Genomic DNA, 48,385 nt, shown 5'->3' on the forward strand with positions numbered 1-48,385 from the left:
GATAACCCTCCACCCCAACGGCCATGGCCTCCCGGATCAGCGCCTCGTCATCGTAGGCGCTGAGCAGCAGGATGCGGATCGGCCACCCGCGCCGCCGGATCTCCCGCGCGAGGGCGAGGCCATCGCGCCGGGGGAGGCGGATATCGAGGATGGCGACATCGGGCTGGAGCGTCTCCAGCATGGCAAGGGCGGTTTCCCCATCCCCGGCTTCGGCGACCACCTGAACCTCAGGCCGCCGCTCCAGCAGGGCCCGCAAGCCCAGGCGCAGCGGCGGATGATCATCCGCGACCAGAACGCGAATGGGCCCCATTCGGTTCACGCTCCATCCGGACTTGCGCCATTCAGCTTCAACTCAGGGAATCCGGATAGCTCCTTCCCCATAGGACCGCAGGGGATACCTTCGGTGTCCGCGGCAACCCCGGAAGCCCGCAGGACGAAATCAGCCGAGCGTCACCGGATCCGGAAAAGCCCGGCCGCCGCTTCGGCGTCCACCATCCACAGGATCCGCCCGGGGCCCGGGCGGACCCCCTGCGCGGGCCAGCGGAGGGGATCGAAAGGTCCCTCCCACACGGCCCGCAGGATCTCCGCTTTGCGCGCCCCGGTCACCAGGAAGACCACCCGACACGCCTGGTTCAGGATCGGCAGCGTCAGGGTCACCCGCGGTGGATCCGCTTCTGGCACGGCGGCCACCCAGCGCCTCTGCTCCGTCACCGCCGGATGAAAAGGGAAAAGGGAAGCCGTATGGCCATCCTCCCCCAGGCCCAGGAGGATCAGATCGAACCGCGGGGGCGCTTCCCGGAAAAACGTCCGCAGCAGGGCCTCATAGCGGACGGCGGCCGCCTCCGGATCCCCCTCGCATCGGATGGGATGGATCTGGTGGGGTGGAATGGGAACGTGCTGCAACATGGCCTCGTGCGCCATCCGGGCGTTGCTCCGGGGATCCTCGAAGGGCACGCAGCGCTCATCCCCCCAGAAGACGTGCACCGCCTCCCAGGGAACGGCCTCCCGGCATTCCGGGCGAGCGAGCCATTCATAGGCCCGACGCGGCGTCTGGCCCCCGGCAAGGGCCACGACGAACCGTCCGGCGCGCCGGGCGGCGCGCTGGGCGGCGCGGGCGAAAAGGGCCGCCGCAGCCCGGCTCAGCGCCTCCGCATCGGGGAAGACGCGGATCATCCGGGCGTGGCTCCCACGGGATCCAGGATGGTGGGGAGATCCCAGGATCGGCCGTCCCGGGCGATCAGCTCCTCCGCTGCCGGCGGGCCCCAGGTGCCGGCCGGGTAGTTGGGGAAATCCGCAGGCGGCCGGGCCGCCCAGGCCTCCAGGATGGGCTGGATCACCTCCCAGGCGGCCTCCACCCACGCCGCCTCCAGGGATTGGGTGGTGTCCCCGCGGATGAGATCCAGGAGCAGCGTCTCATACGCTTCCGGCGGACGGTTCCCGAACATCTCCTCATACAGGAAATGCATATCCACCGGCTGCAGCTGCATCACCGGGCCCGGGACTTTGGCCTGGAAGCGGAAGAGGACGCCTTCTGCGGGCTGCAGGCGCAGGATCAGGCGGTTGGGCTGCCAGGAGCGAACAGCAGACTCGGGGAACGCCCGGTGAGGCACCGGCCGGAAGGTGATGGAAACCTCCGAGGCCCGGACCGGCAGGCGCTTGCCAGTGCGCAGGTAGAAAGGGACCCCCTGCCAGCGCCAGTTGTCCACGAAGAGCTTGAGGGCCACGTAGGTTTCGGTGTTCGACCGTGGATCCACGCCAGGCTCCTCCCGATAAGCGGGCACCTCCTCTCCGGCCAGGCGGCCCCGCCCATACTGGCCGCGCACCGCGTAAACATCCACCTGATCCATCGAAATGGGACGGATGGCCCGCAGCACCTCGAGCTTCTTGTGATGGATCTCCTCCGGCGTGAGGGAGACCGGGGGCTCCATCGCGATCAGGCAGAGGAGCTGGAGGAGGTGGCTCTGGACCATATCGCGGAGGGCGCCGGTCTGGTCATAGTAGCCGCCCCGGTGCTCGACCCCCACGGTCTCGGCGACCGTGATCTGCACATGGTCGATATACTGACGGTTCCACACCGGCTCGAAGAAGGCGTTGGCGAAACGCAGGGCCAGGATGTTCTGGACCGTGTCCTTGCCCAGGTAGTGGTCCAGGCGGTAGATCTGGCTTTCCGTCAGAAACTGGCGCAGGCGCGCGTTGAGCCGGCGGGCGGAAGGCAGGTCGTGGCCGAAGGGCTTCTCGATCACCACGCGGTGGCGCGAGGGGTCCTTCACCAGGCCGGCCGCGCTCAGGTGGTCCACGATGGTCTCCGTGACGCCCGGAGGAACCGCCAGATAGAAGATATGATGGGTCACCTCCAGGTCCGCGCCATCCATGGTCTGGAGCCGCTGGCTCAGGGCCGCATAGAGGGCGGGGTCATCGTAGTCGCCCCGCAGATAGAAGAGGCGTTCCGCGAAGCTCATCCAGGTGGATTCATCCGGGCGATGGCGGGCAAAGCGCTGGACGCCGTCCAGAAGACGGGCGCGGAAGGACGCGTCGTCCATCGCGCTCCGCGCGATGCCGAGGATCGCCCAGCGCGCCGGCAGCCAGCCGTCGCGGTAGAGGTCGAAGAGGGCGGGGGCCAGCTTGCGCCAGACCAGGTCGCCGCTGGCGCCGAAGAGAACGAGGGCGATGGGCGGGTAAGAGACGGGTGGTTTCATCCTGAGCCGCCGGGTTCAGGTTTCGCAAGACATGATACCAGCGAGTCAGGCGCATGGCGCTGCGGCCAAGCAGCCTTTTTCACTGAAGGGGATCGTGGACGCAGGCCATATGCCCTGAATGGGCTTGAAGAATGGGGCTCCCCCTCGGCTTCCTGGTCCAGGCGTTCCCGCGGAGCATTTCTTCAGGTTTCCCCTTCGCATCGCCTGGCGCCCAACGGGTTTGCGGCGCTCTGGGAGAGCAGGCCCCTGGTGGTTTCCACAGGCTGGCCCCTGAGGAAAGACACAAGGGGGAACCTGTGGAAAATACGGTTGTGAAACCGAAGCGCGAAGGCTAAAATGAGGGTGACTTCCACAATCTCTAGATGGGAGGAATCCGATGAAGGCCCGCGACGCTATAAAGGGGGTTTTGGGGTTGATTCTACTAGGGATCTAGGTCACCGATCCAACAGGTCCGTTTGCTCAGGCGGACAGCCCTCTGCCTCCTTCACCTGCTCCGGTTGCGGAGGATCCTGGTGGTGGAGGTGGATGGCTGTGGGCTCAGATGATCGAGAAAGCGGATGGAAGCATAAACAAAACTTATCCAAGTTATTATTATCAAGGACAATATTATTGCGATAATGACGCTGATATTGATTATACGTTAGTATATAACATGAATTATGGGCAAAATCCCGATAGCTTGAGGTATTATTCAACAGATCGATTTATCATATGGTTTGGACCATCAGCTCTTAAGGGGTATTCGTATACTTGGGACAAGGTTCATGTTTGTGTTGGAACATTGATTGATTTATCTCCACTTTCTTCTTTGATGAATGCAGTCTACCTTCACCAATAAGGAGGAGTTTTACATGCATATTCTTTTATTCGGTATATTCTGGTGGTTATGGGGTGGTATTGTTTGGAATATTATATTTATTTTGCGGCTTGATCGATCATTGTTTGGAATAATCTACTGGGCTGGCATAGGTGGGGTGTGGACTTTGCTTAAAAGACGACGTCGGTTTCGCTATCCTCTTTGGTGGGGATGGTTTTTGGGTATTGGAGCCGGGATAAGTAGCGGGGCACTCTGGATGAGATGGGAGCGGCTCTTGCAGGATACTCTTAATGTTGAATTATTGGCATTATTGGAATTTGTATTGTTTGGATTGATGCTGGGCATTTTTCAAGGACCTCTCTTTTCTTCAAAAATCCTTTCTTGGAAAACAATAGCATGGGCTGCAGCTACCGCGTTGAGCTGGACTATCGGTGGCCTTATTCTGTGGATGATCGCTTCTCAGATTGGATATCTGTGTCCGGGATTTGATTGTTTCTCAGAATTTCACGAATCTATTCGTAAGATCTTATGGTGGATAATTGTGGCAATGACATTCATTGTAACAAGCAGTGTAATATCTTTGATTCAGGATATGATGATGCAGCGTTGGTCTGGATAGGGAAGCCATGTGTGAAAACTCCGTGCCTTCACACGAGTACCCGGATCTTCCTTTAAATTGTCATTAATCAAAAGGAGTTACGCAGTTGAGACCCGACTGGGTCATTTCCACTGCCATATATGGGGTATTTTGGCTGATCACTCTCCATATGTTAGAATTCCTTCCTGTCAACTGCGTAAGTCTTAATAGTTTTTCAGAGGGTCGCTTGTTCGCAGAAAGGGCAAAGCAAGGTCTCAAGCAGGCTGAAGGATCCGCTCCTCTTCACGGCCCGGTGGTGAGCAGGGCCTCGAACTCGGCGGCCGCATCCCGCAGGCGTCCTTTGCCCCACCACAGGCTGAAATCGGCCCACTGGGGATCCCAGTCCAGAAACCAGCAGAAGGCCTCCACCTGGGGCTCCCCCGCGACCACAGACCATGCCGCCGTCAACCATCCCCGCGGGTAGTTGTGCGCCGGAGGAACGCCTTCATCCGGTGTGTAGGTGTTGGACGATGTGATGTAAACAGGCCGCCCGCGGGTCGAGGGATATGCATTGATGATCTCCAACCAGTCATACAGCGCCTGGAATCCGACCCGTGCCCCCATGGCGTCCCGAAGGTCCAGACGCGGCTCCTCTGCCTCCGGATAGCCCGCGGCGCGGGCCGCCTCCGGCCGGCCAGGCACGTGCAGGGCGAAGCCATCCGGCCCGGGGTTCCACTGCCCCATCGCCGCCCTCGCCCGTGTGGTTTCATCGATGAAGGCCACCAGGGTGTTGAAGTAATTCAGCCAGGGGACGTCCACGCGGCCCCGCCGTTCCCCATCCTGATCCCGAACATAGGGCCGCACTGGCCCCACCAGGAGACGCGCCCGGGGGTTCGCCGCCCGGAGGACCGCGGCCGCGTTGTCGGTGCGGACCGGCGATTCGCCGTAGCCGTTGAAGACCCGGGCATACCAGGCCGGAGAGATCGGACGATCGGGGCTCATGCGGTTGCTCAGGGCCTCGTTGGGGCCGCTCCCCAGAAAATAGGCGTAGACCCCCTGAAGCCGTTCGTCCCGGCCCAGGCGCTCCAGATAGCGCAGATAGCGCGCCAGCCCTTCCAGATCCCCGGGAGGGGGAAGGGTCTGCCCCCGGTCGTAATCCACCCGCACCAGGACCCGCAGGCCGCGGCGCTGATGCCGGGCGACGCGGGCAGCCAGGGCGTTGATCCCCCAATCCGGGTCCTCCGCTCGTTGCGCGTAGGTCAGCTCCACGGCCCATCCAGCGCGCCCTTTCCAGTCCCGCTCAGGATGCGGGAAGACCAGGCCCAGCTTGGTGGGGATGGCGAGGGGTGCGGGGGTGGGCTCGGGATCTCCGAGCGCGAGACGCCCCCGCAGGCGGCATCCTTCGTGGCAATCCCGATAGAACGCCACCGTCACCGATCCGGCAGGCATCGGGAAGCGCCAGACCCAGCGCCAGAGCATGAGCTCCGGCCGGGCTTCGATTCGCTCCAGCGCGGCGGGCTCCCCGTTGACCGTGAGCAGGATATGGCCCCACGGAACCCGATCCTGAACCTCCACAATCACCGGATCGCCGGGTCGGGGCGCGGATGGGATCACCCGGAACTGAGGCCATGGCCCCTCGCGGTCCGGCCCGATGCGCACCGTCACTTCCCCCGAAGGGGTCAGAATCCCCAGCAGCAGGAGCAGCCCCGCGAGGAGCGCCCCGCCGCGCCAACGACGCAGCACCGAAAACCACTGGCCTTTCATTCGCTCCCCCGCCATGCGGGCAGCGTGAACCGGATTCGCGTGCCGGTTTCCCCTTCGACCCGGCTCTCGATCTCCAGGCTGGATCCGTGCTGACGGAGGATCTCGGCCACGATGGCCAGCCCCAGCCCGGCTCCGGGGCCCCCGGGAGCTTCCCCGCGATAAAACGGCTCAGTGACATAGGGGAGATGCTCGGCGGGGATCCCCGGGCCGGTGTCGCTCACTTCGCACCGCACGCCCCCAGGAACGGATCGGAGGGAGACAAGGATGCGATCGCCGGGTCGGCTATAGCGAATGGCATTATCCAGCAGGTTCAGAAAGACCTGCTTCAGCCGATCCGCATCCCCCTGAACCAGCGGCACCTCTTCCCCTACCTCAAGGCTCAGGGATTGCTGGCGGGCCAGAGCCTCCGGGAGCTTCTCCGCGATGGCGGCCTCCGCCACGGCTACGATGGAGAGGGGATGAACGATCAGCGGCTCCCCGATGATCAGACGGCCCAGCTCCAGCACACTGTGGACCATGCGGAGCATGCGACGGGTTTCCTCCTCCAGGATGCGCATGGACTGGGAACGGATTTCCGGAGCGATCGCGGGGAGTTTAAGGACTTCCAGATGGGTCAGCATGGTCGCCAGGGGCGTTCGAAGCTCGTGGGCCAGACCGGTCAACAGGCGGCGCAGCTTCTCCAGGCCCCGATGGCTTTCCCTCGCATCCGCCACCAGGACCCAGAAGGCGTCTTCCATGGGAACAACCCACCAGCGCAGGGCCTGGCCTCCGGCGAGGACCAGGAAACGGGAGCGCCCCACCCCTCTGGCCTGCGCCGCCCGAACATCTTCCTCCAGAAAGGGTCGCCATTCCGCATCCGGCAGGAGGCCGGAGGCCGCGGGAAGCCCCAGCCACTGGCGTGCGAGCGGGCTGGCCGCCGTGTAGCGCCCATCCGGGCGCACGCGCAGGAAACCGAGCGATGCCCGATCCATCTGTAAAAAGGCGCGCCGGGCGGATTCCCGAGCGGACCATCGGCCTAGCATAAAGGCCAGCGTCAGGAGGAGGGCCAGAGCGAGCCATACCAGCCGCAGGTCCACCGTCCACATCCGACGCTTCCCTCATCGCCCATACCGCCCGGTGAGACGCCCAACGGCCCGCACATGCCCATGCAGCGCCTGTTCCACCTGGGCCGGGCTGGCCCCTGGAGGGAGGTCCGGGACGCTGTCGAGGGCGTAGAGGACGAACCGATACCGGTGAGCTGGCCCAGGAGGCGGGCATGGACCCCCATATCCGATGCGCCCGAAGTCGTTTCGTCCCTGCTTCCCGATACCCTCCACCTCCGGCTCCCGCGGGATGCCCTCCGGGAGCTCCGTCCGGTCGAGCGGGATCGCATACAGCACCCAGTGAATGAACCGTCCGCCAGGCGCATCGGGATCGTCAACGATCAGGACCAGGCTTCGGGCACCCGGTGGAGGGGGCTCCCAGCGCAGCGGGGGCGAGCGGTCCGGCCCATCACAGGTGTATTCGCGGGGGATCGCTTCTCCCTCCGCGAAAGCGGGGCTCCGAAGGCGCAGATCCGGAAGCCCGCTTTCGGAGACGGGCGACCCCGCGGGAGGGGTTTGGGCTTGAGGCCCCGGGGCGGTCACGCCGCAACCGAGCGCGAGCGTCAGCAGCCATGCCATCCCCAGCACCACAGCACAACGGCGCATTCCTGTCCTCCTGGAAGGCGGAGCACGCCCGTATGCCAGAACATGTCCGACGCTTCCGGCTCCCCCTCACCCAAGGGTCTCTCCCCCCAGGCTCCGGGAGCAGTCCGGGGTATCTCCAGCGCCCTTCCCAATTGTAAGAGAATTCCCCCCCTCGGGCGATCGGTCGCCTCCAGCGAATCCGCTTCGCAGGCCCCGAGACCGCCTGGTTGCCCCCCAACCGTCCAGGGGGCTTCCAGAGTATATCGGGTGGAAAAACCCTTCACGGAGAGGCAAGCCATGCGAGGGAAACATCCCGAAGAAGGTCTGCTTGCTCCTGGGGATTCTGGGGGCGTTGCTCCTCCTGGGCGCGGCGCCCACGCCCGAAACCTCGCCAGACGAAGATGTCCAGGTTCCTGTCGTCCTGGATGGCGTCCGCTATGCGCCCGATGCGCTCAACCGAATGAGGGTCGAGTTGAATCGGCAGGGGATTTACCTGTGCTATACCTTCTCCCGGGATGGCGCCCTCCATGCTTTCTCGAGCGGTTTGCAGGGATGCCATGAATTCCCTCAGAAGGAGTGGGGGCTGCCATCCCGGCCACTGGAGTATCCACCGCCAGTCCGTCCCTTCCAGGTGCGCGTGGAGGGACCTATCGTTTACGTCGAGCCCGCCATCCGCTGACCTCCCGGGAACAGGAGACTCCTGCAGGAGCCGCTTGAGCGGCGACGCGTCGAGGCGAAAGCTCCTTAACTGATCTGCGAAAGGACCGGGCTACCCCCAGGTATGGGTGGAACCGGGCGGAAGAACGAGAAGCCCTGGAGTGATGGCGGAAGGGCGATCCAGAGGGGATGGCGGCCCTGGTGCGCATGTATGGGCAGCGGGCCCTCCGGGTCGCCGCCCTGATCCTGCCCGATCCCATGTAGGCGGAGGACACCGTTCAGGCAGCCTTTGGAACAGCTGGAGGGAGAGGATCGAGTGCAACGGATCGCTCGGGCGCTGGAGCGCCTCTCGCCGATGCGGCGAGCCGTGCTGATCCCGCGCGACGATGAAGCGCTCTCCAAGGAGGAGATCGCCCGGATCCTGGGCTGCGCCCTCGGGACTGTGAAATGGCATCTGCACCAGGCCCGCCGGCACCTGCGCCTCGCGCTTCAGGCGGAGCATGCGGAGGAGGAGGGAGTGCCATGGAGGAGTTCCCTCAGACGCCAGAAGAAGCCATGCAGTTGCAGGAAGACCTGGACCGCCTGGCCGGGATGCATGTCCCGGTGGATCGGGATCTGTGGCCGGCGCTGCAGGCCCAGCTGTTCCCATCCTCCCAGGGGAACCACCACGCGGCCCGACAGCGAGGATGGGATGGCTGGCCATGAGGCTGGTATTTGTCCTGACCCTGGTCGGGAGGGCCCTCGCCCGTAACCTCTGGGGGGCTTTCTTCTCCACCCGCCCTCTGGAATGGACGCACGCTTTGCGAACCGACTGAAAGGGACGCCATCCGGGCTCCCCTCCGGACCCGAGCGGATTTACCCCTCTCCCCTCACCGCTTCCCGGCGTGGGAAGGAGCAAACACGGAACCTGAGCGGGCCCCACCAAGATTGAAACAGCGTGGATCCTACGTCATCAAATATTGCTATCAACGGGGGAAGGTCAGCCCCCGGATGGCCAGCTCGCGCTCCAAGATTTCCCGCAGCGCCGTTTCAACAGGGCAAATCTCTATAATCTGTCCCCGCCCCTCAGGCCGATAAACACCGATGGAGTTCACTTCAGGATAGCAAGAAACCTCCGCCAGCATCCACTGGGTGCTTGTTGCCCTTAATGGATCTATATCGCTTCGACTATAGAGCTCCAAGCGTATCCCATAGCCGCTACTTTGCCGTGGGATTGGCACGCCTGCAGCACAGGCGGTGGACGTCGCAGCCAGGAGCATCGCTGTGATCTCCCGCACAGTGGTTGGCTCAGTAATCACAATACTATGCTCCACCACGGGCATCCGTTGACTCACAAGATTGGTTATTTTCACCGCTACCGCTCTGGTTCCGGCGGAGACCCGAGACGGTTCAAAGATGAAGCTCCCAGCCGGCACCGGTGTGGGGGTTGGAGGAAGAGTCCCTTCCGCCGGCTCTCTTAAACAATTGGCAATGAACATGGTTGTGCCAATGAGCAAAAGAATCGACCAAATAGATGCACATTTGCGTATCATATATCCCCTCGCTTAGGTAAATCTTTCTTCTATCGGCCATTTTCCCCTTTCGCATTGAACTCAGTTACTCAGACCGTCCAGATAGCCAGTCCATATAGAGCCGCCGATAGGGTGAAGGCACCACGATGCCTTGAAGGTTCGTTACGTTAGCCGCCTCAAGCTCCTGGAGGGCGAAATCCGTCGTCACATCCACCAGGTAAACTTGAGGTGCTTTTAACAGCATCCGGAGGGCATCACCCCGGCTCAGGACACCCTCGATCACCATCACGCCGTCCAAATTTCTTTCCAGATCGATTCAAGCGCTCCCAGGCGGATGGTTGAGTCAACTCCATCGCTGAGAGTACCCCCGCTATATAGCTGGCCTTCTGGGTTCCGTCCAACAAAAGTCGTCTGTTCCAGCTTCAGGCCGGTGACATGAATCAATTTCTGGGCCTCAGCAATGGAGATAGGCGAACGGAACGTGACTTTCACAAGGATGCTTGAGATTGGCAGACAGCATTGGAGCTCGGGCAATATTCCACTGTACATAAGCTTGAAGGCCGGCAGGCGTAGAGAAGTCGACCTCTACGTAGGCCCGAATATGCCCATTATCCTTAGCTACTTGTATGGTGAAAGGCAGATCTGGTCGCGAAAGGGTAAAGGTGTTCTGTTTTGCCAAAGTGGGCAGTTCAGAGGCATGGGCACTTGACACTCCTAACCAGTCCGTATATCCCGCTTTCGGTGGCTCGAAGCCAATAAAGTTGTAGTTGACATCAAACTTGGACTTACCTAACCAGTCATGGTTCGCATCACCGCAATTGTTTCCACAGACCTTTGGGTCAGGGCCGCTGCTGCGTTGATAACTGTAACCATCCTCCTCCCTGTCAAACCAAGCCAGGGCAGGAATGGTGAAACTGCCCACCATGAGTACCACCAACACAAATAGCGCAAGCATTAGAAATTTAGTCTTATTCATTTTGACCTCCTATCTTTAAGATACTTACCGTTCTTCCCATTAGCATCTACAATACGCAACTAATCGGTCATGTTGTCGCTACTGAAATCCGATTTTTTCATCTATAGGTAAGGATATTAAGCCAGAGATGCAGTCAACTTCTATTGCTCATGGTTTTCCGCGCATTCTGTATAATAAGCAGTCAGAGATCGCTTCGCAACCGTATTTTCCTCAGGAGTTCCCCTGTGGATTTCCACAAGTCCTGTTCCGGGGAATTACGAGGTTTTCTCCGCCGAGGATCCAGCGGGGAGCAAGGCGGGCAACCCGGCCTCTCAGGATTTTATTCGATATTCAATTAACTGTATAGAACTTGCTCAGGCCCTGGAAGCACTGCCGCCCGCCAGCGAACCATCGTGATCCTTTACTATTATGAGGAACTGAGCATCGAAGCCATCGCCCAGACGCTGGATTGCTCGCCAGGCACGGTCAAATGGCAGCTTCACGATGCCCGGGAGCGCCTGCAACACATGCTTCAGGAGTAAGAGGGAGTTTGGGCCATGGGCGCGGATGATCGCAACTGGACAGAGGATGAGCGTCGCCTGCGCGAGGGTCTGCGCTGGCTGGCGCGGGCCTGGACCTCCAGCCATCGTGACCTGTGGCCGATGATTCGACATCGGCTCTCAGAGGTCCATGCTCCCGAAAGGCGATGGGGAAGCCTGCGCGCACTTCCACACTGGAGGCCTGCTCTGCTGATCACCGCCCTCCTCGGGTCTCTTCTGGTAGGAATCGCACTGGGAGCTGGATGGACGCCCATTCGAAGCATGTAGGAAATCGTGCCCATGAGCCGCTCCCTCTACCGGGACAGGCAGGTCCAGCCCCTCGCCCTCCAGGAAACCCATGGCCCCCTTACTGTCCGCCTGGAATGGGGATATGCGGACGCCAATATCATTTTGATCGGTTATCGGATCCGGAGCACACCCAGCGCGATCACGCCCTATCGAATCCTCCTTCAGGACGCAGGAGGACGGACGCTCCCTTATATCACCAGCCAGGGCGTGGCAGGCGCTTCACAGATTTTCGGTCTCTCCCTTCCGGCCGGGGAGTCCGTTTTCATCGCCGCTTCCGATCCATGGGCTCTCCCCGGCTGGCCAGCTGACTACTCGGATGAATTATCCCTCCGTCTGATCATGGAGCTGGTTCCGACCGCTCCGCAGATGCCGGCTTCGCCATCTTTATCCAATCCCGCACCGGGAACCCAGGTTCCTGCAACGGCGATCCATACCCCTGCTGACGTTTCTCTTTCTCCTTTCGTCTTCACGTTCTCGCTCCGGGTGCTTCCTGGCGAAGCCTGGGGATCTCCTCAAACAACACAGGCGGGAGGGATCTCCCTCACCCTGACCCGCTGGGTTCGATCCCCTTCTGGAGCCCGGGCCCGTCTGTGCTTCTCCCCCGCGGATCCTCACCGGCAATGGCTTCCCATCGCGGAGTGGATCATCCCCGGAGCGGTGATCCCCGGGGAGGCCGTCCCCGTTTCATGGGATCCCCCGACGGAGATCTGCCGGGATCTGTTTTTCCCGATCTCCCATTCGCATGGCGCGCCATCCGGCCCCACCTCGCTGCGGATTCTGGAGCTGATCGGATGGGACCGCGAGGATCCGCAAGCGCCGCTGCTGCGCCACCCCGGACCATGGATTTTCAAGGTGCCCTGAAAAGCCCGGGGATCCCTGCTTCCAGCGGAATGGAAGCGCCCATTACCCGCCCAGCGCTCGACGGATCTCCGCCGCGACCTCGGGGAGCGGGCGCTCCCGGCGCACCACCGGCGGCCGGGCCAGCCGCAGCCCATCCCCCACCCAGCGGGGGATCACATGCACGTGCAGATGGAAGATCTCCTGCCCGCCGGCCCGCCCGTTGCTCTGCACGAGATTCAGGCCATCCGGGGCCAGCGCCTGACGGATCGCCCGGGCCACCCGGACCGCCGTGCGCATCACGGCCGCGGCGTCCTCCTCGTCGATCTCAAAGATGGTCTCCGCATGGCGCTTGGGGATGACCAGGGTGTGACCCGGATTCGCCGGGTTGATGTCCAGGAAGGCCATCGTCCGCTCGTCCTCGTAGACGATCTCCGCCGGCTGCCGGCGCGCTACGATGGCGCAGAAGATGCATGCGTCCATGCCCGCTCCCCCCAGGGGAAGATGCGTCCTCGCTCTCCATTTTTACCCGCCTCCCTGCGCCCCGCCAAGCATGCCGGGGAACTCTCCCATGGCCCGGGAATGCGGTCGGGGCGGACATCCCCATCGTTACGCCCCGCCTCTCCCTCTCACCGTTGATTTCCCCGCCCAGACCTCTCGATGTAAAAAGAAAGCTGAAGAAACGATCGGTCTTCTCCTGTCGCCGTATCCCATTCCCGATGCTGGATCTCTCCCGTCAGGAGATCTATCGGGCTCGCTATCGGGCGCAACGGCCGGGCTGGCGGCCTGCCGGGGAGGTCTTCAACGCCCTGCTGGAGCCGCTCCTCGCCCCGGCCGTCCGGGCGCTGGACGCTGGATGCGGCCGGTTCGGGGTCCTGGGCCGCTTTCAGGATCGAGTAGGCCTGGCGGTCGGGGTGGACAGGGATTTCCCCTCCCTGCGGGAGAACCCGATTCTCTCGCTTCGCGTTCAGGCCCGGCTGGAAGCGCTGCCGTTCGCGGGGGGCGCCTTCGATCTGATCCTCTGCACCTGGGTGATCGAACATCTCCCGGAACCGGAGCGGGCTTTTCAGGAAATGGCTCGTGCCCTGAAGCCCGGAGGCCATCTCCTCCTGCTGACTCCGAACGCGCGCCATCCCCTGATGATCCTGGGGCGCTGGATCCCCCCGCCATGGCGGCCTGCTCTGGTGCAGCGCCTTTACGGCCGCGCCCCCCAGGACATCTTCCCGGTCTTCTATCGCGCCAATACCCCCGGGAAGCTGCGCCGCCTCCTCCGCGAAGCCGGCCTGCGGGAGATCGCCTGGTTTGCGATCGAGGATCCCACCTACATGGCCTTCCATCCGCTGCTGTTCGCCCTGGCCGCTCTCTACGAGCGGCTCACCGCCTGGCCTCCGCTTCGCGGATGGCGCATCCACCTGGTGGGCCTGTTCCGGAAACCATGAACCCGCCGCGCGCGGCCATCGCTCCATATACGCCCGCCGTCGGCGCAATTGCCCATTCCCGCGGGCCTCTTTAAAATCTCCCTTTTGTATGGAGCCCACTCGCAAACGCGCGCCTGAAATCCCGACCGGAGGGATGCCACACGCCCTGGAACCGTCCCGTTGAATGAACGGCGCCGACTTGCGGGGGCGACTCCATTCCCTGATATGGCATTCCATACCATGGGAGGGTTCTCCATGCGGGAGCTCAGGTGGTGGCAGAAGGCGGTGTTCTATCAGATCTATCCGCGCAGCTTTGCCGACGCGAACGGAGACGGCATCGGAGACCTGGAGGGGATCCGCCGCCATCTGGATTACCTCCAGGATCTGGGGATCGAAGCCCTCTGGCTCTGTCCCCACTATCCCTCCCCCCTGGTGGATTGGGGCTATGATGTGGCGGACTACATGGACGTGGCCCCGGAATATGGCACCCTCACGGATTTCCGCCGTCTTCTGGATGAAGCGCACCGCCGCCACATCCGGGTGATCCTGGACCTGGTCCTCAATCACACCTCGGACCAGCATCCGTGGTTTCAGGAATCCCGAGCCGGGCGGGACAGCCCGAAACGGGACTGGTATATCTGGCGCGATGGGAAGAACGGCGGGCCGCCCAACAACTGGTATTCGATCTTCGGAGGCTCTGCCTGGGAATACGACCCGCGGACCGGTCAGTATTACTATCACTTCTTCTTCAAGGAGCAGCCGGACCTGAACTGGCGGAATCCGGCTGTGAAGCAGGCGATGTTCGATGTCGTCCGCTTCTGGCTGGATATGGGGGTGGACGGCTTCCGCCTGGATGCGGTGGGGACGATTTTCGAGGACCCCGCGCTCCCGGATCAGAACGCGCCTATGAGCTACCCGGAGTGGCTAAAGGCATGGAACGCCGCTTCGGATGAGGCGGAGCGCGAGCGCCTGTGGCGCATCCGACAGGAGATGTTCCGCTATCAGGAAGATCTGCCCGAGGTCCATGACCTGATGCGGGAGCTGCGCGCTCTGGTCAACACGTATGGAGATGTGGTCCTGGTGGGAGAGACGGAGGACCTGGCCTATTACGGGAATGGGGAGGACGAGCTGCACCTGGTGTTCAACTTCCCGCTGATGAAAGCCCCGCGCCTGACGCCGGCGGTGGTGCGCGCGAACCAGCGGGAGCGGCTGAGCGGCATGCCGGCAGGGGCCTGGCCGTGCAACACCATGGGCAACCACGATTTCTCCCGCGTCCTCAGCCGATACGGGGATGGCCGGCACGATCTCGAAATCGCCCGGATCGCCGCCGCGCTGATGCTGACCCTGCGCGGGACGCCGTTCCTCTACTACGGGGAAGAGATCGGCATGCGGGATCTGATCCTCACCGATCTCGCGCAATTCAAGGATCCCCTGGGCCGCTGGTGGTATCGCGTGGAGCGGGAGCTGTTCGGAACGCCCCATGAGGAGGCGGTGATCCGCGGGGCACGATTCGGCCGCGACAAGTGCCGAACCCCGATGCAATGGTCCCGGGCGCCGAACGCAGGCTTCTGCCCGCCGGGGGTGGCGCCGTGGCTTCCGGTGCACCCGAACTATCAGGAAGGGGTGAACGTGGCCGATCAGCTGGAGGATCCAGACTCGCTGCTCGCCTTCTACCGGCGCCTCATCCATCTGCGGCAGCGCACGCCCGCCCTGCTGGCCGGCGAATATGTGGCCCTGGCCGAGGATTCGGAGGAGGCGCTGGTCTTCCTGCGCCGGCTTCCGGAGGACGGCCAGGCCTGCCTGGTGGCGATGAACATGGGGGAGAGCCCGGCGCGCGTGAACGTCGATCTCCCGAACCGGGGCCGGTGTCTCTTTTCGACCCATCGGCAGGAAGGCCGGGAAGAGGCGCTCCGCGAGCTACGCCTGGCGCCCTTCGAGATCACGATCATGGAGCTCCTCCGGTCGGAATGATCGCGGGAAGGGCGGAAAGCGACCGGCGGGAGGGTGGCGAGCCCCCCGGCTCAAAACCAGCGGGTGATGACCACCTTGCGATCCGTGAAGAAATAGAGGGTGTCCATCCCCTGGCCGTGGAGATCGCCGAAGAACGACTGCTTCTGCCCCGCGAAGGGATAGGGGGCGATGGGGGCGGCCACGCCGATGTTGATCCCCACGTTGCCGGCCCGCACCCGCAGCTTGAACTCCCGGGCGGCCTTGCCATCGCGGGTGAACAGCGAGGCGGCGTTCCCGTAGGATGAGCCGTTAATGATCGCCAGCGCCTCTTCCAGATCCCGCGCCGGGATGATCCCCAGCACCGGGCCGAAGATCTCCTCGCAGGCAATGGTCATCGGCGGCCGCACGCCGTCGAAGATCGTCGGCCCGATGAAGTAGCCGTTCGGATACCCCGGCACCCGGATCCCCCGGCCGTCCAGAACGAGGTCCGCCTCCTCCCGCAGGCCGGTCTCGATGTAACGGTGGATCCGCTCCAGCGCCTTGCGGGAGACCACCGGCCCCATCTGCACGCCCTCCTCCAGCCCGTAACCCACCCGGATGCGGGAGGCGCCCTCCACCAGGGCCTCGGTGAGCGGCCGGTGGATCTCTCCCACGGCGATCACCAGGGAGCCCGCCAGACAGCGCTGCCCCGCCGACCCGAAGGCGGAGGAGAGGATCGCCGGAACGGCGCGCTCCAGATCGGCATCCGGCATAACCACCAGGGCGTTCTTCGCGCCGCCATGGCACTGAGCCCGCTTGCCGTGGGCGGTGGCGGTCGCGTAGACATATTTCGCCACCGGCGTGGAGCCCACAAAAGAGACGCCGGCGATCCCCGGATGGGCCAGCAGGGCGTCCACCACCTCCTTCCCACCGTGGACCATGTTGATCACCCCCGGCGGGAAGCCGACCTCATGGATCAGCTCGAAGAGGCGGGTCTGGGTGATGGGGCAGACCTCGGAGGGCTTGACAATGTAGGTGTTTCCGGCCACCAGGGCATAGGGGAAGAACCAGGAGGGGATCATGGCGGGGAAATTGAAGGGCGCAATGCAGCAGAAGACGCCCACCGGCTCCAGGATGCACTCCTCATCGATCCCATCGGCGATCTGGGGGGTGTGATAGCCCATCAACGAGGCGAACATCCCGGCGGCCGCTTCGATGTTCTCCAGGGTCCGCTGCATCTCGCCCCGGGCTTCCTCCAGAGTCTTCCCGTGCTCCTGGACAATGGTGCGGGCCAGGTCATCGAAATGCCGCTCCACCCGATCCCGCAGACGGAGCAGATAGCGGGCTCGAGTCTGGAGGGGAAGGCGACGCCAGGTCTCGAAAGCCGTTTGAGCAGCAACGACCGCGCGATCGACTTCCTCCGGGGTGGAAAGCGGCACCCGGGCGATGACCTCGTCCAGAGCAGGATTGCGAACCTCGAGGAAGTTCTCCGTCGCCGAGGCCACCCACTCGCCGCCGATGTAGTTCCGCAGCGTCTCCACGCCCATATCCCCCTCCTGGAGAAAGATCCGGATATCCGCTCGGGGCTTAAACCCGGAAGACCGGGGATCTGCCCTTCGTGGATCGGTCCGCCGGGGATGGTCAACCCACGAACAGGCCATCCCTCATTTATGATGGATCCCCCCACTCGTGCCGGAGGCGGGTCTCGGCGATCACCCGGGCGGTCAGAGCGTTCCACAGCCGCTCCGGGGTGATGGGCAGCTCCGGGATCCGGATGCCGATCGCATCCCGGATGGCGTTGGCCACCGCCGCCGCGCCGGGCACCACTGGCGGCTCCCCCACCCCCCGGGCCCCGAAGGGACCGTGCGGGCTGGGCACTTCCACGATCTGCGTTTCGATCGGCGGAACCTCCGTCGCGTTCGGAAGCGCATAATCTATGAAGGAGACGGTGAGGGCAATGCCGTTCGCATCGTATCGAAGGGCTTCCCACAGGCCCCAGCCCAGGCCCTGGGCCGCACCGCCGTGCATCTGGCCCTCGATCAGCAGGGGGTTGATCGCCCGTCCCACGTCCTGGGCCACCACCGCCTCCCGCACGGTGACGTAGCCCGTCTCGGGATCCACCCGCACCCGGACCAGCATGGCGGCGAAGCCGGGGGCCTGCTCGGTCTGGGCGGAGGAGCCGCGGCCGACGACCGGTTCGAACTTCCCGCCGAAGCGTTGAGCGAGGGCTGCCACCTCCCCGAGGGTCATACGGGGCTCGGGAACCCCCCAGATATAGATTCGACCATCGCGGATCTCGAGATCCTCCGGGGCCACCTCCAGGTGTTCGGAAGCGATCCGCAGGATCTGTTGTCGGGCCTCCTCCGCCGCCCGCTGCACGGCCAGGCCGACCGTATACGTGGTTTTGCTCCCCCCGCTGGCCCCGGCATAGGGGGCCATATCGGTATCGCCCTGGAGGATGCGGACCTGTTCCACCGGCACTCCCAGGATCGCCGCGGCCATCTGGGCCATCGCCGTGTGAGTGCCCTGCAGGTCCACCGCGCCCACATAGATCCGCACCACCCCATCGCGGTCCACGTGGCACATCGCCGCGGCCGGCTCCAGGCCGCCGTGCCAGCCGCCCACCGCCAGCCCAACGCCTTCGCCAGGCTCCCGACGCGGCTCCCGCCACAGGGGATGGTCCCGCAGGGCCTCCAGGCATGCCCGCAGGCCGATGGGGCCGTAGCGCTTCCCGCTGGGCAATTCATCCCCCTCTCCCATTACATTCCGCAACCGGAACTCCAACGGGTCCAGCCCCAGCTGCCGGGCCATCTCGTCCATCTGGGATTCCAGGGCGAAGAGGGCCTGGGGGGCGCCGGGCGCCCGATACGCGCCGACCCCGGGCTTGTTGGTCAGCACCTCAAAGGCCTCGATCTCATAATGGGGGAAGCGATAGAAGCTCCCGAGCAGGTTCGCGGCGATGCGGGCGGGCGAACCCGGGAAGGCCCCAGCGTCGAAGATCACCCGGGCCTGGAGAGCCGTCAGCGTCCCATCCCGCTTCACGCCGGTTTTCATGGTGATGATGGAAGCGTGGGCCGGCGTCCCGATGAGGAACTCCTCCTGACGGGTCAGCGTCAACCGCACCGGACGACGGAGATGGACCGCGAGGGCGGCCACGAGGGGCTCCAGCAGGGTGAACTTCCCCCCGAAGCCACCGCCCACCGGCATCGGCACCACCCGGATGCGGTTCTCCGGCCAGCCCAGGAAATCCGCCACCTCCTCCCGCACCCCGAAGGGATCCTGGGTGCTGGTCCAGATGGTCAGCGTCTCCGTGGCCGGATCCAGGGCCGCTGTCGTCGTGTGCGGCTCGATGTAAGCCTGATGCACAGCCGACGTCCGGTAGGTGAGCTCGAGGATAAGGTCGGCTTCCCGGAATCCCTGCTCGACGTCACCGCGGGCATAGCGGACGTGATCGGAGATGTTGCCGGGTTGGGCCGGCCGCTCGGCTCCGGCGCCCCCGACGTCCGCCGCATGGGCTCCGGCATCCGCCCGCACCCCGGGGCGGCCGCGCGGCCAGATCCGTGGGGCCTCTTCGGACATCGCCTCCAGCGGATCGACGACCGCGGGAAGCGGGTCGATCTCCACCTCCACCTGGGCGGCCCCATCGGCCGCCGCCGCCTCGCTTTCCGCCAGCACCACCGCCACCGGCTGGCCGTAATACACCACCCGCTCCCAGGCCAGCAGCGCCCGCGCGTGGCTCTCCGGCTCCCGCTGGAACCCGGGAAGATCCGCCGCCGTCAACACGGCGACCACCCCGGGAACGGCCCGCGCGCGGGAGGGATCGACCCGCCGGATGCGACCGTGGGCGTAGGGGCTGAGGACCAGGCGGGCATACAGGAGATCCGGAAGCCGCAGGTCGGCGCCGAACTTCAGACGCCCGGTCACCTTCAGATGACCGTCACGCATCGGAATGCGCTGGCCGATGGTCATGGCGCTCCTTATCCTCGGGGGTGATATGAGAAGAAGCCGGGGATGATCCAGGTTCCCACCGCTTTCGCCAGCCCTCCCGTCCATCCAGGAGCGAGGGCCGGGGAATCGCTCTCTTCAAAGATAGGGCAGGTTCGCAGGAATGTCCAGAATCGGAGGCGAGGGGGCGCTCATCCCACGCGTCGATCGCACCATCCTCGCTTCGGCAACCCTTTCGGAGAGTCAAACCCGAAACGGGGCGTATGCAGCGGGGCCCACCCTGAGCGGTCAGATCGATCCTCTTCGTTTGACGAAATCCCAGCCCCCGGATTAGTCTGAAAGCAAACCGGGCCACCGGCCCGCATCTGGAGATCCGCGATGAGCGTTCAGGTGCAGCGGCGCCTGTTCACCGTGGAGGAATACCACCGCATGGCCGAGGCCGGCATCCTCTCCGAAGACGACCGCGTCGAGCTCATCGAAGGAGAACTCGTCGCCATGAGCCCCATCGGCAGCCGTCACGCCGCTTGCGTGAAGCGCCTCGTCCGGCTCCTGGATCGAGCCGTGGGGGAACGCGCCATCGTCAGCGTTCAGGACCCCATTCGCCTGGGGCGGCATTCGGAGCCGCAGCCCGATGTGGCCCTGCTCCGCTACCGCCCGGATTTCTACGCCTCCGCCCACCCCGGGCCGGAGGACGTCCTCCTCATCGTGGAAGTGGCCGAAACCTCCGCCGACTACGACCGCACGGTCAAAATCCCCCTCTACGCCCGCCACGGCATCCCCGAGGCCTGGCTTGTGGACCTGGCCAAGGAGCACATCGAGGTCTACCGCCAGCCCGGTCCGGAAGGCTATCGGGAGCTCCACATCGTCCACCGGGGCGAGACCATCCGTCCTGCCCTCATCCCCGGGCTCACGGTGGCGATCGATGAGATCATGGGATGAAGGCTCAACCGTCAGGGATCCGGAGAGCCCCATCCCGAACCACCACTCGCCCCCGCTTGATCACCGTGCGGACCAGGTTGACCCCATACCGATAGGCCAGATGCCGGTAATCCGGCGCATCCACCAGCACGATGTCCGCCTGCTTGCCGGGCTCCAGGCCTCCGATTTCATGGCCCAGGCCGATGGCGCAGGCCGCGTTCAGGGTGGCCGCCGTCAGCGCCTCCGCCGGGGTGAGCTTCATATAGCGGGCCGCCAGGGCCATCATCATCGGCATCGACTCGCACCACGAGGTCCCCGGATTCAGATCCGTGGCGAGGGCCAGTGCGCCCCCCCGATCGATCAGCTCCCGCCCGGGGGCGTAATGGCCCGTCCCCAGCCCGAACGGGGTGCCCGGAAGGACCACCCCGATGGTCTCGGAGCGGGCGAGGATCTCCCGATGCTCCGATGGCGTGCTCACCAGGTGATCCACGCTGATGGCCCCCATGGAGACCGCCATGGGCGTCGCCCCCAGGGCCGGCTCGAACTCGTCCGCGTGCACCTTGAGGCCGAACCCCAGACGTCGGGCCGCCTCCAGGATGCGCCGGGTCTGCTCCAGATCGAAGGCCCCCCGTTCGCAGAACACATCGCAGAACCAGGCCGCCCGTCCATCCGCCCATAGAGGATGCCACGGGCCGTCCGTTGGATAACGGAGGGCCGCCACGGCGGGCAGCATCTCCTCGATCAATCGTTCGACATAGGCCCCCGGATCCGCCCGGTATTCCTCGGGAACCGCATGGGCGCCCAGGAACGTGGGGACCAGATCCAGCGGATGGAGGCCGTTGAGCCGGTGAAGGACATCCAGGAGGCGGCGCTCCGTTTCCCATTCCAGGCCATACCCGGTCTTGGCCTCCGCCGTAGTGGTGCCGTGGAGCAGCATCCGATCCAGGCGCCCCCGGGTCTCGGCGATCAACTGCTCCATCGAAGCTGCGCGGGTCGCCCGCACCGTGGAAAGGATCCCACCGCCGGCCTGGAGGATCTCCAGATACGTGGCGCCCTTCAGGCGCATCTCAAACTCCGCAACCCGATCGCCAGCCCAGACCAGATGGGTGTGGGGATCCACCAAGCCGGGGATCACCGTTTGACCGCGGGCGTCCAGGACCTCCGCGGCCTCCCCGGCCGAAGCTTCCACAGCCGCCGTGGGGCCCACCGCCACAATCCGGCCATCCCGGACCGCCACGGCGCCGTCGGGGATGATCTCCAGATGGCCCATGGCCGCCCCCCGTGTCGGCCGTCGCCCCCGCGGCGTGACCACTTGAGCAGCGTGACGGATCAACAGATCCACCCGCATGGATGGGCCTCCTCCGCTGAAATCGCGGAGCAACCGCCCCCACCGTATAACTCACCGTCCCTCCATCACCGATTCGTCAGCACCCGCTATGCATCCCGACAGGATTTGCACAGCGGGTTTCGCCAGCCGTTTCGCACTTCCCAGAGGCATTCTCCATTACCCCAGGTCATCGCCAAAACGGCTCCTGAGGCCTGATCTCCTCTGCTTCGTACTGCTCGAGGAATGACATGAGATTCCCGATCATCTACCAGACCATGTTCGCAGACGGAAGGGAATGATCTGACGGGCGGATATGGCACGTTGTACGATAGATGCTGGAAGAGCCACAGCGCGACAGATCACGGGATCGTGTCCGCCAGCATTGAGTAATTCATTATGCAGCCCCAATGCCATGCGCCGGCCGTCACCCCGTTCAGTCGCGCCTGATCCAGTATAATTATTTAGCAGAACACAGATAACCCGGATCCTTACAGGGGACAGATGGTCTCTCTCCTATCCCTAACCCATACCGGGACAATCAGAGGTTCTTTGGATGCCTGCCGCTCATGAGCGAATTCTGGTGGTCGAAGATGATCGGGACCTGCGCGAGCTGATCACGATCGCTCTGAAAACCGCCGGTTATCAGGTGGATGCAGTGGAGGACGGATCCTCCGCTCTGGATTGGGTGCGCAACCACCCACCGGATCTGATCCTGCTGGATGTTATGCTGCCGGATCTGGATGGCATGGAACTCTGTCGGCGGATCCGGGAGCTCTGGCATATGCGCACGGTTCCGATCGTTATGATCACAGCGCTGGGACGGATGGAGGATAAGCTGCGGGGCATCCGCGCCGGCGCGGACGATTATTTAACCAAACCGGTGGCACTCCCCGAGCTCATGGCCCGAATCGAAATGCACCTCCGCCGCTCCAAGAGGGAAAGAGCGGTCAACCCCCTCTCCGGGCTACCTGGAAACCCCGAGATCGAACAGGAGATCCGTCAACGCCTGGAGCGCGGCGAGCCCTTCGGGATCGCATACATCGACCTGAACGCTTTCAAGGCCTTCAACGATGAATATGGCTATCGAGCAGGGGATCGCGTGCTCCAGTCGTTCGCTCGCCTGCTTCAGGAGGCGATGGCTGCCCATGGGGATCCTTCCCGGGATTTCATCGGCCATATCGGCGGGGATGATTTCGTGCTGCTCACCCGACCCCACGTTCTCAGCCCCGTCGCCCGCTATATCCTGGAGCGATTCCCGGAAACCGTTGGGGCTCCAGAGCTTTCGGTTTCTATTGTGGGCGGGGTGGTAGATCCCGCCCGCAAGGTGGATCTTGAGGCACTGGCACAGCATCTTGCTGCCCTCAAACGCCAGGCCAAGCGAGAAGGCCGTCCCCTGCTTCTGTCAGGAACCCTGGGGGCTCAGGGATAAGGAAGGGTTCGGCCACAGAAGGCCTCAGCACCGGAGTCCCGTAAATGACAGGATCCGCCGGATCCCTCCCTCCACAAACTGCTGTGGATCTGCCCGGAGGTCTCTATGAGAGCGCCGCGAGGGTGCGCAGGCCAGACGCTCTGCCTGCTGCAGGCCATGCGGGCCATCTGGATCGCGCTGGTCATCACCCTTTTCCTGCTGGCCTCTCCAGCCACCCCTTCGGCCAGTGCGATCCAGGGAACTCCCCGCGCCCTGAACCTCCAGGGGCTCTCCCGTTCCGGGGAAGGTCAGCCCCCGGGGACATGGGAGATCCCTCTTCGGGAGCTCGGGCAACCGGATCCCCTGACCATGTATGGCCCCATGTCGGAGCGATCGCTCAGCGTGCCGATCCCACGGGGGCTGCAAGCGCGGGAGCTCACCGGCCGTCTTCGCAGCAGCCTGGGCCTCACGGGTGGACGCCTGGAAGTCCGCAATGGGAACCGAACCCTGGCATGGATCCCCCTGAGCCCTGGGGAGCTGCCTCTCCACGTGGGGCTTCACGAAGGGCAGATCGATCATGAGCGCCTGAACCTGAATTTCCGGTTGATTCCACCCCGGGATGCAGATCTCTGTATGTTCCCCCTTACGGAGAGGGTGGAACTGGAGGACCTGCGCGTGCGCCTGGATGGCACGCCTAAGCCTCCCCGGACCATCGCCGCCTTCTGGCCACCCGATCTCCGCTCACTGGTCCTCCTGCTACCCCCTGAGCCCACGCATGATGAGGCCACCGCCGCGCTGCGGCTGGCGGCCTTCGGAACCCGAAAGGCCCTGGGCCATCCTTTGACGGTTTCGATCCAGCTCGGTGGAGATCCTCCCCCGATGGATCCCTGGGATCCATGGGCTCGCGTCGTCCGGATCCGGCGGGGCGAACCTCGTGCTGAGCTTCGCTTCCCCGAGGAAGGCTTCCCATCCCTGGACATCCAGGCGCCATCCGGTGCCGCCCTCCAGATCGTGGAATCCGTTCTGAGCTACGGAGAAGCCCTGCCCTTTCCGGAGATCGCCCCGGAACCCGGGGCGGTGCCGGAAGAGCAGTTCCCTCGTCGGATCACCCTTGCCGAGCTGGGATACCCGCAGGTGCAGATGAGCGGCTCGGGGCCTGTGGAAGCTTCTTTTTTCTTCTCGCAGAGCGATCTGGGAGGGCCGGTTCGAGGATTGCGCTTTCGCCTGGCCGGGCGCATGAGTCCGGTTCCTGAGGGAGGACAGGCCAGCCTGCTGGTCTTTCTGAACGGAGGGCTGGCCTATGCGGAGCCGATCGGCGGCGGCGCCTTCGATCGCTGGATCGCACTCCCGGATGGACTGATCCAGAGGGACAATACACTGATCGTCCGGATTGACTATACGCCTCCGGGTGGGAATTGCCGGATCGGCACACATCCAGTGACCGTTTTCGTCGATGGGGCCTCCTACCTCGAATCCCAGGCAGGCCAGAGACTGGCTCCCGGGTTCGAGCGATTCCCTCAGGCCCTTATGCCCGCTTTCGCGGTGGGCCTGCACTCGCTGAACGAATCGACCCTGAACGCCGCCGCCCAGCTGATCATGCTCCTCCAGCGGGCCACCCGCCGACCGCTCCGGCCGGAGGTTCGGCCATGGGAGGAGGTCCTTTCCGCGGCAATGCCGCGGATCATGATCACAGAGGATCCGGAGGCCATAAAGGACCTTCGCCCGCCTCTGGATCCCCGGCCGTTCCGGCTGCTGGATCCCGATGGCCGGGAGCGATTTCGCATGGACCCGGGTCGCGCTTTCATCGTTCTGGAAGCGTTTGAACATGGTGGTCACGATCTGCTGTTGCTGACCCGATGGGGTCAGGCGCCGGAGCTCCATGCGCTCGCCAGCGCTTTCGATCCCCAGCTGGGATGGTATGGGTTAAGCGGAGACGTGTGGATCTGGTCCGTCGGGGAGTCCCCGGTGGAGATCCGTGTGCGCGGCGCCGGGCTGCGGGTGGAGCCTTTGCCTCCCAGCCCGGCCGTCTGGTGGTCCCGGTTGTGGCCGTGGGCGCTGGGCGCCGCGTTCCTGGCGTTGCTGGCTTTCCTGATCTGGGTTTATCCGCGGGTGGTGCGGACCCGGCCCCCGGCCCCCCCGCCCGCCTCGTAAGTCTTCAGAAATCATCCCGAAAGCTCCACCAGCGGAAGCATCCCGATTGGATGGAACAACGGCGGCGAAGGTTCGCAGCCTTATGGAAGCCCTAACGGCTTCAACCGGTCCTGTTCAAACCGAAAGCGAGGAAGGGAAGACGCATCCGCCGATGCGCCTGGGCGAAGCCCTGGTGGCACGGGGGCTGCTACGGCCCGAAGATCTGGATTGGGCGCTTCGGATCCAGGCCCAGACCCGGGAGCGCCTGGGGCAGATCCTGCTCTCCCGGGGCCTGGTGCGCCGCTATGACCTTTATCAGACCCTGGCGGATCTGTGGGGGGTTCCTTTCGTGGATCTCCTCCAGGAGCCCCCGGATCCGGACCTGCTCCGCCGATTCCGCCCGGAGGAGATCCTGGAATCCTGGATCCTCCCCCTTCGGGAGACACCGGAGGGGCTGGAGATCGCCACAGCCCAACGCCCAGATGCGGCGCTGCTGGAAGAGGCAGCCCGACGTTTCGGAAGACCGGTGGCGCGGGTGCGGGTGACCACGGAGTGGGACATCCGGCGAACCGTGTTGCGTTTTTTCAAGACCGATGTGCTCGCATCGGCCACCTATGGTCTGTATTATCGGCGCCCCGAGGAATCCGCCCATACGGTTTTCACACGCCCTCAGTTCTTCACCTTCGCGCTGATCCTGATGGGCATCCTGCTGGGATTGGCGCTGGCTCCACGTCCTACCCTGGTTCTTCTCAACGGCCTCGTGAACTTCTTCTTCCTGGCCGGCGTTCTGTTCAAGTTCGTGGCCTCCATGGTCGGAGCCCGCTACGAACGGGAAACCACGATCCTGGACGAAGAAGTCGCAGCCATGAAGGACGAAGAGCTGCCGCGCTACACGATCCTGATCCCGGTGTATCGGGAGGCCAGCGTGATCGGCCCTCTGCTCGCCAACATGAGGCGCCTCGACTACCCACCGGAGAAGCTAGAGATCCTGTTGCTGATTGAGGAGGACGACCGGGAGACCCTGGAAGCCGCCAAGGCGGCGCGGCCTCCCGGAAATGTATGTTTCATTCTCATCCCCGATCAGATCCCCAAAACCAAGCCCAAAGCATGTAACGTGGGTCTCTTCTTCGCCTCGGGGGATTACCTGGTCATCTATGATGCGGAAGATCGCCCGGATCCGGATCAGCTCAAGAAAGCTGTCCTGGCTTTCCGGAAGGGGGGGCCACGCCTGGTTTGTGTCCAGGCCGCACTGAACTATTTCAACGCGCGGGAGAATTTCCTCACCCGCATGTTCACCCTGGAATACTCCTACTGGTTCGATTACATGCTCCCGGGCCTGTATCGACTGGGCATGCCGATCCCCCTGGGGGGGACGAGCAATCACTTCCCCACCGAGCGCCTGCGGGAGCTGGGCGGATGGGATCCTTTCAACGTCACGGAAGATGCGGATCTGGGCATCCGGGCCGCTGTGGAAGGATTCGAGGTGGGGGTGATCCCCAGCACAACCTACGAGGAGGCCAACACGCGGGTTGGAAACTGGATCCGCCAGCGTTCCCGCTGGATCAAGGGATACATGCAGACCGCCATGGTTCATATGCGTCATCCCTGGCGGCTGGTCCGGCGGATTGGTCTGCGCCGGACCCTGGGTTTTTTCCTGTTGGTAGCGGGGACGCCCCTCACCTTTTTATCCGCCCCATGGATGTGGCTGATGTTCGTATGGTGGGCGATCACCCGCACTCACGCGCTGGATCCCTTCTTCCCCCCGCCTGTTCTCTATATCAGCCTCTTCAATCTGCTGATCGGGAATGCGATTGGGATTTACCTGAACATGCTGGCCGGGTTCAGGCGAGGATACTACGATCTGATCCCGTGGGCGCTGCTGAACCCCATCTACTGGGTGCTCCACAGCATCGCCGCCTACAAGGCCCTCTGGCAGCTGTTCACCCGGCCGTTTTACTGGGAGAAGACCACCCACGGCCTCAGCCGCTGGCTGGGGAACGCGCAGGAGAATCCTGGGGCAGGATAGACCTCCTTCGATCTCTCTCCCGGAGCTGTGGACGTCCACAGATGCCTCCCACAGCGTCCACAATCCCCGGGGAAGAGATCAATGGTGAGCTTTCCGAGAGCCGTGGCATCCGGCAGGAGACCGAACATGATCCTTTCCCCCTGGAAGCGAGCCGCTGCCCTCCGCCGCATCGTCTGGGAAGGGATCACCATCAGCGGACTGAGCATGCCTTTTCTTATTCTCGGGGCGGCTTCGCTGCCGGGGGGATTCCTGAGCCATGAGCACGCCCATCTGATCGAGAAAGCGCTCTTGGTGCGGGATCGCGGCCGGCTGGAGTGGATCGGCTTCGCGTATCCCCCCCTCCCGGTCCTGATGCTGCTTCCATGGCCCACCCCTCTGGCCGCTGTGCTCCAGGCCAGTCTGAGTGGGGGATTGCTGGCCTGGAGCATCGGGCGTCGCCTGCAGGTTCTATCCTTCCCACCCTGGATCCGTGCCGGGCTGCTCCTCAGCTTTGTGGGGATGCCCACGATCCTCTTCCTGGCCACCCAGCGCTTCGGAACGACGCTGGCCCTTGTCCTCTTCCTGTGGGCCTGGCAAGCTTACCTGGCGTTTACCCGTCAGGGGCGAACGGATGCGGGCTTCCTCGCCGGCCTGATCATCGGCTTCGCCTTCTACGCCAGCTTCTACGCGCCAGTGTTCGCCCTCGCCTTCACCCTTGCTGCACCCCTCTTCGCCCGCACCCGTGATCCCTACCATACCCTGGCCATCCTGATCGTCCTTGTGTTCCCCACGGTGATGACCGCCGGCGCATGGATCTATCTCTCCTGGCTCTTCACAAATCAGCCCCTGGCCTTCCTTTACGATCCGGGCTCCAGCCTGCTGATCGCTTTCCGGCCAGACGAGGCCTTCATCGCCCCGGGGGCAATCGCTCGAGAGCTCGCTCAAAGGCTGCTGAACGTTCCACTATATATCGGCGTCGGCGTTCTCATCGCGTGCCTGCAGCCCCGACGGCTCCCAGCCTACCTGATCCCCCCTCTCATGATGGTGGGCGTGTGGTCCCTGGGCGGGGTCTTCCCCCGAGAGCTGAGCGTGACCATGGGAGCGCTCTTCGCGCTCTCCGGGATCCCCGCACGGACCCCGCCCCGATGGGGGATCCTGCTCATGGCGCTGGCCCTCCTTCAGCTCGGAACCGATGGGCTCTTCGGCCATTATGGCGAGCGGGCGCGCTGGTGGACTGCGCTGTGGGAAGGGAAACCTTCAGCGGCGGACGCCGTCGAAGAGGAAATCGCCGGACGCCTGGCCCACATGCCCTGCGGAAGCGTCCTGGCGGATGATCGTCAGGCCTATCGCCTCATCGCCCGCGCCGGGACGGCATGCCCCTTCGTGTTGCCTCCAGACCCCATCTTCCAGCCGGCGGTCAGCCGCCCGCAGCGCTTTGTGCGCTGGCTGCTGGTTGCCGAATCCCCCCAGGGGCCCCTTGGCCCCCTCGAGGCTCGTTATCGCCTGCAAGCGCCGCCCGGCTTCGTCCCGGAAGCTTCCTGGCCCGGATGGCGTCTCTATCGAAGGCGAGAGCCATGAGCCGGCTTCCCCGCAGGGCCCCTGTCCAGCCCATCCACTCCATCCAGGGCGAACCGCATCGATCCGGGTCGTTTCCCCTCACCGGAGCATGGGCATCTTGATCCCGTGCCGGCGGGCGACTTCGATCGCTTTCTCGTAGCCGGCGTCGGCATGGCGCACCACGCCCAGGCCCGGATCCGTCCGCAGCACCCGCTCCAGGCGCCACTCGGCTTCCTTCGTGCCATCGGCCACCACCACCATCCCGGCGTGCTGGCTGTAGCCGACGCCGACGCCGCCGCCGTGGTGGAAGGCCACCCACGTCGCCCCGGCCACCGCGTTGAGCAGAGCGTTGAGGATCGGCCAGTCGCTGATGGCATCGGAGCCGTCCTTCATGCCCTCGGTCTCCCGGTTCGGGCTGGCCACCGAGCCCGCGTCCAGATGATCCCGCCCGATCACGATGGGCGCGCTCAGCTCGCCCCGACGGACCAGCTCGTTGAAATACAGCCCGGCCCGATCCCGCTCCCCATAGCCCAGCCAGCAGATCCGGGCGGGCAACCCCTGGAACCGCACCCGCTTCTGGGCCATGGTGATCCAGCGGCGAAGGCTCTCGTCCTCGGGGAACAGCTCCAGGATCGCCTGGTCCGTGCGGTCGATGTCCTCCGCCTCCCCCGAGAGGGCGACCCAGCGGAAGGGGCCCTTCCCCTCGCAGAACAGCGGCCGGATGTAAGCCTGCACGAAGCCCGGATAGGCGAAGGCCTCTTTCACGCCCATCTCATAGGCCTGCTGGCGCAGATTGTTCCCGTAATCGAAGACCACTGCCCCCGCCCGATGGAAGGCCAGCATGGCCTCTACATGGATCGCCATGCTCTCCTTCGCCCGCCGGATGTAAGTCTGGGGATCCTTCGCCCGGAGCTCCTCCGCCTCGAAGACCGATAGGCCTTTGGGGATATACATCAGGGGATCGTGAGCGGGGGTCTGATCGGTGACCACATCCGGGAGGATGCCGCGGCGGGCCAGCTCCGGGAAGACTTCGGCCGCATTGCCCAGCAGCCCGATGGAGCGGGCCTGCCCGGCCTTGCGGTATTCCTCCACCCGGCGCAGCGCTTCGTCCAGATCCTCCACGATCTCATCGAGGAACCCGTGCTCCAGGCGGCGCCGCGCCCGGCGCGGGTCGACCTCCACGATCAGGCCCACCCCCTCGTTCATGGTGATCGCCAGGGGCTGTGCGCCGCCCATCTCCCCCAGCCCCGCCGTCAGCACCCACTTCCCCCTCAGACTGCCCCCGAAATGGGTCCGGGCGCAGGCGGCCAGCGTCTCATAGGTCCCCTGAAGGATCCCCTGGGTGCCGATGTAGATCCAGGCGCCAGCCGTCATCTGGCCGAACATGATCAGGCCCTTGCGCTCCAGCTCATCGAAGACCTCCCAGGTAGCCCAGTGGGGAACCAGGTTGCTGTTGGCGATCAGGACGCGAGGGGCGAGCTCATGGGTGCGGAAGATCGCCACAGGCTTGCCGGACTGCACCAGGAGGGTTTCATCGGGCTCCAGGTTGCGGAGGGACTCGAGGATGGCGTAGAAGGATTCCCAGTTGCGGGCCGCCTTGCCGCGGCCACCGTAAACAATCAGGTTCGTCGGATCAGCCGCCACATCGGGATCCAGGTTGTTCTGAATCATGCGATAGGCGGCTTCGATCTGCCAGTTCCGACACATCAACGTCTTCCCCCGGGGCGCACGGATCACCGGGGCCGTTCCGCCTGAGCTCATGGAAACCTCCCTTCCGGATGCTCCCCTTCACCTTTAGCCGATGTCCAGCCCCCAGGCAAATCCGGACCGGATCCGATCCCCCTGGACCACCCGGCGGATCTCCTTCGGGGAGCCTTTCAGAGCCGGTCCGGCCACTGGAGGCGATCCACCCGGCTCCCCATTGTTCGCCCCCTTTCCCATCGCTCCCCAGGCCCCGAGCAAAGCCCCTGGGGCCCCAATGAGGTTTGCGTCCAGACAAACAGAAAGCTGCGCGTGCCTTCACGCGCAGCTTTCCGCCTGGCGAATTATTCCAGGGAAACCCATTAGGGTCCGCAGGCCCGACCCTTGCCCCGCCCGGATCCAGGTAGGGGAAGGCGCTCACTTCACCATATGTTTCTCGATGTAGGCGACCGCCTCGCCCACCGTGGTGATCTTCTGAGCGTCCTCATCGGAGATCTCGCCTCCGAACCGCTCCTCCAGGGCCATGATCAGCTCCACCAGATCCAGGGAATCGGCCTCCAGATCCTCCCGGAAACGGGCTTCCGGCGTCACTTTCTCCGGCGGCACGCCCAGCACCTCCACAATGACCTCCCGCACCTGTTCAAAGACCGTGCTCATGGAAAACCTCCCGGCCAGAGTTTGGTTAGCATTCTACTTGACCCGCAGGGAACGTCAAGGAAGCTCCCGGAAGGCGTCCAGCGATAGCGGACGGCCAGGGCTTCTCTCCCCTGTCCGCGCGCCCACGCTGTGAAGCCGCACGGGAAGGGAGAAGATCCCATCCCGCTGATCGGAGGAGCCCCCTCACCGCCCGCCCGGCACCCTTTGCCAGAGAGCCCCTTCGCCTTATAAACTGGACGCTGGACCCAGAAGGGGCCACGCCCACTGGGGAGCTTGCCTTCCGGATCCGAACCCGCAACACAGATCCTATAAAAGAAACACCAGGCGGAAAACCATGTTACGGCACGAGGTTTGAGCCAGTGTCCGGGATCCCACAGCGAAAAGCCGATCATATCCGCATCAACCTGGAAGAGGACGTCAGCTTCGGACAGCTGACCACGGGCTTTGAACGGGTGCGCTTCATCCATCGGGCCCTGCCCGAGCTGGACCTGCGGGAGGTGGATGTTTCCACCGTTTTTTTCGGGAAGCCCCTGAACGCCCCGTTGCTGATCTCCTCCATGACCGGCGGCACGGAGGAGGCCGCCCGGATCAACCGGAACCTGGCCGAGGCCGCTCAGGCCTGCGGCATCGCCATGGGGCTGGGATCCATGCGCGCTGTCCTGGAACATCCCGAGCTGCTGCCTACTTTCCAGGTTCGTCGCTATGCCCCACATATCCTTCTCTTCGCCAACCTGGGGGCGGTGCAGCTGAACTATGGCTATACGGTGGATCACTGCCGGCGGGCGGTCGAGCTGGTGGAGGCCGATGCGCTCATTCTTCATCTGAACCCTCTGCAGGAAGCCCTCCAGCCGGAGGGAGATACCAACTTCGCCGGATTGCTGCGGAAAATCGAAGCCGTGTGCAGGGCCCTCCCGGTCCCGGTGGTGGTGAAGGAGGTGGGCTGGGGGATCTCGGAGGAGATCGCCCGGCTCCTCGCGGAAGCCGGGGTGGCGGCCATCGACGTGGCCGGGGCAGGGGGGACCTCGTGGAGCCAGGTGGAGATGCATCGGGCCCCCGATGAGGTGCACCGCCAGGTGGCGGCGGCCTTCCGGGAATGGGGGATCCCCACGGTGGAGGCCATCCGGATGGCCCGACGGGGCGCGCCCCATCTGCCGATCATCGCCAGCGGGGGGATCCGGGATGGGGTGGAGGTGGCCAAGGCCCTGGCCCTGGGGGCTTCCCTCGCCGGGATGGCCGGGCCGTTCCTGCGAGCGGCCGTGGTCTCCGTGGAGGCGGTGGTGGAAACCATCGAGATCCTCATCCGCCAGCTGCGGATCGCCATGTTCTGCGTGGGCGCCCGGAATCTGGAAGCCCTTCGCTCGGTCCCGCTGATGGAGGTCTGATGAACGCATGGGGGCAACAGGGGTCGAAGGAATTCGACCTTTAGAGGCCTTCGGCCGGTGGCCGGCCCCGCCGGCCAAAAGGCTTCTTGCGTCGGCGCCGGCCGACGCCCGGCGCGAAGCGCCCAACGAGGCCGATTTCCATCGGCGCACCCGCCGACGCGGGGCGCGGAATTGCCCGCCGTGACGGGCAGGAGCCGCCGGAGCGGCGATAAAAGGGCAGCGGCCGGTCGCGGCCCGTTCATTGGGGAGGATATAAGAGGCCGGCCTCCCTATCCTCACAAACAGAACAATTTTTGAGGCGACCGCATGGGCGCATGGGAAGCGTTTTTCAGTGAGTGGATGCCCCTTCTGGAGGGGGAGATGCGAGCCGCCGTGGGGGAGCCCGCTCATCCCTCCGAGCGGCTGTTTTACGGGATGCTCGCCTATCACCTCGGATGGGTGGATGCCCAGCTCCAGCCAGCACGGCAGGATGGCGGGAAGCGGGTTCGCCCCATGCTCTGCCTGCTGGCCTGCGCGGCCTGCGGCGGCGATCCCGCCCGGGCATTACCGGCGGCCGCGGCCATCGAGCTCCTCCACAACTTCTCCCTGATCCACGATGATATCCAGGATCGCAGCGAAACCCGTCGGGGCCGCCCCACCGTGTGGGCGCTCTGGGGGATCGCCCAGGCGATCAACGCCGGCGACGCCCTGTTCACCATCGCCCATCGGGCCCTCTGGCGGCTCCGGGAGCGGGGCGTGCCCGCGGAACGGATCCTGGAGGTGGCCGAGCGCTTTGATGCGGCCTGCCTGATGCTGACCCGTGGGCAGCATTTCGATTTATTGTTTGAAGGGATGCCCTATGTATCCGTCGAGGCCTACCTGGAGATGATCCGGGGGAAGACCGCCGCGCTGTTGCGGGCAGCCACCGGGATCGGGGCGCGCCTCGCCGATCGCCCCGCCGAGGACCTGGAGGCCTTCGGGGAAGCCTTGGGAATGGCCTTTCAGATCCAGGACGACCTCCTGGGGATCTGGGGGGATCCCGCAGTGACGGGCAAGCCGGCCGCCGATGATCTGCGGACGCGGAAGAAGACCCTTCCCGTGATCCTGGCGATGGGGCGGATCCCGGAGTTCGCGGAACGTTACCGTGATCCCCAAACTCCTCTGGAGGTCCTGCTTCAGGATCTGGAGCGCAGTGGGGCCCGCGCGGAAGCGGAGACCATGGCCGCCGGTTTCACCCAGCAGGCGATGGCCGCCCTGGAGCGCGCGGGGCTCCGACATCCCTATGGGGAGGCCCTGCGGGACCTCGCCTGGTCCCTGCTTTCCCGGACCCGATAGTGCGCTTCCGCTCACAGTGGAATCCGAACCGGATCTCTCTCCACGGCCCTGCGCAACATGATCGGCCGTTCACTGACTTCGGAGGGCAGTCCATTTCTCTCACCTGCGGTGAAAGAATCTGTGGACTTGAAAGCCCGGCTGAAAGCCTATGCGCAAACCCTCGGGTTTGACCTCGTGGGGGTGGCCCGGGCCGGGCCCACCCCTTCGGCGGACCGGTATGAAGAGTGGGTCCGGGCCGGCCGCGCGGCGACCATGGCTTACCTCACCCGCCCCGATGCGGTGGAGAAGCGCCGGGATCTGCGGAATCTCTGGCCGGAGGCCCGCTCGGTCATCGTCGTGGCCATGAACTACTACGCGGGGGAACATCCCCCACCGGAGGATCCGCCGAGCGGCCGCGTAGCCCGTTACGCCTGGGGGGACGATTACCACGAGGTTCTCGCGGAGCGCCTTCGCGCGCTTCTGGCGTTCCTGAACCGGGAAGCCGGTCGGCCCGTCCAGGGGAAGATTTACGTCGATGCCGGGCCCGTGCTGGAGCGCGCCTGGGCCGTGCAGGCCGGACTGGGATGGATCGGAAAGAACAGCATGCTGATCCATCCCCGCCTCGGATCCTATTTGGTCCTGGGGGTTCTCCTGGTCGACCTGGATCTGGAACCTGATCCGCCCTTCCTCTTCGATCACTGCGGGACATGCACTCGCTGCATCGACGCGTGCCCCACCGGATGTATCCGACCGGATCGCACGCTGGAGGCGGCGCGCTGTATCTCGTATCTGACCATTGAGCGGCGGGAGGGGATCCCGGAGGATCTACGCCCGGCGATCGGGGACTGGCTCTTCGGATGTGACATCTGCCAGGAGGTGTGCCCCTGGAACCGACGATTCGCCCGGCCGACCCGGGAGCCGGCCTTCCAGCCCCGCGAGGGGATCGCCCGAATGCGGCTGGAAGAGGTTCTCCGGATGGATGAGACAGCGTTCCGGGCCCGATTCCGGCGCAGCGCCATCCGCCGCGCCAAATGGCGCGGGCTGGTGCGCAATGCCCTGGTGGTCGCCGGGAACCTGCGGGCACAGGCGATGAAGCCCTGGATCCAGGTCTGGCGGGAACATGAGGACCCCATGCTCCGGGAGCACGCGGAGTGGGCCATGCAAGCCATGAAGCGCTAAATCGTGAATCCATGGAAATGAGGTATTGACAGGGCCTTCCTCCCTGGGATAGAATGGCCTCGAATCGCCGGATCCGGAACGCGCGTGCCACTCAAAGAGACAGAAACCATTCATCGGCTCATCGGATCCCGTGTTCCGAATCTGAAGTCAAAACCCCTTCCAGGAGGGAAGCGATGACGCACATCATCACCAGCTTGTGTCTGCGCGATGGCGCCTGCGCCCAGGTCTGCCCGGTCGAGTGCATCGTCCCTGGCAAGCCTGAAGACCAGTGGCCCTGGTATTACATCGACCCCGATACCTGCATCGATTGCGGCGCCTGCGTTCCGGAGTGTCCCTATGAGGCGATCTTCCCCGAGGACGAGGTCCCCGAAGCCTACACCATGAAGCCCGGCCAGGTCCGTGTGATCATGCGCGCGCCGGGGGACATCGAGCGCTATGAGGCCAAAGGGGGCGAGGTGGTCAACCTCCGGGAAGACATCCCCTTCAACTATAAGTTCTATAAGGAAGGTCCCGGCTACAATGCCCGCAACATGTAGCGCCTCGACCAAAAGAGGCCTGTGAGCGGAGCAGACAGGCCCCGGCCGATCGCGGGCCGGGGCCTTGTTGCAACGAACGTTCCCGGCGAGGAAAGGTTGGGGTCATGCAGGCCATCCCAGGCGGCCGGCTCCGGTTGCCCCATGATGGGTCTTCCGCCGGGAGATCGGCGAAGGAGGATCCCCCGGGGGCAGGAGCCCCCTGCAGGAGCCGCTTCCGCGGCATGGGTCGGGGCGGAAGCCACTTCTACCCGATCTTATAAAGCCGGGCGGGGCGGGCCACCTCCGGTGCTGATGTGGGGCTCCCCTCCTCTCATCGCTCCCCATAGTTATAAAAGAAGTGCACCAGCGCCTCGATCCCCCGAGACCAGGTGGGCAGGTGCAGCTTCTCATTCGGGGCGTGGTAGTTATCATCGGGCAACCCGAAGCCGGTCAGCACCGATTCCACCCCCAGGATCTCCTTGAGCTGGGTGACGATGGGAACGGTTCCCCCCTCCCGCTTGAACAGCGGGCGTCGGCCCCACACGGCTTCCAGAGCGCGGCTCAGGGCCTGCACCGCCGGGTGGTTCCGGTCGGTCAGGGAGGCCCGCACCCCCGCCATGCGGATCACCTCCCAGCGCACCGTCCTGGGGGCATGGGTTTCCAGATAGCGCAACAGCTGTTGATAGACCTCCTCCGGGTCCTGATCCGGCACCAGCCGCATGGAGATCTTGGCCATTGCATAAGCCGGCAGCACCGTCTTCGCCCCGGGGCCGGTGAACCCGGCGAGGAGACCGTTCACCTCCAGCGTGGGCCGCGCGCCGATGCGCTCGATCGGGGTATAACCGGCCTCTCCCCACAGGGCGGGCGCCCCGGTCAGCTCCAGATAGAAGCGCTCATCCATTGGCAGCCGGGCCAGCTCCGCCCGCTCCTCGTCCGTCAGAGGGCGCACCCGATCATAGAACCCGGGGAGCGTCACCCGGCCTTCCGTGTCGTGCATGCCGGCGATGAGCTCGCAGAGGGCCTGCGCCGGGTTGTGCACCACACCGCCGTAGAGGCCGGAATGCAGATCATGGGCCGGCCCGTAAACCCGCAGCTCAAAGTAGGCCAGGCCTCGCAGCCCGTAGGTGATCGTCGGCAGATCCGGCGCGATCATCCCGGCATCCGGGTTCAGGGAGACCGTGCACTGCAGGCGTTCCCGGTTCTGCTCGATGAAGGCCGGCAGGCTGGGGGAGCCGATCTCCTCCTCCCCCTCGATCAGGAACTTCATGTGAACCGGAAGAGGGCCGGAATGGGCGACAGCCTCAAAGGCTGCGATGGAGGCCATCACCTGCCCTTTCATATCCGAAGCGCCCCGGGCGTAAAGGTTCTCGCCCCGCACCGTCGGCTCGAAGGGCCCACTCTCCCACAGATCCAGCGGATCCGGCGGCTGCACGTCGTAATGGCCGTAGACCAGCACCGTCGGGGCCTCCGGATGGCCCGCTGGAGCTTCGCCGTAAACGACGGGGTGGCCCTCCGTGGACAGAACCTCCACGCGCTCCGCCCCGGCCTTCCGCAGCCGATCGGCCACCCATTCCGCAGCCCGCCGGACATCGGCATGATGGGCCGGATCCGTAGAGACCGAAGGGATCCGAAGGAATCCCTTCAGATCCTCCAGGAACCGATCCCGGTTCCGCCGCACATACTCCAGCGCTTGAAGGCGTGGATCGGACATGGGATACGCCTCCCCATTGGGATAGCTGGGAACCGCACCGCAGGAGTTACGCGGTGAATCCCCGGGGGTTTGGGGGCCGGGGCCGCCGCTGACAGCCCCTCAGGGCCCAGAACCCCCGGGAAGAGCCGGGGCCCTTTGACCTTCACGCCGCCCGGGCTTCCTGTGGATGCGCAACGCCCCCGAACTGGGCGGCGATCTCCTCGGAGGAAGGATAACCCTCACATCCCATATAGGCCGCCAGCGTGGGGTGCACCGCGCGGATCGCCTCATAGATCCGCATGGCGATATAGCGGTAGGCGAAATGGCCGTTGGGCCCGCCCCGCAGCCGGCACAGGTGATACGCTTCCCGCAGGTTCATGGTCATCAGCACCCGCCGGTAGACGGCGTTCGGCAGCACATAGGCCGCCGCCTCGCCGACAACCGGCCGCATCGCCTCCCACAACGCCATCGCCCCCTCGACCGCAGCCCGATATCGCGCCCCTACCCCCGCTTCCTCCACAGCCCGCGGGATCGCGTAACCATAGGCGGCCGTCAGGACCTGAGGGGTCTGGGTCATCATCCGGTGGCGCTTGAGATCGTAATAGGCCCCTTCGTCCATCAGACAATCAAAGGTATACACGATGTGCTCCAGCTCCCGCACCGGGATATCGAAGGGGCTCCGGCCGCCCAGCGCATCCTCCAGGATCCTCCGCCGGTCCTCGGGGCGGAGCTCCCGCGCCCAGGCCAGGGCCTCCTCGAAGCTCACCGCCCGAAATCGATACACGCAGGCGGCGATCAGCCGAACCTCCGCCTCCGGATCCCAGGACACCAGGCGAACCCCATCCAGGGGAACCGGGCCCTCCGGGAGCGCCTGCGCCCACTCCCGCAAGCGGGCTGTGCTGTGTTGCAGATACGCGTTGGGCTCTGCGTATTTGAGCAGGGTGGGGACCTCCTGAAGGGCCACGGCTTTCACCGCGCGGGCGATCTCGCGGACCTCCTCGAGGGGATGCGAGAGCCATTTGCGGAGCCCGTGCTCCAGGGCCCGGGCGTTGACCGTCATCCCGATGTTGGTCAGGGTGGCGGTGGGCAACAGATACCGGCAGACATCCATCGCCCGGATGCGCAACCGGGTGCGATACGCCCTCTCGCTCTCCTCAGGACGGCGCGGGAACCACGCCTCCACCACCCGCCCAACCGGTTCCAGGGCGGCGTGATAGGTCTCGAAAAGCTGCCCCACCACCGCGCAGTAGGCGTCCCGGAAGGGAGAAGCGGCGATCTCCGGCGGCATATAGAACGATTCCCGGTCTAGGATCTGAAAACGAGTGGATTTCTCCGTGAAGGAAGCCAGACGGACCCCCTCGATGGCCTCGGCGGCCAGACGGGAGATGTTCTCGAAAGCGATATGAAGGACGGCGTGCTCCGCCACCGAAGCATGACCATAGCCGACGACCCATTTTTCGTGGAACTGCGAGGCGGTTTCCTCGCTGAGGCTCTCGGCGATCGCATCGAAGGGCTCCGGGCTGCGGCTGGTCTTCGCAAAGGCCACCGCGATGACCTCGGGGCGATACCGCCGCGGATCCAGCAGGTAAATCCTTCTCACCCGCATCCCTTCACCTCCCCCGGGACGGTGCTCCCGCCTATCTGCTGATTCTGCATATGAACCCTGATGATGGCAAACGGGAAGGAGGAGTTCATTATCCGACCTGGCCGAACGTGGGTTAAGATTGAAAGCGGGAACCCCATTTCGTGAGGCCTCCGATGCGCGCCGTAGATATTATCGAGAAGAAGCGGGACGGACAGGAGCTCACGCCGGAGGAAATCCGGTTTTTCGTAGAAGGGTTCACCCGGGGGGAGATCCCGGACTATCAGGCGGCCGCCTTTCTGATGGCAGTTTACTTCCAGGGCATGACGCCCCGTGAGACGGCGGAGCTCACCCTGGCCATGGCCTACTCGGGACAGGTGCTGGATCTCCACGACATCGCCCCGGTGGTGGTCGATAAGCACTCCACCGGCGGCGTGGGGGACAAGGTGAGCCTGGTGGTGGTGCCCCTGGTGGCCGCCGCCGGCCTCCCGGTGGGCAAGATGAGCGGCCGCGGCCTCTCGTTCACCGGGGGGACCATCGATAAGCTGGAATCCATTCGAGGGTTTCGGGTGGAGCTCACGGTGGAAGAGTTCCGGGAACAGCTGCGCCGGGTCGGCGCGGTCCTCTGCGGGCAATCCGCGGATCTGGCCCCTGCAGATGGCAAATTCTACGCCCTGCGAGATGTCACCGGAACAGTCCCCAGCATCCCGCTGATCGCTGCCTCCATTATGAGCAAGAAGATCGCCGCGGGAGCCGACGCCATCGTCCTGGATGTGAAGGTCGGCAACGGCGCTTTCATGAAAACCCTGGACCAGGCCCGCGCCCTCGCCCGGCAGATGGTCGAGATCGGCACCGCTCTGCGGCGCCGCGTGGTGGCGGTGATCTCGGATATGAACCAGCCCCTGGGGGAAGCCGTGGGCAACGCCCTGGAGGTGAAGGAGGCCATCGCCACCCTTCGAGACGATGGGCCTCCGGACTTCCGGGAGCATTGCCTGATCATCGCAGCCCACATGCTGCATCTGGGCGGGCGCGTGGCGAATCTGGAGGAAGGGCGCCGGCTGGCGGAGGCCACCCTCGCCTCAGGAGCTGCCTGGGACAAATTCCGGGCCCTCGTCGCCGCCCAGGGGGGAGATCTCTGCCAGATCGAGGATCCCGAACAGCTTCCGCGCGCCCGGCTGATCCGCGAGATCCCGGCCCCGGCGGAGGGCTACCTAGCGGAGGTGCGAGCCTATGAAATCGGCATGGCATCCGTCGCCCTGGGTGCCGGGCGAACGAAGAAGGGAGAGCCTGTGGATCCTGCTGTCGGGATCCTGGTGCATCGGAAGGTGGGGGCGTTCGTGCGGCAGGGGGAGCCGCTCTTCACCGTGCACGCAAACGATGAAGCGCGCCTGACGGAAGCGGAGCGCTGGCTGGCCCGCGCTGTGCGCATTCAGGAGGCGCCTGTCCCTCCGTTCCCCCATATCTATGAGACCATCTCGAACGTGGGGTGAGGGATCGAAACCAGCCCGCTGCGGGCCCCTTTCCCAGAAGCTCCCGGGGCCATCCCACTTCCCGGAAGGGTTGCAGGCCAGACCTCCCGGATAGCCCGGGAGCTGGACGTGATCCTTACAGGGACAAAAGGAGACTATGACGCGACAAAACCATGCCCTGCTGGCCCTGAGCGCCATCGCCCTGGGCTGGGCGCTGGTGATGTTCACGATCTGGCGGCTGTATCCAGACCAGTCGCCGGCCCGCCTGCTGGTCACCATCGGGCTGGGGCTGACCGCATGGGGAGCGCTCTGGTTCCCGGTGGAATTCCTCCATCGGCGCTTCAGCCCGCGGGGGCTCGATGAAGATGACCTCCGGCGGATGCTGGAGCGGGTCTGGCGGCGCAGCGGGTGGGGGGCGCTGTGGGCATCCGCCCTCGCGATGCTCTTCCTCCAGCGCGCGCTGCGATGGGACTGGCTCCTCCTGTTCGGGACACTGCTGCTCGGCGCCGAGCTCCTCTGGATGGCCACGGAGCCATCCCGGAAGCCAGAATCCGCTCTGACCGGCAGGCGCCGCATCGACCGACGTTAGCGCTCGCTGCGCCCTCCGGGCCGCCCAAGGGACGATCCCGCCTGTTCGCCATTTTTCCGTCATCCCATAAATCACGAGGAGGCATCCATGAGCGATCGCAAAGCAGCAATCCGAACCCATCTGGAGCAGACGCGAGCAGAAGTGCTGGCGGTCGTCTCCCAACTAAAGGAATCCGATTGGGAAAAGCCAGTTCAGGGCGAACACGGAAAGTGGACCGCCCGTCAGGTCCTGGCCCATCTGGCCGCGGCGGAGATCGGCCAGATGTCCCGTATCCAGCGGGTGCTGGCCGGGGAACGCTATATGCCCGAGGGCTTCAACCTGGACTTCTGGAACGAGCGCCAGGTCCAGAAGCGGGAGAACCAGCGCGTGGAGGACATCCTGAAGGATCTGGAAGCCTCCCGCCAGGCCCTGCTCCAGCTTCTGGACTCCCTGAGCGAGGAGCAGCTGGATGTCGAAGGCCAGCACGCCATCGGGGCGATGATGACGGTGGAGCAGATGTTTTATCATCTGGGGAACCACGAGCGGGATCACGCGGCCGAGCTGCGGCGGGCCCTTGAATCATAGGGACAGGTGTTACGCCGCTGAACTTCCCTAAGGAATTGAGGGGCTGGGGTGGCCACCCTGGCCCCAGGGGGAAGTCCCTTCCCATCCCCAGGAGATCCTCGATGATCCCCGGATGGGCGACGCCGGAGGGGACACGGACCTATGGAGCCCGTTTTCAGGATCGGGCGGCCCCCGGCCACTTCCGCCTGGCTCAGGGGCTATGGCTGTCCTCCATCGGCATCGGCACCTATCTGGGCCACCCTGACCCGGAGACCGACGCCCGGTATGTGGAGGCCATGGTTTGCGCCGTGACCTCCGGGTGCAACGTCATCGACACGGCGATCAACTACCGCTTCCAGCGCAGCGAGCGCTGCGTGGGCGAGGCCCTCCGCCGCCTGTTCGCCCGGGGTTTCCGCCGGGAGGAACTGGTCATCGCCACCAAGGGGGGATATGTCCCCTATGAGGGGGACTGGCCAGCGGATCCCCGGCGCTACATCGAGGAGGCCTTCCTGCGGACCGGGATCGCGCGGCCGGAGGACTTCGTCAACGGTCACTGCATTGCCCCGGGATATCTCCGCCATCAGCTGGAACAGAGCCAGCACAACCTGGGGCTGGAGACCATCGATGTCTATTTCATCCATAACCCGGAGGAACAGCTCGCCGCTGTCTCCAGGGAGGAGTTTCGGAGGCGCCTGCGGGCGGCCTTCGCCGCGCTGGAGGAAGCCGTCGCCATGGGATACATCCGCTTCTATGGCACCGCCACATGGACCGCCTATCGCGCTTCTCCCCAGGCGTCCGACGCGCTATCCCTGATGGAAGTTGAGACTATCGCCCGGGAGGTCGGCGGGCCGGATCATCGGTTCCGGTTTGTGCAGCTGCCTTACAACCTGGCCATGCCGGAGGCCGCCCTGCGAAGGAACCAGCTGCGGGGAGAGGGATGGGGAACGGTGCTGGAGGTGGCGGAGGATCTGGGGATCACGGTGTGGGCGAGCGCCTCCTTGATGCAGGGGCGCCTGCTCCGGAGCTGGCCGCTGTGGCTGCGACGCCTCTTCCCCGAGGGCCTCTCGGAAGCCCAGTGCGCCCTCCAGTTTGTTCGCTCCACCCCGGGGATCACCACCGCCCTAGTCGGCATGAGCCGGGCCACCCACGTGGAGCACAACCTCACCCTGATCCAACACCCACCCCTGGCCCCGGAGGCCATACGGACCATTCTGAACGCTCTGAGGACCTCCCGGTAAGGCTCGGGGGTCGAAGGCATTCGACATGAAGAAGCCTCGGGCCAAAAGGCTTCTCGCGTCGGCGAAGGCCGACGCCCGGCGCGAAGCGCCCCGCGAGGCCGATTTCCATACGGCGCGAGAGGCCGACGCCCAGCGCGGGGGGCGTCGAATGAATTCGACCTCGAGAGGCGTTCGGCCGATGGCCGGCCGGCGCCGGCCGAACGCCTTTTCGCGTCGGCGCAGGCCGACGCGGGGCGCGCAGCGCCCCGCGAGGCCGATTTCCATCGGCGGAATCGGTTCGCTTTTACTCGGCCGACGGGCCCCGGGCCCGTTCCTCCTCCACCAGCACCCGGCGCAGGACCTTGCCCACCATGCTCTTGGGGAGCTCGCTCCGGAACTCGATGAAGCGCGGGATCTTGTAAGGCGCCAGCTTATCCCGGCACCATTCCCGGATCTCCTCCACCGTGGCCGTCTGCCCTTCGTGGAGCACGACCCATGCCTTGACCGCCTCCCCTTGATGGGGGTCCGGGATCCCGGCCACGGCCACTTCTTTGATCTTGGGATGCTGGGCCAGGACCTCCTCGACCTCCCGCGGCCACACCTGATAGCCGCCCGGCTTGATCACTTCCTTCTTCCGATCCACGATGTAGAAGTAGCCATCCTCATCCATGCGGGCGATGTCGCCCGTGTAGAGCCAGCCGTTCCGCAGGGCGTTCTCTGTCTCCGTCGGCCGGTTCCAGTAGCCCTGGAACACCTGCGGGCCCCGGAGCACCAATTCCCCGATCTCCCCCGGCGGCAGCTCCGTCACCCCATCCTCCAGGCTGACGATCTTCGCGTCCACATCGGGAAGGGGAATGCCGATGCTGCCTTCTTTGTTCACACCATAAAGCGGGTTGCAATGGGTGGCCGTGGGCGCCTCCGATAGGCCGTAGCCCTCTACCAGCTTCGCCCCGGTGATCTCCTCAAAACGGCGTTTGATCTCCAGGAGCAGCGGCGCGGCGCCGGAGATGCATGCCCGGATAGTGCGCAGATTGTATTTGCCGGCCTTGACATCCGGATGGTTATTGATGGCATTGTATAGGGTCGGCACCCCCGGGAACATGGTCACCCGATAGCGCTGCAACCCATCCAGGAGGGTGGGAAGATCCCGCGGGTTCGGCACCAGAACCAGGGTGGCGCCGCACTGCATGGCCAGACCCATGGCCACGATCATTCCATAGGCATGGAAGAGGGGCAGAGCCCCCATGACCACCTCCTGGCCCTCCCGGATCTCCGGATCCCACGCCCGAACTTGGAGGACATTGGCGACGATATTACGATGGAGAGCCACTGCCCCCTTCGAGAGGCCGGTGGTCCCGCCCGTATACTGGAAGATCGCCACATCATCCGGCCCCACGTCCACCGCCGGCCGCTGGTCCGGCCGGTAACGCCGCAACAGATCCTGGAACCACATGTCATCATCCCGTAACACCACTCGATCCCCTTCCTGGCGCTCCCGGGTCAGGGTATAGAGGAGCTTTAACAGCGGGCTCATATATTCCTTGATGTGGGCGGCAACGATCCGGCGCACTGAGGTGTTGGGCTGAACGGATTTCACCCGTTCATAGATCCGGCTGAGGACGATCGCCACAGTCGCCCCGGAGTCCGCCAGCTGATATTCCAGCTCCCGGGGGGTGTAGATCGGGTTCGTGGCGACCACGATGCCACCGATCTTCTGGATCGCGAAATAGGCGATAACAAACTGGGGGATGTTGGGCATAATCAGGGCCACCCGATCGCCCTTCCGCACCCCCAGCTCATGGTAGAGCGCGGCCGCCAGGCGGTCGGAGAGCTCGTTGAGCTCCCGATAGGTCATGGCGCTGCCCGCAAAGCCCGGATGAGCAGGCTTAAAGATCAGAGCCGGGCGATCGGGAAACCGCCGGGCGGAATCCTCCAGGAAGCGGAAGAAGGGGATGGGTGGATACACTAAGGAACGGGGGGTGCGGGGATCATAAAAGCGATGCCAGGGTCGCTCCATGGAGCACCTCCTAAGCCTGATACACCTTCCCCATAATTATAATAATGTTTCTGTCTCCTCTGTCAACAGATCCCAATTGATCTCCCCAGCCGGAGCTTCGCCGAAAGGTTGACCGCTCTCCGAAGCCTTGATAACATAAAAGCAGCCGCGGTCTCGCTCTCCATCGCTCCGCCTATCCCCTTGGGTATCAATGAACAAAAATCTCAAGGATTTCATTCGAAACGAGCGACAGCAATGGTTTGTGGGCCGTCAGATGGAGCGATCCGCTTTCCAAGCTGTCCTTCGTGAAGCGGAACGCAAGGGTGCGGTGTTTTTCGTTTTCGGCCCCGGGGGGATCGGAAAAACCACCCTGCTCCGTGAATGGGAAGCAATGGCGCAATCGCTGGGGGTTCCCACCGCTTTCTTAGACGGGCGCTATATCCATGCCCACACCCCCGCATTCATCGAGAATGTTGTGCGCGCCCTGGGGGGAGAATCCGAAACCTCCTTGGAGGAGCTGTGGGGGCGCTTGCCCTGCCCTCCAGCGATCTTCCTGGATGGATACGAAGCCTTGCAGGGTTTAGAAGCAGGGTTTAGAAGCATGGTTAATGGAAGATTTCATCCCGCGCCTTCCGGCGGGCTCGATCGTGGTGATAGCCAGCCGTCACCCTCCCTCTTTGAAATGGCGAACGGATCCAGGTTGGGCGCAGCTCATTCGAGTGTTCCCGCTGCGGAACTTCTCCTTTGAAGAGACCGCGGAATATCTTCGACGACGCGGGATCCCTGAATCTCAACACCGGACCGCCTTCAGTCTGACCTGGGGGCATCCTCTGGCTCTGGCTCTGGTGGCCGACATCCTGCAGCAACAACCAGGGCGGCTTCCCGAGATCGAAGCCATCCCCGACCTCTTCTCCAGCCTGCTGGAAATCTTCCTGGAAGAAGTGCCCACTCCCGCTCACCGAGCCGCCCTGGAAGCATGCGCCCTGGTGCGATCTCTGAGCGAGCCCCTCCTGGCGGAGGCCATCGGGCAGGCGGACGTCGAGGCCCTCTTTAACTGGTTACGTCGCCTATCCTTCGTCGAATCCGGCCCCCACGGACTGCGGCTTCACGATGTGGTGCGCGAGAGCATCCTCGCCGATCTACAATGGCGCAATCCGGAAAGATACCGGGACCTGCATCGCAAAGCGCAGTCTTACTATATGCGACGTCTGAACGAGCTCCAGGATCCGACGCGCCTCGAACTTCTCGTCGATTATATCTATTTGCATCGCCGGCACCCGCTCCTTCGACCCTTCTTTGTGGAGCTGCGGATCCGCTGGGCCGCTGAGGACACGTTCTTCATTGATCATCCGACTCCGTCCGAACATCATCAGCTACTCGAATGGATCGCCTTGTATGAGGGAGAGATCTCGGCCTCTCTGGCTGAACACTGGTTTCACCGTCAGCCCGATGGGCTCATCGTCGTCCGCGATCAATCCAAGGAGGTCCGAGGGTTCCTGCTCGCGTTGCGTTTAGAAGACATTGCGCCCGCGGAGTCCTCTATTGATCCGGCCATTGATATTGCCCTCTCATGGCTCCAGCGCCATGCCCCATTGCGCCCCGGGGAAAGGGGGCTCTACTTCCGCTTCTGGATGGCTCGGGACACTTACCAAGATCTCTCTCCTGTCCAGAGCCTCCTGGGGCTTGAGATGGTCCGGCTTTGCCTCACCACTCCACGCCTGGCCCTTTCCTTCTTTCCTTTCTCGAACCCGGAGTTCTGGGCCCCCCTGTTCGCCTACGCTGAGATCCCCCGCTGGCCTCATGTAGATTTCGAAATCGGCGGTCGTCGCTACGGCGTCTATGGTCAGGACTGGAGGAAAACGCCTATCCCGCTTTGGCTGGCCCGCCTGGGGAAAAAGGAGGCAGAGCCCGTTGCGGAACCTTTCCAACCTCCCTCCGATGAATCCATCGTTGTTCTGAATTTTTCTGATTTCCGCGAAGCCGTTCGCCAGGGCTTTCGAGATCTGCACCGGATCGATCGATTGGCCGAAAACCCCCTGGCCCGATCCCGCCTGGTTCTCTCTCGCACAGGCTGGCAAGCTCCCGCCGAGAAACGCGGAGCCCAACTCCAGCAAATGCTGCTTGAGGCCGCCCGCCGGCTGCAAGCCTCCCCCAAAGATGCCCGCAAATACCAGGCCCTTCATTGCACTTACATCGAACCCCTGGGATCTCAGGAGCGGATCGCCGAGCGCCTGGATCTCCCCCTCAGCACCTATCGGCGTTACCTGCAATCCGCCTTGGATCAAATCACCGCTTGGCTGTGGGAACAGGAGCTATCCGCTTAACCCCTCTCCCCTACGGCCTCGTCCGACTTCCCGCCACCAAGGCCTGGCCAATCGCCATGAACAAACTCACAAATCCCAGGAAATTCAAAACCTCCGCCAAAGTGTGAGAAAACAAAATCACTGTAACATTGATATGATATAAAATATACGAAAATTGTGAAATTGAATACATCAAAAAACCGAGGGAGGCAAGCGTGTATTTGCTTTGATAACATTGGTATGCAAACCACAATGCGACGAGGAGAAAGGTGAGGTGGATCATAATAAAAACCGGGTTAGGAATTTGATCGGCAAAGGCTCCGAAATGCATAGCGCCCTCCCTGGTTTAGTTTAGCGCACACGGATAATACCCTGCATATGGGTATGGCGTTGGCAGAAGTAGGGATACTCCCCTGCTTGGCGAAAGGTCCAGGAAAAGGAGCGCCCCTGTTCAAGGGGACCGGAATCGAAAAGCCCGGAAGGGGCTTCCGGCTTTCCACTGGTAACCGTATGGGTGGTGGCGTCCTCATTGATCCAAACCACAGTCGTCCCCGCAGGGATCTCCAGGATCTCGGGCTGGAAACGGAATAGACGGATCCGAATCCGCTCTACCGGCGATGTAGAGGTGGGCGTTGGCCAGGGCGTCGACGTCATGGCCGTCGGTGACGGAAGGGGCTGAGGGATCGAACCCGGTGTCGAAACCCCGCATGCCGCAAGTCCGAGGGCCATCCCAATGCTCCGAAGCCATCGCACTCGTATCCCCAAAGGCATGGCGGATTCACCCCCAGCGCTTCAAGTGAGCTGGGGGCTGCTCGCAGGAAGCAGCCCCCAGCCGCGCACTCGCCTTACGGGCGGAATTTATCTGGGAACTGCTTGACAATGGCTTCAGCCAATGGGTCGGCGATCATTCGCATATGGGCGTAGGCCTTGCGCAGGGCCATGTAGGCCTGGTCCGGATTCCCCGCCGCCTGGGCGTCGATCACCGCCTTCAAGGTCAGAATGTGCTCCTTGACCAAACCGGCAACCGCTTCCTTGGTCAGATTCGGATTCGCCGAGCTCAGGAAAGCCCCAAATTCCTCCGTATACGCCAGAAGATCCGCTACCGCCTTATCCTGCTTCCCCTTGTCTTTCATCGCCAGCCCCATCGTGTAATCCACCACAAACCCAATATGCTTCCGCCAGAGCGGCAAGAACGCCTTCTCCGCATCCGCCCCATATACCGACCCCACCGCCTTCGAAAGATCCACCGAGTTCGCATCCAGCGCCGCAGCCGCCGCCTTGAACTCCGCCTCCCGCTTCCCCA

The 48,385-nt window shown here is 64.2% G+C and carries 41 protein-coding genes and 3 pseudogenes; 24 read left to right on the forward strand and 20 right to left on the reverse strand.

The features are described from left to right. The 3 genes from VAE54_RS04050 to zwf all read right to left on the reverse strand — a co-directional run. Window positions 1-310: response regulator transcription factor (locus VAE54_RS04050; protein ID WP_322800656.1), on the reverse strand; the 310-nt coding region annotated here is incomplete at its 3' end. Window positions 311-450: 140 nt separating this feature from the next. After that, window positions 451-1,173, reverse strand: coding sequence for a 6-phosphogluconolactonase (gene pgl, locus VAE54_RS04055; RefSeq protein ID WP_322800657.1), 723 nt, complete (start codon window positions 1,171-1,173; stop codon window positions 451-453). Next, window positions 1,170-2,696, reverse strand: coding sequence for a glucose-6-phosphate dehydrogenase (zwf, locus tag VAE54_RS04060; RefSeq protein ID WP_322800658.1), 1,527 nt, complete (start codon window positions 2,694-2,696; stop codon window positions 1,170-1,172). The genes pgl and zwf overlap by 4 nt, the downstream gene beginning before the upstream one ends. A gap of 851 nt (window positions 2,697-3,547) precedes the next feature. On the opposite strand from zwf, the gene VAE54_RS04065 reads away from it, so the two are divergent. After that, entirely contained in the window at window positions 3,548-4,132 is a 585-nt protein-coding gene (locus tag VAE54_RS04065; RefSeq protein WP_322800659.1) for a hypothetical protein, read from the forward strand. Between the two features lie 261 nt (window positions 4,133-4,393). Here the strand turns inward: VAE54_RS04065 and VAE54_RS04070 are convergent, their stop codons facing one another. Genes VAE54_RS04070 through VAE54_RS04080 form a run of 3 tightly spaced genes read right to left on the reverse strand, consistent with a single transcriptional unit; the run spans window position 4,394 to window position 7,542 of the window. Then, window positions 4,394-5,854 carry a hypothetical protein gene (locus VAE54_RS04070; protein ID WP_322800660.1) on the reverse strand — a complete coding sequence of 487 codons (1,461 nt, stop codon included), beginning with the start codon at window positions 5,852-5,854 and terminating at the stop codon, window positions 4,394-4,396. Further along, a complete protein-coding gene (locus tag VAE54_RS04075; RefSeq protein ID WP_322800661.1) occupies window positions 5,851-6,939 on the reverse strand; it encodes a HAMP domain-containing sensor histidine kinase in 1,089 nt (362 codons plus the stop codon). The genes VAE54_RS04070 and VAE54_RS04075 overlap by 4 nt, the downstream gene beginning before the upstream one ends. A gap of 12 nt (window positions 6,940-6,951) precedes the next feature. Then, window positions 6,952-7,542, reverse strand: coding sequence for a YbhB/YbcL family Raf kinase inhibitor-like protein (locus tag VAE54_RS04080; RefSeq protein WP_322800662.1), 591 nt, complete (start codon window positions 7,540-7,542; stop codon window positions 6,952-6,954). 307 nt (window positions 7,543-7,849) lie between these two features. On the opposite strand from VAE54_RS04080, the gene VAE54_RS04085 reads away from it, so the two are divergent. The 3 genes and pseudogenes from VAE54_RS04085 to VAE54_RS04090 all read left to right on the forward strand — a co-directional run bounded on the left by VAE54_RS04085 (window position 7,850) and on the right by VAE54_RS04090 (window position 8,883). Further along, entirely contained in the window at window positions 7,850-8,200 is a 351-nt protein-coding gene (locus VAE54_RS04085; protein ID WP_322800663.1) for a hypothetical protein, read from the forward strand. A gap of 294 nt (window positions 8,201-8,494) precedes the next feature. Continuing rightward, window positions 8,495-8,647, forward strand: a pseudogene (locus tag VAE54_RS14525) (sigma factor-like helix-turn-helix DNA-binding protein); the annotation flags it as partial. Window positions 8,648-8,700: 53 nt separating this feature from the next. Beyond that, window positions 8,701-8,883, forward strand: a complete 183-nt coding sequence (locus tag VAE54_RS04090; RefSeq protein ID WP_322800664.1) for a hypothetical protein — start codon at window positions 8,701-8,703, stop codon at window positions 8,881-8,883. 891 nt (window positions 8,884-9,774) lie between these two features. On the opposite strand, the gene VAE54_RS04095 is transcribed toward VAE54_RS04090, so the two are convergent. Together VAE54_RS04095 and VAE54_RS04100 are read right to left on the reverse strand one after the other, a co-directional pair. Next, window positions 9,775-9,975, reverse strand: a complete 201-nt coding sequence (locus VAE54_RS04095) for a hypothetical protein (RefSeq protein WP_322800665.1) — start codon at window positions 9,973-9,975, stop codon at window positions 9,775-9,777. Between the two features lie 168 nt (window positions 9,976-10,143). After that, window positions 10,144-10,665, reverse strand: a complete 522-nt coding sequence (locus VAE54_RS04100; protein WP_322800666.1) for a hypothetical protein — start codon at window positions 10,663-10,665, stop codon at window positions 10,144-10,146. A gap of 338 nt (window positions 10,666-11,003) precedes the next feature. Here VAE54_RS04100 and VAE54_RS04105 point away from each other — a divergent pair, with 338 nt between their 5' ends. The 3 genes from VAE54_RS04105 to VAE54_RS04115 are packed head-to-tail and all read left to right on the forward strand — an operon-like array spanning window position 11,004 to window position 12,353. Then, window positions 11,004-11,186, forward strand: a complete 183-nt coding sequence (locus VAE54_RS04105) for an RNA polymerase sigma factor (protein WP_322800696.1) — start codon at window positions 11,004-11,006, stop codon at window positions 11,184-11,186. Between the two features lie 15 nt (window positions 11,187-11,201). After that, on the forward strand, window positions 11,202-11,471 hold the full coding sequence (locus VAE54_RS04110) for a hypothetical protein (protein ID WP_322800667.1): 270 nt from the start codon (window positions 11,202-11,204) through the stop codon (window positions 11,469-11,471). 12 nt (window positions 11,472-11,483) lie between these two features. Then, window positions 11,484-12,353, forward strand: coding sequence for a hypothetical protein (locus tag VAE54_RS04115; protein ID WP_322800668.1), 870 nt, complete (start codon window positions 11,484-11,486; stop codon window positions 12,351-12,353). A 42-nt stretch (window positions 12,354-12,395) separates the two neighbouring features. Here the strand turns inward: VAE54_RS04115 and VAE54_RS04120 are convergent, their stop codons facing one another. After that, window positions 12,396-12,812: an HIT family protein gene (locus tag VAE54_RS04120; protein WP_322800669.1), complete on the reverse strand. Its 417-nt coding sequence runs from the start codon at window positions 12,810-12,812 to the stop codon at window positions 12,396-12,398. 236 nt (window positions 12,813-13,048) lie between these two features. Here VAE54_RS04120 and VAE54_RS04125 point away from each other — a divergent pair, with 236 nt between their 5' ends. Both VAE54_RS04125 and VAE54_RS04130 read left to right on the forward strand, forming a co-directional pair. Continuing rightward, window positions 13,049-13,768, forward strand: coding sequence for a class I SAM-dependent methyltransferase (locus tag VAE54_RS04125; RefSeq protein WP_322800670.1), 720 nt, complete (start codon window positions 13,049-13,051; stop codon window positions 13,766-13,768). Between the two features lie 234 nt (window positions 13,769-14,002). Continuing rightward, window positions 14,003-15,718 carry an alpha-glucosidase gene (locus tag VAE54_RS04130; RefSeq protein WP_322800671.1) on the forward strand — a complete coding sequence of 572 codons (1,716 nt, stop codon included), beginning with the start codon at window positions 14,003-14,005 and terminating at the stop codon, window positions 15,716-15,718. A gap of 50 nt (window positions 15,719-15,768) precedes the next feature. On the opposite strand, the gene VAE54_RS04135 is transcribed toward VAE54_RS04130, so the two are convergent. Beyond that, on the reverse strand, window positions 15,769-17,223 hold the full coding sequence (locus VAE54_RS04135; RefSeq protein WP_322800672.1) for a CoA-acylating methylmalonate-semialdehyde dehydrogenase: 1,455 nt from the start codon (window positions 17,221-17,223) through the stop codon (window positions 15,769-15,771). A gap of 121 nt (window positions 17,224-17,344) precedes the next feature. Further along, entirely contained in the window at window positions 17,345-19,645 is a 2,301-nt protein-coding gene (locus VAE54_RS04140) for a xanthine dehydrogenase family protein molybdopterin-binding subunit (RefSeq protein ID WP_322800673.1), read from the reverse strand. 354 nt (window positions 19,646-19,999) lie between these two features. Here VAE54_RS04140 and VAE54_RS04145 point away from each other — a divergent pair, with 354 nt between their 5' ends. Beyond that, the gene (locus VAE54_RS04145; protein ID WP_322800674.1) at window positions 20,000-20,560 is read left to right on the forward strand and encodes a Uma2 family endonuclease; all 561 of its coding nucleotides are present in this window, start codon (window positions 20,000-20,002) and stop codon (window positions 20,558-20,560) included. Between the two features lie 4 nt (window positions 20,561-20,564). Here VAE54_RS04145 and hutI read toward each other — a convergent pair whose 3' ends face one another. Further along, window positions 20,565-21,887: an imidazolonepropionase gene (hutI, locus tag VAE54_RS04150; protein ID WP_322800675.1), complete on the reverse strand. Its 1,323-nt coding sequence runs from the start codon at window positions 21,885-21,887 to the stop codon at window positions 20,565-20,567. 532 nt (window positions 21,888-22,419) lie between these two features. Between hutI and VAE54_RS04155 the strand changes: the two genes are divergently transcribed. The 4 genes from VAE54_RS04155 to VAE54_RS04170 all read left to right on the forward strand — a co-directional run bounded on the left by VAE54_RS04155 (window position 22,420) and on the right by VAE54_RS04170 (window position 28,987). Further along, window positions 22,420-23,295, forward strand: coding sequence for a response regulator (locus VAE54_RS04155; RefSeq protein ID WP_322800676.1), 876 nt, complete (start codon window positions 22,420-22,422; stop codon window positions 23,293-23,295). 105 nt (window positions 23,296-23,400) lie between these two features. Then, on the forward strand, window positions 23,401-25,425 hold the full coding sequence (locus VAE54_RS04160; protein WP_322800677.1) for a hypothetical protein: 2,025 nt from the start codon (window positions 23,401-23,403) through the stop codon (window positions 25,423-25,425). Between the two features lie 151 nt (window positions 25,426-25,576). Then, window positions 25,577-27,430 (forward strand): glycosyltransferase family 2 protein, encoded by a 1,854-nt coding sequence (locus tag VAE54_RS04165; RefSeq protein ID WP_322800678.1) that lies wholly within the window; start codon window positions 25,577-25,579, stop codon window positions 27,428-27,430. 126 nt (window positions 27,431-27,556) lie between these two features. Beyond that, window positions 27,557-28,987 carry a hypothetical protein gene (locus VAE54_RS04170; RefSeq protein WP_322800679.1) on the forward strand — a complete coding sequence of 477 codons (1,431 nt, stop codon included), beginning with the start codon at window positions 27,557-27,559 and terminating at the stop codon, window positions 28,985-28,987. Window positions 28,988-29,065: 78 nt separating this feature from the next. On the opposite strand, the gene hutU is transcribed toward VAE54_RS04170, so the two are convergent. Continuing rightward, complete coding sequence (gene hutU, locus VAE54_RS04175) at window positions 29,066-30,727, reverse strand: urocanate hydratase (RefSeq protein WP_322800680.1); 1,662 nt, start codon at window positions 30,725-30,727, stop codon at window positions 29,066-29,068. A gap of 357 nt (window positions 30,728-31,084) precedes the next feature. Continuing rightward, on the reverse strand, window positions 31,085-31,324 hold the full coding sequence (acpP, locus tag VAE54_RS04180) for an acyl carrier protein (protein WP_322800681.1): 240 nt from the start codon (window positions 31,322-31,324) through the stop codon (window positions 31,085-31,087). 359 nt (window positions 31,325-31,683) lie between these two features. Here acpP and fni point away from each other — a divergent pair, with 359 nt between their 5' ends. From fni to VAE54_RS04200, 4 genes are all read left to right on the forward strand, one after another. After that, a complete protein-coding gene (gene fni, locus VAE54_RS04185; protein ID WP_322800682.1) occupies window positions 31,684-32,706 on the forward strand; it encodes a type 2 isopentenyl-diphosphate Delta-isomerase in 1,023 nt (340 codons plus the stop codon). A gap of 360 nt (window positions 32,707-33,066) precedes the next feature. Further along, on the forward strand, window positions 33,067-34,020 hold the full coding sequence (locus tag VAE54_RS04190) for a polyprenyl synthetase family protein (RefSeq protein WP_322800683.1): 954 nt from the start codon (window positions 33,067-33,069) through the stop codon (window positions 34,018-34,020). A 120-nt stretch (window positions 34,021-34,140) separates the two neighbouring features. Further along, window positions 34,141-35,178, forward strand: a complete 1,038-nt coding sequence (queG, locus tag VAE54_RS04195; RefSeq protein WP_322800684.1) for a tRNA epoxyqueuosine(34) reductase QueG — start codon at window positions 34,141-34,143, stop codon at window positions 35,176-35,178. Between the two features lie 173 nt (window positions 35,179-35,351). Next, window positions 35,352-35,714 carry a ferredoxin family protein gene (locus VAE54_RS04200; protein WP_322800685.1) on the forward strand — a complete coding sequence of 121 codons (363 nt, stop codon included), beginning with the start codon at window positions 35,352-35,354 and terminating at the stop codon, window positions 35,712-35,714. A 310-nt stretch (window positions 35,715-36,024) separates the two neighbouring features. Here VAE54_RS04200 and VAE54_RS04205 read toward each other — a convergent pair whose 3' ends face one another. After that, window positions 36,025-37,404 carry a dipeptidase gene (locus VAE54_RS04205; RefSeq protein ID WP_322800686.1) on the reverse strand — a complete coding sequence of 460 codons (1,380 nt, stop codon included), beginning with the start codon at window positions 37,402-37,404 and terminating at the stop codon, window positions 36,025-36,027. Between the two features lie 142 nt (window positions 37,405-37,546). Continuing rightward, window positions 37,547-38,989: an FAD-dependent thymidylate synthase gene (locus VAE54_RS04210; protein ID WP_322800687.1), complete on the reverse strand. Its 1,443-nt coding sequence runs from the start codon at window positions 38,987-38,989 to the stop codon at window positions 37,547-37,549. Window positions 38,990-39,141: 152 nt separating this feature from the next. On the opposite strand from VAE54_RS04210, the gene VAE54_RS04215 reads away from it, so the two are divergent. The 4 genes from VAE54_RS04215 (at window position 39,142) to VAE54_RS04230 (ending at window position 42,804) form a co-directional block, all read left to right on the forward strand. Continuing rightward, window positions 39,142-40,455 carry a thymidine phosphorylase gene (locus VAE54_RS04215; protein WP_322800688.1) on the forward strand — a complete coding sequence of 438 codons (1,314 nt, stop codon included), beginning with the start codon at window positions 39,142-39,144 and terminating at the stop codon, window positions 40,453-40,455. A 136-nt stretch (window positions 40,456-40,591) separates the two neighbouring features. Further along, window positions 40,592-41,023, forward strand: coding sequence for a hypothetical protein (locus VAE54_RS04220; protein WP_322800689.1), 432 nt, complete (start codon window positions 40,592-40,594; stop codon window positions 41,021-41,023). Between the two features lie 87 nt (window positions 41,024-41,110). After that, a complete protein-coding gene (locus VAE54_RS04225) occupies window positions 41,111-41,587 on the forward strand; it encodes a DinB family protein (protein WP_322800690.1) in 477 nt (158 codons plus the stop codon). A 101-nt stretch (window positions 41,588-41,688) separates the two neighbouring features. After that, window positions 41,689-42,804, forward strand: a complete 1,116-nt coding sequence (locus tag VAE54_RS04230) for an aldo/keto reductase (protein WP_322800691.1) — start codon at window positions 41,689-41,691, stop codon at window positions 42,802-42,804. Between the two features lie 283 nt (window positions 42,805-43,087). On the opposite strand, the gene VAE54_RS04235 is transcribed toward VAE54_RS04230, so the two are convergent. Next, a complete protein-coding gene (locus VAE54_RS04235) occupies window positions 43,088-44,800 on the reverse strand; it encodes a long-chain fatty acid--CoA ligase (protein WP_322800692.1) in 1,713 nt (570 codons plus the stop codon). A gap of 190 nt (window positions 44,801-44,990) precedes the next feature. On the opposite strand from VAE54_RS04235, the pseudogene VAE54_RS14530 reads away from it, so the two are divergent. Together VAE54_RS14530 and VAE54_RS04240 are read left to right on the forward strand one after the other, a co-directional pair. Further along, window positions 44,991-45,296 (forward strand): annotated as a pseudogene (locus tag VAE54_RS14530) (AAA family ATPase); the annotation flags it as partial. 91 nt (window positions 45,297-45,387) lie between these two features. Further along, window positions 45,388-47,103 carry a hypothetical protein gene (locus VAE54_RS04240; protein ID WP_322800693.1) on the forward strand — a complete coding sequence of 572 codons (1,716 nt, stop codon included), beginning with the start codon at window positions 45,388-45,390 and terminating at the stop codon, window positions 47,101-47,103. A gap of 10 nt (window positions 47,104-47,113) precedes the next feature. On the opposite strand, the gene VAE54_RS04245 is transcribed toward VAE54_RS04240, so the two are convergent. From VAE54_RS04245 to VAE54_RS04250, 3 genes and pseudogenes are all read right to left on the reverse strand, one after another. Further along, window positions 47,114-47,413, reverse strand: a complete 300-nt coding sequence (locus tag VAE54_RS04245) for a hypothetical protein (RefSeq protein WP_322800694.1) — start codon at window positions 47,411-47,413, stop codon at window positions 47,114-47,116. Between the two features lie 20 nt (window positions 47,414-47,433). Then, entirely contained in the window at window positions 47,434-47,853 is a 420-nt protein-coding gene (locus tag VAE54_RS14535; RefSeq protein ID WP_416223769.1) for a cupredoxin domain-containing protein, read from the reverse strand. Between the two features lie 74 nt (window positions 47,854-47,927). Further along, a pseudogene (locus VAE54_RS04250) lies at window positions 47,928-48,385 on the reverse strand (copper amine oxidase N-terminal domain-containing protein); the annotation flags it as partial.

Source organism: Thermoflexus sp. (assembly GCF_034432235.1).
Classification (GTDB): Bacteria; Chloroflexota; Anaerolineae; order Thermoflexales; family Thermoflexaceae; genus Thermoflexus.

Bases quoted from the DNA above. Each gene is read 5' to 3' on its own strand.
- VAE54_RS04170 (WP_322800679.1), top strand. From the start codon at position 27,557: ATGATCCTTTCCCCCTGGAAGCGAGCCGCTGCCCTCCGCCGCATCGTC.
- VAE54_RS04130 (WP_322800671.1), top strand. From the start codon at position 14,003: ATGCGGGAGCTCAGGTGGTGGCAGAAGGCGGTGTTCTATCAGATCTAT.
- hutU (WP_322800680.1), bottom strand. From the start codon at position 30,727: ATGAGCTCAGGCGGAACGGCCCCGGTGATCCGTGCGCCCCGGGGGAAG.
- VAE54_RS04075 (WP_322800661.1), bottom strand. From the start codon at position 6,939: ATGTGGACGGTGGACCTGCGGCTGGTATGGCTCGCTCTGGCCCTCCTC.
- VAE54_RS04230 (WP_322800691.1), top strand. From the start codon at position 41,689: ATGATCCCCGGATGGGCGACGCCGGAGGGGACACGGACCTATGGAGCC.
- VAE54_RS04095 (WP_322800665.1), bottom strand. From the start codon at position 9,975: ATGGTGATCGAGGGTGTCCTGAGCCGGGGTGATGCCCTCCGGATGCTG.
- acpP (WP_322800681.1), bottom strand. From the start codon at position 31,324: ATGAGCACGGTCTTTGAACAGGTGCGGGAGGTCATTGTGGAGGTGCTG.
- VAE54_RS04155 (WP_322800676.1), top strand. From the start codon at position 22,420: ATGCCTGCCGCTCATGAGCGAATTCTGGTGGTCGAAGATGATCGGGAC.
- VAE54_RS04120 (WP_322800669.1), bottom strand. From the start codon at position 12,812: ATGGACGCATGCATCTTCTGCGCCATCGTAGCGCGCCGGCAGCCGGCG.
- VAE54_RS04165 (WP_322800678.1), top strand. From the start codon at position 25,577: ATGCGCCTGGGCGAAGCCCTGGTGGCACGGGGGCTGCTACGGCCCGAA.
- VAE54_RS04145 (WP_322800674.1), top strand. From the start codon at position 20,000: ATGAGCGTTCAGGTGCAGCGGCGCCTGTTCACCGTGGAGGAATACCAC.
- VAE54_RS04135 (WP_322800672.1), bottom strand. From the start codon at position 17,223: ATGGGCGTGGAGACGCTGCGGAACTACATCGGCGGCGAGTGGGTGGCC.
- VAE54_RS04235 (WP_322800692.1), bottom strand. From the start codon at position 44,800: ATGGAGCGACCCTGGCATCGCTTTTATGATCCCCGCACCCCCCGTTCC.
- VAE54_RS04215 (WP_322800688.1), top strand. From the start codon at position 39,142: ATGCGCGCCGTAGATATTATCGAGAAGAAGCGGGACGGACAGGAGCTC.
- VAE54_RS04240 (WP_322800693.1), top strand. From the start codon at position 45,388: ATGGAAGATTTCATCCCGCGCCTTCCGGCGGGCTCGATCGTGGTGATA.
- VAE54_RS04115 (WP_322800668.1), top strand. From the start codon at position 11,484: ATGAGCCGCTCCCTCTACCGGGACAGGCAGGTCCAGCCCCTCGCCCTC.
- VAE54_RS04125 (WP_322800670.1), top strand. From the start codon at position 13,049: ATGCTGGATCTCTCCCGTCAGGAGATCTATCGGGCTCGCTATCGGGCG.
- zwf (WP_322800658.1), bottom strand. From the start codon at position 2,696: ATGAAACCACCCGTCTCTTACCCGCCCATCGCCCTCGTTCTCTTCGGC.
- VAE54_RS04090 (WP_322800664.1), top strand. From the start codon at position 8,701: ATGGAGGAGTTCCCTCAGACGCCAGAAGAAGCCATGCAGTTGCAGGAA.
- VAE54_RS04110 (WP_322800667.1), top strand. From the start codon at position 11,202: ATGGGCGCGGATGATCGCAACTGGACAGAGGATGAGCGTCGCCTGCGC.
- pgl (WP_322800657.1), bottom strand. From the start codon at position 1,173: ATGATCCGCGTCTTCCCCGATGCGGAGGCGCTGAGCCGGGCTGCGGCG.
- VAE54_RS04065 (WP_322800659.1), top strand. From the start codon at position 3,548: ATGCATATTCTTTTATTCGGTATATTCTGGTGGTTATGGGGTGGTATT.
- hutI (WP_322800675.1), bottom strand. From the start codon at position 21,887: ATGCGGGTGGATCTGTTGATCCGTCACGCTGCTCAAGTGGTCACGCCG.
- VAE54_RS04140 (WP_322800673.1), bottom strand. From the start codon at position 19,645: ATGACCATCGGCCAGCGCATTCCGATGCGTGACGGTCATCTGAAGGTG.
- VAE54_RS04070 (WP_322800660.1), bottom strand. From the start codon at position 5,854: ATGAAAGGCCAGTGGTTTTCGGTGCTGCGTCGTTGGCGCGGCGGGGCG.
- VAE54_RS04200 (WP_322800685.1), top strand. From the start codon at position 35,352: ATGACGCACATCATCACCAGCTTGTGTCTGCGCGATGGCGCCTGCGCC.
- VAE54_RS04205 (WP_322800686.1), bottom strand. From the start codon at position 37,404: ATGTCCGATCCACGCCTTCAAGCGCTGGAGTATGTGCGGCGGAACCGG.
- VAE54_RS04220 (WP_322800689.1), top strand. From the start codon at position 40,592: ATGACGCGACAAAACCATGCCCTGCTGGCCCTGAGCGCCATCGCCCTG.
- VAE54_RS14535 (WP_416223769.1), bottom strand. From the start codon at position 47,853: ATGCCTTTGGGGATACGAGTGCGATGGCTTCGGAGCATTGGGATGGCC.
- VAE54_RS04190 (WP_322800683.1), top strand. From the start codon at position 33,067: ATGCGAGCCGCCGTGGGGGAGCCCGCTCATCCCTCCGAGCGGCTGTTT.
- VAE54_RS04160 (WP_322800677.1), top strand. From the start codon at position 23,401: ATGAGAGCGCCGCGAGGGTGCGCAGGCCAGACGCTCTGCCTGCTGCAG.
- VAE54_RS04225 (WP_322800690.1), top strand. From the start codon at position 41,111: ATGAGCGATCGCAAAGCAGCAATCCGAACCCATCTGGAGCAGACGCGA.
- VAE54_RS04100 (WP_322800666.1), bottom strand. From the start codon at position 10,665: ATGAATAAGACTAAATTTCTAATGCTTGCGCTATTTGTGTTGGTGGTA.
- VAE54_RS04210 (WP_322800687.1), bottom strand. From the start codon at position 38,989: ATGCGGGTGAGAAGGATTTACCTGCTGGATCCGCGGCGGTATCGCCCC.
- VAE54_RS04245 (WP_322800694.1), bottom strand. From the start codon at position 47,413: ATGCATTTCGGAGCCTTTGCCGATCAAATTCCTAACCCGGTTTTTATT.
- VAE54_RS04080 (WP_322800662.1), bottom strand. From the start codon at position 7,542: ATGCGCCGTTGTGCTGTGGTGCTGGGGATGGCATGGCTGCTGACGCTC.